The sequence below is a fragment of the Novosphingobium sp. EMRT-2 genome (assembly GCF_005145025.1).
GTDB lineage: Bacteria > Pseudomonadota > Alphaproteobacteria > Sphingomonadales > Sphingomonadaceae > Novosphingobium.
On sequence record NZ_CP039695.1, the window covers coordinates 3,515,171 to 3,571,634 of the forward strand.

Below are 56,464 nucleotides of genomic sequence, written 5' to 3' on the forward strand. Positions count from 1 at the left end.
TACGCGCCCGACATCAACTTCACGCTGACCAAGGATTTCATGGGAGCCTTGCAGGGATCGTCGGCCACGCAGCCGAGCGGTGCCACGCTGCTGCGCTGGAACGCCTTGCCCGGCGCGACCGGTTATCACGCCTCGATCATCGGGGGGAAGCAGGGCGGGCGTGGCAGCAACCAGCCGGTGGATATCGTGTGGTGGTCGTCCAGCGCGACGCGCGAGTTCGGTGGCGGTCTGGCGGACTGGCTGGCGCCGGCCACCGTCGCGCGGCTGGTCGCCAACCGCACCGTGCTGTCGCCACAGACGACGACCTGCACCGTGCCGGCCGAGGTCAAGCAGGCCGCGCCCGACTATATGTTCGGTTCGATCTACGCTTATGGTCCGGAGGAGGACTTCGCCTATCCGCCGCGTCCCGCCGATCCCAAAATCGCGTGGAAGCCGGAATGGACCGCGCGTATTCGCCACCGTTCGATGACGGGATTCCTTGTCGGCATGGAAGGCCTTGGCGCGGCGAACGGGGCGCAGCCGCAGCGCGAATGCCCAACCAAGCCGAAGAAGCGTGGCCTTGGCGGGCTGGGTGGGCTGATCGGCGGCGCGCTGGGCGCACCCACGGGCGGTCAGGACGGCTGCTGACCGCGGATGCTGGCGATCGTATGGCATAGCAGGACCGGCGCGGCGCAGGCGCTGGCACAGGCCGCCTGCGATGGTGCCGCGCGCGGCGGGCCGGTTCGCATGGTTGCCGCTGTTGATGCCGGGCCGGAATTGCTGCTCAACGCCGACGGCTATCTGTTCTGTTGCCCGGAGAACCTCGGGGCGATGACCGGGGCCATGAAGGAGTTCTTCGATTGCGCCTACTACCCGTTGCTGGGGCGGATCGAGGGGCGGCCATATGCGACGATCATTTCCGCCGGATCGGACGGGGAAGGCGCGCTGAGGCAGATCGACCGGATCGCCACCGGCTGGCGGTTGCGCCGCGTGGCCGATCCTTTCACTGTCCTGCTCGATGCGCAGACGCCGGAATGCATCCAGGCGACGAAGACCGTGCCGCCGGAACACCTCGAAGCGGCCGGGGCGCTGGGAGAAGCGCTGTCGCGGGGGCTGGAGATGGGGATATTCTGAAGGCCGCCCGCCATGCCGGGACGTTGTTCAAGTCGGTCCAAAGTCGGGATGGACCCGCCGTGGTGCGGTGATACCATCGGTTTGGTGCAGGGTGTGCGGGAGAGCAGGCATTGACGGGTGAGCGAACGAAGGGCCAAAGCCGGCTTGCCGCGCTGCTGTTCGACCCGGAAGCACGGCCCGACGCGGGGCAGATCGCGGATCTCTCGGCACTGCACGGGCGTTTTTCCGTTTCCAACTGGTCCGATGAGCATGCCGGCATCGTGGAACTGCTGCACGAGGGGCTGACCTTCGACATGGGGCATTTGTGCCCAGCCCAGGCGCTCCACATTGACGGGTTGGCGCATCGGGTGGAACTGCCGCAAGGCCTTGACGTGGATGCACTGTGCGCCGTCGATCTGCTGCCGGCGCCGCACCTCGCGGGTGCTGGCAGGTTGTTGCCCGTGCTTCGGGTACTGGCGGACCTGCTCATCGATCTGACCGCCCTGCCGGGATTGCGGGCCGTGGCGTGGTGTCCCGCCCGCACGGTCATGTCGCCGGCATGGTTCACCGAGGCTTGTGGCGCGTGGCTTGCGGGTGGACCGTTCCCGGCGCTGGCGTTGACGGCGCTCTTCCGGGGACGGGATGGCGGCATCGCCAGCGAGGGGCTGGCGTTCCTGACAGGGCAGGAGTTCGCGTTGCGTCCGCGACCTGGCGTTTCGCCCGATCAGGATGCGCGCGTGGCGGTGCGGCTTACGGACTGGCTGGTCGCGCACGGGCGCGTGGACGCGCCTTGCGATGCCTTGCTGCCCGGTGGTGGCGCGGTGCGCATCGAGCCTGACGACAACGATACGCTTCTGGTCCGGTGCCGCTGACGCGTCCAGGATTGCCGTTCCGTCTGGTCAACGCACCGGGGCGTCCCGGCTATGCGCCTGGCCTTCAGCGCCATCATCTTCTGCCCCGCCAGTTGCTGGGGCAGCGATCGTTGGAGGGCATGATCCGGTATCTGGGAGCAGACAGGTTGGGCTTTGAGGATTTCCGCCGCAACGGCTTGCTATTGCCTGCGACGGAACGCGCCGCGCGCAGGATTGGCCTTCCGCTCCATCGGGGGCCGCATCGGCGCTATAACGAGGTGGTGGTCGATCGGGCTGGCCAGATCGAGTTGCATTGGCGCAAGGTGCGTGCCCGCAAAGGCGACCGGGCGGATATCGAGGCGCTCATGCGTTTCGACCTGTTGCAGCGCGCATTGCGTCGCCGTCTGCTCGAACCGGCGCGATGGCGCGGGCCACCGCTCAATCGCCGCGATCCCGCGCTGGATTTCAGCCACCTCGACAGGATGGCGGATTTCCTGTGGAGCGGGACCGCTGCGTGAAGGTCACGACAGGAACGGCGCGGTGTTCGCGGCCAGTGCGCCGACCGCGGCCTTGTATTGTTGTTCCAGCCTGGCGACGCGCTCGGCCACGGACTCGATGGCATCGACCGCGCCAATGCCCTGGCCCGAACCCCAGATATCCTTCCATGCCTTGGCGTCCGTGTTCCCACCCGAACCGAAGTTCATCTTCGACGGGTCGCTGACGGGGAGGTTGTCGGGGTCGAGACCGGCGTTCTGGATCGAACTGCGCAGATAGTTGCCGTGCACGCCGGTAAACAGGTTGGAATAGACGATATCGCCGGCTGAACTGTCGACGATGGCCTGCTTGTAGGCATCGATCGCGCGGGCTTCGTGCGTGGCGATCCAGGCCGACCCGATATAGGCGAAGTCGGCACCCAGCGCCTGCGCGGCCAGCACCGAATTGCCGTGGGCAATCGCGCCCGACAGCGCAATCAGGCCATCGAACCAGGAGCGGATTTCGCGCACCAGCGCAAAGGGAGACTGCGCGCCGGCATGTCCGCCAGCGCCGGCCGCCACCGGGATCAGCCCGTCGGCGCCCTTTTCGATCGCCTTGCGCGCGAACATGTCGTTGATGACGTCATGCAGCACTATGCCGCCCCAGCGGTGCGCCGCCTGATAGACGTCCTCGCGCGCGCCGAGCGAGGTGATGAGCATCGGCACCTGCCACTTTTCGCACAGCGCCATGTCTTCATCGAGCCGGTTGTTGGTGCGGTGGACGATCTGGTTGACCGCGAACGGCGCGGCCGGACGATCGGGATGGGCGCGGTTGTGCGCGGCCAGTTCCTCGGTGATCTGGTGCAGCCATTCGTCAAGCTGGCTGATCGGCCGGGCGTTGAGCGAGGGGAAGCTGCCGACGACGCCGGCCTTGCACTGCGCGATGACCAGTTCCGGCCCGGAAATGATGAACAGGGGCGAAGCAATGACAGGCAGGCGCAGGTTCTGGAACAGGGCGGGCAACGGCATGGATCAGCTCTCTCGCAATGCGTTTAATCGATCGATTAAGGTCTGCATATGCAGTCGCGCGCGCCAAGTCAAAGGTTCGCGCGGGTGCGGCGCTCAGCCGGTCGGCAGGACGTCTTCGATCCCGTAAACCCGCGCGGCGGTTTCGGCAAAGAGCGCGCGCTTTTCCGCCGCCGAAGCGCCGGCGGACAGGCGCTTGAACGCGTTCCAGAGGGTCACGTAGTCAGCGCCCCATTTGTCGACCGGGAAGTTGCTTTCGAACATGGCGCGGTGCGGCCCGAACGCATCAATGCAGGTTTCGATATAGGGCCGCCACATCGCCGCGAGCGCGATCGAGGAAAAGCCCTTGGCCGGTCCTTCCTCGGGCATGCCGCAGAAGGCCATGGCAAGGCCGCCGAGCTTGATGGACACGTTGGGGCATTCGGCCAGCGTGCGAATGGCCGAGCGCCAGGCATCGAACCGGTCCGGCAGCTTGCCGCGATAGCTGGCGATGTTCAGCGGCGTGCCGCAGTGATCAAGCACGATGGTGGTATCGGGAAAGGCGCGCGCCAGATCGATCACGTCCTGCAATTGCGGTTCCAGCACCCAGGCATCGAACGTCAGCCCCATCGGGGCGAGGTGGCGGAAACCGGCGCGGAAGGCATCGCTGGCGAGCAGGCCGGGCGGGGCGTGGAACGGCGGCCCGAGTACGTCGGGATCGGCATCCCAGGCGCCCTGGTGGCGGATGCCGCGGAAGCGGCCGTTGCCGGCGGCCTTCAGCGCTTCGAGCACCGGTTGCGCCGCATCGCCCAGCGTCAGGTCGGCGTGGCCGATGATCGCCGCGCAGGCGCGCAGATCGCCGTAGATGCCGCTGGCGCTTTGCGCGGCGACGCCGTTGACGAATTCCACTTCGCCCACCGGACGCATATCGGCGCTGGCCCCCGCGCGATAGAACGCGCCGCATTCCATATAAACGGTGCCGACCACGCGGTGCCCGCTCTGTGCATCGGCGCGCAGATGATCGAACACGTATAGCGGGGAAAGCGCCGCCGCCTGAATGAACGGGTGATGCGGTTCCGGAAAGGCGGCCAGAAGCGGCGACAGATCCCACAGATGATGGTGCGGGTCGATGATCGGAAGATCAGGTTCCAGAATCGCTTCAGGCATGTCGGCTCCCAAATACACGGCCTCTTGCGGGCCTGCACCGAACTATGGAGCAGGCCACACAAGAAGCAAGTGTGAGAGCGGGGAATTTAACCGATCGGTGAAACGCGATCAGCGCGCGGTGTTGGCGGCGCTGAGAATGGCGCGGACGCTGGCGGTGGCCACGTCCTCGTCGATGCCCACACCCCAGATCACGCGCCCGTCGGGCAGCGCGCATTCGACATAGGCCGCTGCGCGCGCATTGGTGCCGCTGCCCATGGCGTGTTCCGAATAATCGCGAATCTCGATGTCCACGCCGAACCCCTCGCGCAGCGTCGCCACGACCGAGGAAATGAGGCCGTTGCCGCGCCCGCTGACGGTCTGGATCTGGCCGTCGATCTCGATCTTGCCGGCGAACACGCGGGTGCCGTCGGGCGCGCGCGATTCCTCGTAGTCGACGAGCTGGAAGTGCTGCGGGGATTCAAGGCGATAGACCTTGCGGAACACGTCCCAGATATCGCCGGCCTGCAGTTCGCGGCCAACCTCGTCCGCCAGTTCCTGCACGTGCCGGCTGAAATGCGCCTGCATCTTCTTGGGCAGCTTGAGGCCCTGGTCCTGTTCCAGCACCCAGGCGAAACCGCCCTTACCGGACTGCGAATTGACGCGGATCACCGCTTCGTAGCTGCGGCCGAGGTCGGCCGGGTCGATCGGCAGGTAAGGCACGGCCCAGAGTTGGTCGTTGCGCGCGTCCTGCGCGGCGAAGCCCTTCTTGATCGCATCCTGGTGCGAACCGGAGAACGCCGTGAACACCAGTTCGCCGCCATAGGGATGGCGCGCCGGCACGGGCAGTTGATTGCAATATTCGACCGTCTGGATCACCTGGTCGATGTCCGAGAAATCCAGTTCCGGATCAACGCCCTGCGTGTACATGTTGAGCGCGACGGTGACGAGGCAGCAGTTGCCGGTGCGCTCACCATTGCCGAACAGGCAACCTTCCACGCGGTCGGCGCCGGCCATCAGGCCCAGTTCCGCCGCCGCGACACCGGTGCCGCGATCGTTGTGGGTGTGCAGCGAGATCACCGCGCATTCGCGATTTGGCAGGTTGCGGCAGAAATATTCGATCTGATCGGCGTAGATGTTCGGCGTCGCGGCTTCCACCGTCGCCGGCAGGTTCAGGATGATCGGCTTTTCGGGCGTCGGCTTCAGCACGTCCATCACCGCTTCGCAGCAGGCGATGCTGAAATCGAGTTCGGCGGTGGAGAAGGTTTCCGGGCTGTATTCGAAATGCCAGTCCGTCTGCGGAAAGCGCGCGGCCTGATCGCGCAGGTTCTTTGCCCCGGCGATGGCGATGTCCTTGATCTGCGCGGGTTCCATGCCGAACACCACGGTGCGCCACAACGGCGATACCGCGTTATAGACATGGACGATGGCCTGCTTGGCCCCGGCGAGGCTTTCGAACGAGGTCTTGATCAGGTCCTCGCGCGATTGGGTCAGCACCTGGACGAACACGTCATCGGGAATGTGGCCGCCGTCGACCAGACCGCGGATGAAATCGTATTCGGTCGCGCCGGCGCTGGGGAAGCCGACTTCGATTTCCTTGAGGCCCACCTTCACCAGCAGATCGAAGAAGCGCTGCTTCTTGTCGGCATCCATCGGATCGATCAGCGACTGGTTGCCATCGCGCATGTCGGTGGAAAGCCAGCGCGGCGCCTTGGTGATGGTGCGGCTGGGCCATTGGCGGTTGGGCAGGTCGATCTGCGGAAATGGACGGTACTTGACCGAAGGGTCTTTCAGCATGGTCATCTCGGGAAAACTCGGAGCTTGCGAGCCGCTGTGGCCCTGTAATGTGACGTGCGGTTTGCTGTCCCCTGGGCGCCGCGCGCGCCGTGGGACCGACGCGTCAGCTCACGCCCAAGGGCGAATAAGTCGAAGGGTAAGATCCAGCCGAGCGATCATGCGCCAAGCCTATGGTCAATTCGCGGGCGCTTGTCCAGAATGAATGCAGCACGAAGGACAGGCGCCGCCCGCGCTTGCGATGGAGAGAGGATACCCGCGCTCATGCAGATCGAACCGTTCACGCTTGCCGTTCCACAGGCGCAGATCGACGACCTTCACCGGCGGATCGACATGACGCGCTGGGCCGAACGGGAGACGGTGGAGGACTGGTCGCAGGGCACGCCGCTGGCGGCGTTGCGCGAACTGGTCCGTTACTGGCGCGAGGAATACGACTGGCGCCGGTGCGAGGCCTGGCTGAACGCGACCGGCCAGTTCACCGCCCGGATTGACGGGCTGCCGATCCATTTCCTCCATGTCCGTTCGCGGCACCAAAACGCCACGCCGCTGGTGCTGACTCACGGCTGGCCGGGGTCGATTCTGGAGTTCCGCAACTGCATCGCGGCGCTGACCGATCCCGAAGCGCACGGCGGCACGGCGGAGGATGCGTTCCATGTCGTCATTCCCGCGCTGCCGGGCTTCGGCTTTTCGGGCAAACCGACGCAGGCCGGCTGGGGCGTCGAAAGGATCGGGCGGGCCTGGGGCGAACTGATGCGCGGGCTGGGCTATGCACGCTGGTTCGCGCAAGGGGGTGACTGGGGATCGGCGGTGACAACCGCGATCGCGCTGCAGAAGGTCGAAGGCTGCGCCGGTATCCATCTCAACATGCCGATCGCGCGACCGCTGCCCGACGATCTTGCTGCGCCTTCCCCCGCCGAAGTCCGCGCGCTGACCGCGCTCCAGCACTATCAGGACTGGGATTCGGGCTATTCCAAGCAGCAGCAGACCCGCCCGCAGACGGTGGGATACGGGCTGGTCGATTCGCCTGTGGGACTGGCCGGCTGGATCTACGAGAAGATGTGGGCGTGGACGGACAACGCTGGCCGGGCCGAAGACGCACTCGATCGCGACGCCATTCTGGACAATATCATGCTGTACTGGCTGCCGGCGGCCGGTGCTTCCTCTGCCCGTCTGTACTGGGAAAGTTTCGGCAGTTTCGCGGCAAAGGACATCGATCTGCCGGTGGCGGTCAGCGCGTTTCCCAAGGAGATATTGCCCACGCCGCGCAAGTGGGCGGAACGGCATTATCGCACGCTCGTCCATTGGGGAGACATGGAGAAGGGCGGCCACTTCGCGGCATGGGAACAACCGGAAGCCTTCGTGCGGGAACTGCGGATCGCGTTCGGCAACATGCGTTGACGGGGAAGGGCCGGAAGGGCGGCGTGATCAGCCGCAGCGCGCGGAAACGACCAGCCCGTTCTCGTTGACCATCACGTTCAGGCGCTCGGGCGCGAAATCCTCCGTGACCACGTTTCCCGGGTGGACCCAGCGGATAACTTCGTGGTTCACGGCCTTGCGCACAGCCATGTGGAGATCGAGCGTTTCGCGCTTGCCGAGAATGTCCTGCACCTTTTCCGCGCCGCAGCTTGCGGCCGGGAGAGGGCCTGCAAGGTCTGCCGTGTCGCTACTCCCGGCGGAAGGCGCATCGTCAAAAGCCCCCACCGCTTCATAGGCCTTCGCGCCGGATTCTTCGGCCTGCTGCGACGGCTTTGTATTGCACCCGGCAAGAGCGCTGCACAGGACCAGCCCGCCCGAAACGGCCAGTGCGCGAACCATGGATAGTTATCCTTCGTGATGTCTCCACAATGGAGATAATCAGACAGAAGTTACCGGTCCATTGCCATTCGTCGAATGGGGCGAGACGTCTGTGGAATAAAAAACGGCGCGAGCATTGCCCGCACCGTTCGGAATCACGCCCAGGCAGGGAGAAATGCCCGGAAGCGCCGAGGCAGGCCGACGGCCACGCCCCGGCGCCTTGCCGTCAGTTCTTGGTCTGGTCGACCAGCTTGTTCGCGCCGATCCAGGGCATCATGGCGCGCAGCTTGGCGCCGGTTTCCTCGATCGGGTGGCGCTTGGCGGCGATGCGCGAAGCCTTCAGTTCGGGCTGCCCGGCGCGGTTGTCGAGCACGAAGTCCTTGACGAAGCGGCCGGACTGGATGTCGGCCAGAACGCGCTTCATTTCCTGCTTCGTTTCATCGGTGATGATGCGCGGCCCGGTCTTGATATCGCCGTATTCGGCGGTGTTCGAGATCGAGTAGCGCATGTTGGCGATGCCGCCTTCGTACATCAGGTCGACGATCAGCTTCAGTTCGTGGAGGCATTCGAAGTAGGCCATTTCCGGCGCGTAGCCAGCTTCCACCAGCGTTTCGAACCCGGCCTGGACCAGCGCGGTGGCGCCGCCGCAAAGCACGGCCTGCTCACCGAACAGGTCGGTTTCGCATTCCTCGCGGAAGTTGGTTTCGATGATGCCCGAACGGCCGCCGCCAACGCCCGAGGCATAGGCGAGGGCGATGTCATGCGCGTTGCCGGTGGTGTCCTGGTGCACGGCGACAAGGCACGGCACGCCGCCGCCCTTGAGGTATTCGCCACGCACGGTGTGACCCGGGCCCTTGGGCGCGATCATGATCACGTCGATGTCGGCGCGCGGTTCGATCAGGCCGAAGTGGATGTTGAGGCCGTGCGCGAAGGCGAGCGCCGCGCCGGGCTTCAGGTTGGCGTGCAGGTCGGCGGCGTAGATGGCGGCCTGGTGTTCGTCCGGCGCCAGGATCATGAGCACGTCGGCCCAGGCGGCGGCATCGGCGTTCGCCAGCACCTTGAAGCCGGCGGCTTCGGCCTTCTTGGCACTGGCCGATCCGGGGCGCAGCGCGATGGCCACTTCCTTCACACCCGAATCGCGCAGGTTCTGCGCGTGGGCGTGGCCCTGGCTGCCATAGCCGAGGATGGCGATCTTCTTGCCCGTGATCAGGTTCAGGTCGGTATCGGCGTCGTAATAAACCTTCATTGTGCTTTCCCTCGTCCAGTTCGCCATGCTGAAGCGGGTTCAGCATCCATCGGGGCCGTTCAGCGCCGCCCTATCGGGAAAAATGGACCCCGAAACAAGCCGGGGTGACGTAGTTCTTCAGAATGTCCGTTGCAGGATCGGTTTGACGTTCAGGCGGCGTTCGCGCCCCGGATCATGCCGACGATGCCGGTGCGGCCGACTTCGACCAGCCCCAGTTCGCGCATCAGGCCGACGAACGTGTTGATCTTGTCCGGCGCGCCGGTCAGTTCGAACACGAAGCTGTGGGTGGTGGTGTCCACCACCTTGGCGCGGAAAACGTCCGCCAGCCGCAGCGCTTCCACGCGCGCGTCGCCGGTGCCGGCGACCTTGATCAGCGCCAGTTCGCGTTCGACGTAAGGCCCCACCTCGGTCAGGTCGGTCACCTTGTGGACCGGGACCAGCCGTTCCAGCTGGGCGTGGATCTGGTCGATGATCTCGGGCGGGCCGTGCGTCACGATGGTGATGCGGCTGACGTCGTGCTCGTCGGTGATGTCCGCCACCGTCAGGCTGTCGATGTTATAGCCGCGTGCGGTGAACAAGCCGGCGATCTTGGCAAGGATGCCGGCTTCGTTGTCGACCATGACGGTCAGGACGTGGCGTTCGGACGCCTGTTCCTTGATCTTCATCACTGTAAGGGTTTCCTCTGGGCGCAATCGTCTGGCCGGTGCCGTCAGACCAGCGCCTTGGCTTCGTCGTCCATCGTGCCGCTCACCGCATCGCCGTAAAGCAGCATCTCGGTATGCGCGGCACCGCTCGGGATCATCGGGAAGCAGTTCGCTTCCTTGGCGACAAGGCAATCGACGATGACCGGGCCGGGATGGTCGATCATCGCCTGGATGCCGGCATCGAGCTGGCTTTCGTCCTCGATGCGGATGCCCTTCCAGCCATAGGCTTCGGCCAGCTTCACGAAATCGGGAAGGCTGTCGGAATACGAGTTGGAATAGCGGCTCTCATAGGTCAGTTCCTGCCACTGGCGGACCATGCCCATCCATTCGTTGTTGAGCACGAAGACCTTGACCGGCAGGCGATATTGCGTGGCGGTGCCCAGTTCCTGGATGTTCATCTGGATCGAAGCATCGCCGGCCACATCGATCACCAGCGCATCGGGGAAGCCCACTTGCGCGCCGATCGCGGCCGGCAGGCCATAGCCCATCGTGCCGAGCCCGCCCGAGGTCAGCCACTTGTTCGGCTTCATGAAGTGGAAGTACTGCGCCGCCCACATCTGGTGCTGGCCGACTTCGGTGGCGATGATCGGATCGCGATCGCGGGTCAGCGCATAGAGGCGCTCGATCGCGAACTGCGGCATGATATCCTTGCTGCGCTTCGGATAGGACAGGCTCTTGCGCGCGCGCCAGCCGTCGATGCGGGCGTACCATTCCTGAAGGTCCGCCTTCTGGTGGCCGCCAGCCTTCCAGGCCTCGATCAGCTGTGCCAGCACCTTGCCGCAATCGCCGATGACCGGCAGGTCCACGCGCACCGTCTTGTTGATGGAGGCGCGGTCGATGTCGATGTGGATCTTCTTGCTGTTGGGCGCGAAGGCATCGAGGCGGCCGGTGACACGATCATCGAAGCGCGCGCCGACCGCGACGATCAGGTCGGCCCGGTTCATGGCGAGATTGGCTTCGTAAGTCCCGTGCATGCCCAGCATGCCCAGCCACGCGGGATGATCGGCCGGGAACGCGCCCAGGCCCATCAGCGTGGAAGTGACGGGCGCGCCGGTCAGCGCCTGAAGCTCGCGCAGCAGGCGCGTGGCTTCGGGGCCGGAATTGATCACGCCGCCGCCGGTGTAGAAGATCGGGGCTTCCGCCGCCGCGATCATGGCGATGGCATCGGCGATGTCCTGCCGGTTGCCTTCGACCTGCGGGGCATAGCGGTTGCGCTGTTGCGGCGCGACCTCGGTCCACGCGGCCGAAGCGACCTGGACATCCTTGGGAATGTCGATCACGACCGGGCCGGGGCGGCCCTCGGTGGCGATGCGGAACGCCTCGTCGATCGTCGCGGCGAGCTGCGAGGGGTCCTTCACCAGATAGTTGTGCTTGGTGCAGTGCCGGGTGATGCCGATGGTGTCGGCTTCCTGGAACGCGTCCGAACCGATCAGCGCGGTGGCGACCTGGCCGGTGATGACGACCAGCGGAATCGAATCCATGAAGGCGTCGGCGATGCCGGTGACCGCGTTGGTGGCACCGGGGCCGGACGTCACCAGCACCACGCCGGGCTTGCCGGTGGCGCGGGCATAGCCTTCGGCCGCATGGGCGGCGCCGGCTTCGTGCCGGACGAGGATGTGGCGGATGCGTTCATCGCCGAACAGCGCGTCATAGATCGGAAGCACTGCCCCGCCAGGATAGCCGAACACGAATTCGACGCCCTTGGCGACCAGGCTTTCAACCAGGATTTCCGCGCCGCTGCGCTCGGTTTTCACGGTACTTCGTCCCTTGCTTGGCGATCCGGTTTTCCGCTTCGCCTGTCTTGCAACTCTGCGAACATTCCAACGTATCGTTTTCCATCCCCAAAAGAGGATGGCACTTGCTCCGGCCGGGGCCGGAAATACACTGTCGGCCGAAAAATTATGGCCCGACGCAGAGCTGGCTGCGCCGGGCCGTCTCTCCCTTCCGGGCACCCGACACAAGTCGGGCAGTTGACGGCCTGCTACTTGATATAAAATGCCATGTCAAGCAGCTATGTTTGAAATAATCCTGCTATATCCTCCGTGTCAAGGTAATTTTCGTTCGCAAGGCGCGGCCAGTCCGGCGGATTTTGGTGTCTTAGCCAGGTGAACTGCCGTTTGACGTAGTTTCGCGTGGCCTGTTGCCCTGTCGCGATAGCCGACTCGGCATCGCATTCGCCGCGCACAAACGTGGCGATCTCCGGCACGCCGATGGCGCGCATCACGGGCAGAGCGGGGTCCAGCCCGCGCGCGAGCAGCGTCCGCACTTCGTCGATCGCGCCGCCCTCCCACATCCGGCGGAAGCGCACGTCGCAGCGATCATACAGCCACTGCCGGTCGGGCAGCAGGATCGCGGGGGCAAGGGTAACCGTGCCACCGATGCCGCCGCTGCGCTCGGCCTGCCATGCGGCCAGCGGGCGGCCGGTCGAGCGCACCACTTCCAGCGCGCGGGCGACCCGCGTGGTATCCGCCGGGGCCAGCCGGGCCGCGCGTTCCGGGTCTTCGGCGCGCAGGGCTTCCCACGCCTGAGCGACCGGCATCGCGCGCACCGCCGCGCGTATTTCCGGATCGATCGATGGCACGGGCGCGATGCCGTCGAGCAGGGTGCGGATGTAAAGCCCGGTTCCGCCGACGAGGATAGGAAGCGCGTCCTCGGCATGCGCCCGCACGATTTCCGCCCGCGCGGCCTCGGCCCAATCGGCGGCCGAGCAGGCCACCGCACCATCCCATGCGCCGAACAGCCGGTGGGGGATGCCCTGCATCTCCTGCTCGGTCGGCCGCGCGCTCAGCACGGCCAGATCGGCATAGACCTGCGCGCTGTCGGCATTGATGACCACGGCCTTGCGTCCCTGCGCGCGTTCGTGCAGCGCCAGCTTTATCGCCAGATCGCTCTTGCCGCTGGCCGTCGGCCCTGCAATGAGCGCCAGCCGTGGCTTGGCCGGCGAGCGTTCGTCAGAGACCAAGCCGGTATCGACGAAGGAAAGGGAATTATCGGTGCTCATCGCCCGCCTGATAGCAGAGCCTGAGACGCTTGGTGACAATCTTGCGCGCGCGATGGAAGCGATCGAGGAGCGGGGCTGGGAAGTGGCCGGAGCGGGCATGCTCGAAGGGTGCGAGGACGTTCTCGAACTCGAAGTGCTGGAAGGCGATCCGGCCGAAGTCCGCCGCATTCTTGACGCGCATTTCCCGGACAGCGACCTGCTGCTGTCGCTCCACCCGATCGCGGCGCCGCGCCTGTTCGTGTCGGACATGGATTCGACCATGATTCAGGCCGAATGCATCGACGAACTGGCCGATTTCGCGGGGATCAAGGACCAGATCGCGGCGATCACCGAGCGCGCGATGCAGGGCGAACTGGATTTCGAGGCCGCCTTGCGCGAGCGGGTGGGCCTGCTGCGTGACCTGCCCGAAGCCGCGATCCACCAGTGCCTTGCCGAACGGATCAGCCCGATGCCGGGCGCGCGGACGCTGGTGTCCACGCTCAAGGCGCGCGGGTGTCACACCGTGCTGGTAACGGGCGGCTTCCACAGCTTCGCCGATCCCGTGGCCGAACAACTGGGGTTCGAGCGCGTCGTGGCCAACCGGCTGGAAATCCGCGATGGCGCGCTGACCGGCGGGCTTGTCGGCGGGATTACCGACAGCGGCGTGAAGAAGGCCGTGCTGCTGGAGGAAACCGCGCGGCTGGGCGAGGGGGCGACCAGCCTCGCGACCGGCGATGGCGCCAACGACATCCCGATGATCGAGGCGGCACACTGGGGCCTTGCCTATCGCGCCAAGCCCAAGGCGCGCGCGGCGGCCGACGGCTGGATCGACCGGGGCGATTTGACCGCGATCCTGCTGCTGTTCGGCATTCCGCGCGAGGAATGGGTCAACGACTGACGGCGGCAGAGCTCACGGAGGCGGAGCGGCGGGTCTTGATCCGCGCCGCAATGCGCAAGCCCAGCGCGGCGATGGCGATGCCGCCGCCGATCAGCCCGATCATCCGCGTTTCCGGCCGGGCGATGCGCCCGACGTAGGAAAAGGCGAAGATGAACCACAACCAGTGGATGCCGAACGTGTGCAGCCGCTTCCACCACCTGCCCAGCCGGCGCATCGCGGCGTCGGTGGAGGTCAGCGCCATGGCGATGAGGAGCACGTAGGCCAGACCTCCGCCCAGCAGGGTCGGCAAGGGCCGTTGCGTGCCCGACAGGCGCAGGAACGTGATCAGCGCCGCCAGGTGGATCATGTGGCAGGCGGCAAAGCCAAGGCCCCAGAAACGCCGTTCGCGCAGCAGCGCCCGCGTTTGCGGGCCGGGCCACAGCCGTGCCAGCGAGGATGCGCTGTAGGTCAGGATCAGCAGCGGAAAGCCGGCGCGTGCGGTCCAGCGCGCCGCAAGCTGCCAGCCTTCCGTGGTGGAGCGCCCGGCCAGCAGGCCCGCCGCGAGCGCCACGAGCCCCAGCGATATGCCAAGCAGCACCTGCCAGCGTTGCTTCATCGATCCCTCCCGGTATTTTGTCGGAATTTAGGTAGTCGATTTGAAACCTATTTGCCATAGCGAGGCAAGATTGCTAAATGACAGTGGTGTAAGTAACTCGCAGGTGCATGAATGGCTACGCTCGCTACCGCCTCGATGACCGATACCGCGACGCGCGGGACCAACGATCTTCCGTTCATGCTGCCCGGCCGCCCGAAAATGCGATACGATTTCGCGAAGGCGTGGCGTCATTTCCGGGAACTGGTGAAGGACAAGGAGAACACCGCCGAAGTGTTCCCCATCTTCGAGGCGCTGCCGTGGCGCGGGGTCTACGATGCCGCGCGCGCGTTCCTGTCGACGGAGCGCGGTCAGCGTATCCGGGCGAGCGAGCCGTCGCTGGTGACGATTCTCGACGATCATGAAGCGCTGCGCAGGCTGCCGGCGGGGTCTGTCGGGCAGGTCTATTGCGACTTCATGGAGCGCGAGGGGCTGTCGGCGCAGGGGCTGGTCGACGAACTCGAAAAGTACCGCCCGGCCAATTCGCGGTTCGACGATCAGGTCGATTGGTACATGCGCCGCCTGCGCGATACGCATGACTTGATGCACGTGCTGTCGGGCTATGGGCGCGATGCGCTGGGCGAACAGTGCGTGCTCGCGTTCACCTATGGTCAGCAGCCGGCGCTGGCGCACCTGTTCCTCGGTTATGCGGGAGCCATGGAGATTTCGCGGCGCGGGCGGGTCAAGGTGCCTATCTTCCGCGCGGTGCGCGAAGGGCACAAGATGGGCAAGGCGTGTTCACGGCTGGCCGAAATGCCGATCCGCGATGTCCTGGCGATGCCGCTGGACGAAGCGCGCCGGATGCTCGGCATTCGCGCGGCGCGCTACTATCCCGAAGCGCATGCCAAGTGGCGCGCGGCCGGAATCGACCCCTACGATCTGCTGGCGGCGGCCCAGCAGGCGGCCTGATCGCGGTCCAGCCCCAGAACATGTTCCAGGAAGCAAGCCTTGTGGAACGTGATCCCGTAGCCGCCATGCTGGCGCGCGCCTTTGCGGTCGATCCGGCGATGTCGTTCATCTTTCCCGACGCCGCCGTGCGTGCGCGCCGGATGCCGCGCCTGTTCCGGCTGCTCTATGCCAGCGACGCGCGGGCGGGGGCGGTCTTCGCGTACGAGGGTTGCCGCGCGGCGACGCTTTGGCGCGCGCCCGGCCGAACTAAAGTGCCGCTGATGGAAACGGTTGCGGGCGCGCCCGCCTTCCTGGCCGCGCTTGGCCCCGCGGTGACGCGCGCGATCCGGGTGTCGCACGCGATCGAAAGCCACATGCCGCGCGGACGGTTCTGGTACCTGCACATCGCCGGTTGCGATCCGGCGGCGCAGGGCAAGGGGCTGGGCGGCGGCGCGATCCGCGCGGGTCTCGATCGCTTTGGACGGACGGAGGATTGCTATCTCGAAACCGCCACCGAAGGAAACATCGGCATCTACAACAGGCTTGGTTTCGAGGTCATCGACACGTGGACGGTGTCGGGCGGAGGGCCGCGATTCTGGTCGATGCTGCGGCCGGCGGGTTGATTGCCCCAAACCGGCCGCGCTCGCAATCCGTCAGGGTCAGGCTTCCATCCAGTCGTGGAAAAACGCCTCGTTGGTGGCTTTCAGCGCTTTCACTTCCACGCCCGCGACCGTGCTACCATCGACCGTGCCGATGCGAACCGCCCCTTCCAGCATGACGCCGGGCCGCGCCGTCACGATGTAGCGCCCCTGGTCCTCGCCGAACGCCGATGCGGCGGTAAGCGGGATGTCGAGCGTGCAGCCAAGGCCGCTGCCCATGGCCATTTCCGCCAGAGCGACAAGCAGGCCGCCATCGCTCACGTCGTGCACCGCCGTCACGCGCCCGTCGCTGATCCATTCGCGCACGAGTTCGCCATGGGCGCGCTCGTCGGCCAGATCGACCGGCGGCGGCGCGCCTTCCTCGCGCCCGTGGATCTCGCGCAGCCACAGCGATTGGCCCAGGTGCGTGCCTTCGCCGCCGACCAGCCAGATGCCGTCGCCGTGTGCCTTGAAACGGACGGTGACCATCTTTTCATGGTCCAGCATCAGGCCGACGCCGCCGATCGCGGGGGTGGGCAGAATGGCCGAACCGCCGCCCGTGGCCTTGGATTCGTTGTAGAGCGAGACATTGCCGCTCACGATCGGATAATCGAGCGCGCGGCAGGCATCGCCCATGCCTTCGAGGCAGCCGACGATCTGGCCCATGATTTCCGGACGCTGCGGGTTGGCGAAGTTGAGGCAGTTGGTGATGGCGAGCGGCGTGGCGCCGACCGCGCAGATGTTGCGGAAGGTCTCCGCCACCGCCTGCTTGCCGCCTTCGTAAGGGTCGGCGAAGCAATAGCGCGGGGTGCAGTCGGTGCTGATCGCCAGCGCCTTTTCGGTGCCGTGGACCCGCACCACGGCCGCATCGCCGCCCGACTTCTGCAAGGTGTCCGCGCCCACCTGGCTGTCGTACTGTTCCCAGATCCACTTGCGCGAGGCAAGGTCGGCGCAGCCGATGAGCGTGAGCAGATCGGCGCCGATGTCCGCGCTTTCGGGCACGTTCGCCAATGGCGCCGGCTTGGGCGTGGGCACGTGCGGGCGGTCATAGAGCGGGGCTTCGTCGGCCAGCGGGGCGAGCGGAATGTCGCAAACCACTTCGCCATCGAATTCCAGCACCATGTGCCCGGTATCGGTCACTTCGCCGATCACCGCGAAATCGAGTTCCCACTTGCGGAAGATCGCCTCCGCCATCGGCTCCTTGCCGGGCTGCAGCACCATGAGCATGCGCTCCTGGCTTTCCGAAAGCATCATCTCGTAGGGCGTCATCGCCTCTTCGCGGCAGGGCACCTTGTTCATGTCGAGCCGGATGCCCGCGCCGCCCTTGGAGGCCATTTCGACCGACGAGGAGGTGAGGCCGGCCGCGCCCATGTCCTGAATCGCGACGATAGCGTCGGTCGCCATCAGTTCGAGGCAGGCCTCGATCAGCAGCTTTTCGGTGAAGGGATCGCCCACCTGCACGGTCGGGCGCTTTTCTTCCGACTTCTCGTCGAAATCGGCCGAGGCCATGGTCGCGCCGTGGATGCCGTCGCGGCCGGTCTTCGAGCCGACATAGACGATCGGATTGCCGATGCCGGTGGCGGCGGAATAGAAAATCCGGTCGGTATCGGCCACGCCCACGGTCATCGCATTGACCAGGATGTTGCCGTCATAGGCCTTGTGGAAATTGGTCTCGCCGCCCACCGTCGGCACGCCCACGCAGTTGCCATAGCCGCCGATGCCCGCGACGACGCCCTGCACCAGATGCTTCATCTTCGGGTGATCGGGGCGGCCGAAGCGCAGCGCGTTCATGTTGGCGATGGGCCGCGCGCCCATAGTGAACACATCGCGCAGGATGCCACCGACGCCGGTCGCCGCGCCCTGGTAGGGTTCGATGTAGCTCGGATGGTTGTGGCTCTCCATTTTGAAGATGGCGGCCTGTCCGTCGCCGATGTCGATCACGCCGGCGTTCTCGCCCGGGCCGCAGATGACCCACGGCGCTTCGGTCGGCAGCTTCTTCAGATGAATGCGGCTCGACTTGTAGGAGCAGTGCTCGGACCACATTACCGAGAAGATGCCAAGTTCCACGAGGTTCGGCTCGCGGCCGAGCGCCTTCAGGACGCGCTCGTATTCATCCTCGGACAACCCGTGCGCGGCGACGACATCGGGCGTGATCTGCGGTGCGGTGGTTTCGGCCATGCGCGGCCCTTAGCGGCGTGCGGCGAGTCTCGCTAGCCCCGCCGTGGCGGTTGCCGTGTGGCGGAAACATTTGCCTTGATGGGCAAGGTCCGTTCCGAGCTTGACCCGTGCCGTTCCCGCCGCCAAAGCTGGAGAGGATGACTACTAATCCCGATATCGCGTCGCTGAGTTTCGAGGAGGCGCTGAAGGCGCTGGAAGAGGTTGTGCGCCGGCTTGAAAGCGGCGAAGCGCCGCTCGACGAATCGATGGACCTTTATGAACGTGGCGAGAAGCTGCGCGCGCATTGCCAGGCTCGGCTCGATGCGGCGCAGGCGCGGATCGAGGCGATCGTGACCGATCGCGATGGTCGCCCCACCGGCACCCGCCCATTTGACGAGGCCACATCGGCATGACGACCACTTCCGACCAAGATGCCATCGAGCAGGACACCGCCGAGGCAAACGGCACGATGGCGGTGCTCAAGCCCGCGCTGGCCCAGATCGCCGAGGATATCGATGCAAGCTTCGATGCCCTGCTGGCCGTGGCCGGCGATCCGCGCGATCGCTTGATCGAGGCCATGCGCTATGCCGCGATCGGCGGTGGCAAGCGGCTGCGGCCGCTGCTGCTGACCGCCACCGCGGGCATGTTCGGCGTCGATCGCGCCAGCGCGGTGCGCGCCGGGACCGCGCTGGAGGCGGTCCACGTCTATTCGCTGATCCATGATGATCTGCCGTGCATGGACAACGACGCGACCCGCCACGGCAAGCCCACGGTGCATATCGCCTTTGACGAGGCGACAGCCGTGCTTGCTGGCGATGGACTGCATGTCTTCGCGTTCGAAGTGCTCTCCGATCCCGCGATGAGCGGCGATCCGTTCGTGCGGATCGAACTGGTGCGCACGCTGGCCATGGCGAGCGGGGCGAACGGCATGGCCGGTGGCCAGATGATGGACATCGCCGCCGAAACCGCCAGCTTCGACCTACCCACGGTGACCCGTCTCCAGCAGTTGAAGACGGGCGCGCTTCTCGCGGCCGGTGTCGAGATGGGGGCCATTCTCGGGCGTGTTCCGCCGGAAGGACGCACGCATTTGCGCGGCTATGCCCGCGATATCGGCCTTGCCTTCCAGATCGCGGACGACCTGCTCGATACCGAGGGCGATGAAGCGGTGGCCGGCAAGGCGCTGCGCAAGGATGCGGAACGCGGCAAGGAAACCTTCGTCTCGCTGCTGGGCGTGGAGCGCGCGCGCGAACAGGCGAAAATGCTGGTCGAACAAGCCGTGCAGCACCTTGCGTCTTACGGGCCGGAGGCGGATGTGCTTCGTGCCGTGGCGCGCTTCATCGTCGAAAGGGATCACTAAATGGGGGAGAGGATCGGGGTGTACCCCGGCACGTTCGATCCGATCACGCTGGGGCATCTCGACATCATCCGTCGCGGTGCGAAGCTGGTCGATCGGCTGATTATCGGCGTGACCACCAATCCGTCGAAGAACCCCATGTTCACGCCGGACGAACGCATCGCCATGGTCGAGCGCGAAATGGCGACGCAGGGGATCGAGAACGTCTCGGTCGTGGGCTTCAACGCGCTGCTGATGAAATTCGCCGAACGGCAGGGCGCCACGGTGATCGTGCGCGGCCTGCGCGCGGTGGCGGACTTCGAATACGAATACCAGATGGCCGGCATGAACCAGCAGCTCAACGACCAGATCGAGACGATCTTCCTGATGGCGGACGTGAGCCTCCAGCCGATCGCGTCGAAGCTGGTGAAGGAAATCGCCATGTTCGGCGGCGACATTTCCGATTTCGTGACGCCGGACGTGAGGGACGATGTCGTCGCCCGGATCGAAAAGACCGGCCGGCTCGGCGACTACTGATCGGCTCACACTGATGGCTGGGGCTGTGCGGAACTGCAATTCGTTCATTGCAGTGACAGCGCGCCCGGCCTATCGGCCACGGATGCGGTTTCCGGCCCGCACCTATTTCCGCCCGGATGAACGCTGAAGGTGGTCTTGCAGATGGTTTCGCGCTTCCTTGCCTCGATCGCGCTTGGCGCCGTGGTTATCGCCACCCCCGCCATGGCCAAGAAGAAGCAACTGTCGGTGAAGCCGGACACGCCGCCGATGCAGTATGCGGTCGATACCTCGCTGAACGACGATCCCGAGAACATCCTCCTGCTGGACCTCTCGAACGGTGGGCGCGTGGCGATCCGGCTGATGCCGCAATGGGCGCCCCATCACGTCGAGCGGATCAAGGAACTGGCGCGACAGGGCTTCTACAACGGGGTCATCTTCCACCGCGTGATCGATGGTTTCATGGCCCAGACCGGTGACCCGACGGGCACGGGGCAGGGCGGTTCCAAGCTGCCGGACCTCAAGGCCGAGTTCAACGATGCGCCGCATCTGCGCGGCACCGTATCGATGGCCCGCACCAACGAGCCGAACTCGGCCAACAGCCAGTTCTTCATCGTGTTCTATCCGCGTTTCGCCCTCGATCACAAATACACCAACTTCGGTCGGGTGATCTCCGGCATGGAATATGTCGACACGATCCAGCGTGGCGAACCGCCGTCGAATCCGACCAAGGTCGTCCAGGCCTCAATCGCGGCCGACAACAAGGCCCGGCCGGCCGTTGCCGCGCCCGTTGCCGCGCCGGCGATCACGGCCGACATGCTGAGCCACTCGCAGTCCAACTGATCCGCTGCCCCGGGCGATGCGCGTCGATCTCTTCGATTTCGAGCTGCCGCCCGAACGGATAGCGCTGCGCCCCGCGCGCCCACGCGATGCGGCGCGGATGCTGCTGGCGAAGGGTGACGGCACGCTCGCCGATCATGTCGTGCGCGATCTGCCATCGCTGCTGCGGGCGGGCGACGTGCTGGTGTTCAACGATACGCGTGTGATCCCCGCCCAACTCGAAGGCCGGCGCGGCGAAGCGAAGATCGGGGCGACGCTGCACAAGCGGATCGACCTGCGCCGCTGGCAGGCTTTTGTCCGCAATGCCAAGCGTCTGCGCGAAGGGGACGTCGTCGATTTCGGCGCCGATGTGTCCGGCACGGCCGAACAGCGCCATGATGACGGCAGCTGGACCCTGTTATTCCCTGGAGACGAGCCGGTGGAGGTGCTGCTGGAGCGCGCTGGCCGAATGCCGCTGCCGCCCTATATCGCGGGCAAGCGGCCCACCGACGAGGAAGACCGGCGCGATTACCAGACGATGTTCGCCGCGCGCGATGGCGCGGTCGCCGCGCCTACGGCGGCGCTGCATTTCACCGACGGGCTCATGGCCGCGCTGGCGGCGGCGGGCATCGCGCACGAGACGCTGACGCTCCATGTCGGCGCGGGCACCTTCCTGCCGGTCAAGGCGGAGGACACCGCCGATCACCGGATGCACGCCGAATGGGGGCGGATCGAGGCGGACACCGCCGATCGCCTGAACCGCGCACGCGCCGCCGGCGGCCGGGTGATCGCGGTGGGCACGACCAGCCTGCGCCTGCTGGAAAGCGCGGCGGGCGAGGACAACGTGATCCGCCCGTTCGCGGGCGATACCTCGATCTTCATCACCCCCGGTTACCGCTTCCGCGCGATCGACGGCCTGATGACCAACTTCCACCTGCCGCGCTCCACGCTGTTCATGCTGGTCAGTGCGCTGATGGGGTTGGAGACGATGCAAGCGGCCTATGCCCATGCCATCGCCAACGCATACCGGTTCTACAGCTACGGCGATTCCAGTCTGCTGCTGCCGGAGGGGTGAGGGGGCCGCGCATCGTCGTGGGCCGTTTTCGTCATCCTTGCCGCAAAAGTGCAGAATGCTTCGGTGACGGCATCGGGGTTATCGATCCAGGGGAAATGCCCTGCCGACGGGATCGAGGCGTGGCTGACGTTGGCGCCGCGATAACTCGGGGAATCCCAGCCACCTTGCCAGACGATCCGGTCTTCCGCACCCGCGAGTACCAGCACGGGCAGCGTCCGGGGCCACCATGCTGCGCGATAGGTATGATCGAAGTGAGCGTCGGACCACTCAACCGCGGCGCTGTTGTATGGCATGCGGGAAAGCAATTCTTGTCCGGCGGGAATGGCAGACGGGGTGAAATTCCATGGAGCGGATGCGACCGCGATGGCGGCGATGTTCTCGTCGCAGCGATCAGCCTCGTAAACGGCGGTTGCTGCCTCCACCGCGGGCAGGGGGTTCCGCTGCGTCATCCCGACGAACCTTGCGTGCCATGCCGCGTCCGGTGCGCTGTCGAGCAGCACCAGACCGCATATGTGCTGTTCAAGCTGCGGCGTGGCGAGGAGATACATGCCGCCGGTGGAATGCCCCGCGAAGACAACGTTCGGCAATGCCATCGCCGCTTCGACCAGGACCTGCGGCCATACCGAATAGGGATCGGCCGGAGCGCCCGGAGGTTTCCGGTTGGAGCCATCGCCGGGCAGGTCCACCAGCCATACGGCACCCGGCAGGTCGAGCGCCGACGCCAGTTCCTCGAGACTTTCCGAACCTATTCCGGGGCCACCGGGCAGAAACAGCCAGTTGAGGAGGCCTGTCTGCCTGCCTCGGCAGCGTAGCCTTACGCCGGACGCGGTAAACAGCGTTGTGGTCATATCGGCTCCTGCCAGCTCCGCCCGGGCGGGCTGAAGCGGCCGTAGCAACTCTTCTCGCCGATGGAAGGGCGGCCTTGGCCGCGATCGTCGCCTCACGCGCGTTTTCTGCAACTGACCGACTTCACATTGCATCTCGTCAGCCGGCCCGACTCGTTGTAATTCGTTTACAAACGAACTAATTGGCGAGGGCGAGATTTCCCATGAACCAGCGACGCATCCTGACCGGCTCCCTGCTGCCCTTTGCCCGCAATTGGCGGAGAGCGGTGGACTATGCGTTGCGCCCGTTCGGCCTGTCCGAATCCCTGGGGGCGCCGCTGATCTACCTGGGGCGCTCGGGCGGCGGGCTGAGTCAGAACGAGCTGGCCGAGCGCAGCGGGATCGGCGGGCCGGCGCTTGTGCGCGTGGTCGACCGGCTGGTGGCGATGAACCTCATCACGCGCCACATCGACGAGGAGGACAAGCGCCTGCGCCGGCTGCACCTCACCGCCAAGGGCGAGGCGCTGGTCTTCCAGCTCGAGGAGGCGCTTGACCGGCTGCGCGACGTGATCATGGCCGACGTGACGGACGAGGACGTGACGGTGTTCCTGTCGGTAGTCGACAAGGTTGGTGCCGCGCTCGACCGGCTCGATCTGGCCAGCGCCTTCCTGTCAAACGATGAGGGAGCTGGCGCTTGAACGCGCATGCCTCTCGCATGGTTTTCTCGCTCAACAGCTTCGCGGCGGCGGTGCTGGCGTTGTTCATCGCGCTGGGGCTGGGGCTGGTGAACCCCTACTGGGCGGCGATGACGGTCTATATCGTCAGCCAGCCACAGGCTGGATCGGTCCGTTCCAAGGCGCTCTATCGCGTGATCGGGACGGTGGTGGGCGCGGCCGTTGCGGTCGGCGCGGTGCCGCTGCTGGTGGACGCGCCGGAACTGCTCAGCCTGGCGCTGGCAGCGTGGGTCGGCCTGTGCCTGGCCATCTCGCTGCTCGACCGCACGCCCCGCGCCTATGTGTTCATGCTGAGCGGCTATACCGCCGCGCTGATCGGTTTCCCTTCGGTCAGCGCGCCAGGCACGGTGTTCACCACCGCCGTGGCCCGCGTCGAGGAGATCTGCCTTGGCATCGCCTGCGCCACGCTGATCCACAGCGTGGTCTTGCCGCGCGGCATCGCCGGCACGCTCGAGGCGCGGATCGACGGGTTCCTGCACGATGCGCAGGCCTGGGTGCTGGATGCGCTGGCCGGCGTTCACGATCCGCACAACCGCGATGTTCACAAACTGGCCGGCGACATCACCGAATTGCACATCCTGGCGACGCATCTGCCGTTCGATACCTCGCACTACCACGATCGCAGCCGCGAGGTGGGCAAGCTGGCGGAGCGCATGGCGATGCTGCTGCCGCTGGCGCAATCGGTGGGCGATCGGCTCGACGCGCTGCGGCAGGCGGGGGATACGCTATCGCCCGCCAGCCACCGGCTTATTGCCGATGTCCGGGCATGGGTGGTCGCGGCGGACACCGCCTCGCTCGATCTCGCTGCAGCGCTGTCCCGGCGCGCGCGCGGGCTGGAGCCGGTGCTGGGTGAAACGCCGTCCGACGGCGAATTGCTGCGCGCCAGTTTTCACGCGCGGCTCGCGGAAATGATCGAGGCCTGGCGCGATTGTGCGGTGCTGGCGCGGCATTTGCGCGATGGCGGAACGGTGCCGGCGCCCTTGCGCGCGATGCTCGCCAATGAGCGCGCGCGCCGGCTGCACCGCGATTATGGCATGGCGGCGTGGTCCGGCCTCACCGCGAGTTTGGCGATCCTGCTGCTCTGCGGGTTCTGGATCGCGACAAGCTGGCCCGATGGCGGCACGGCCGTAATGATGGCCTCGATCTTCGCAAGCTTCTTTGCCGGGATGGATGATCCCTCGCGCGAGATCAACAAGGTGGCGATCTGGTGGAGCTATGCCACCGTCGTCACCGGCATCTACCTGTTCGGCATCGTGCCGCAGGTTCACGATTTCTCCACGCTGATGCTCGTGCTGGCGCCCACGTTCCTGGTCATCGGCTATTTTATGGCCATTCCCCGATGGACCATGCGGATGGTGCCGCTGGCGATGGGGATCAACGGCACGCTGGGCATTCAGGAGGGCTTTTCCCCCAGCTTCGCCGGCTTCATGAACAGTTCGCTCGCTTCGATCGCGGGCGTGCTGACGGCGTCGCTGGTGACGCGGCTGGTGCGATCGGTGGGGGCGGATTTCTCGGCGCGGCGGATCGTTCGTTTGGCCGAACGCGATCTTGCCAGCCAGACGCGCACCGAACCGCCGCTGGCGGTGCCGGCCTGGACCGGGTTGATGGTGGACCGTGTGGGCCTGCTGGGCGCGCGCGTGGCGGTGCGGGGCGATCAGGACGATCTGGTGGCGCAGACGCTGCGGACGATGCGTGTCGGTCTCAACCTGTTGACGCTGCGCCGCGTGGGGCCGCCGCGCGCCGATGCGCCGGCCGTGGGGCGCTTGCTCGATGCGCTCCGCCGCTACTGGCGCGGCCGCGGCGAGGGCGATCTGCACGCCCGGATTGCCGAGGCTATCCGCGAAGTGGCCGCCACGCCACCCACGCCTGCCCGGCGCGAGGCGCTGCTGGCGCTAACCGGGCTGGACCGCACGCTTGTTCCCGCAGACGTCAGGACCGAAGCCGCATGACGCCCGAACTGCATCTCTACGGCGTGTTCTTCCCGCACCTGTTCGCGACGGCGGCGGTGGCGCTGGTGCCGTTCCTGCTCATCCAGATCGCGATGCGGCGTTGGCGACTCTACCGCTTCGTCTGGCACCGTTCGCTGTTCGAGATCGCGCTGTTCGTGGCGCTGACCGGCGCCGTCTCCAGTCTTCCGCTAACCTTCATTCACTGAAACTCCTTCCCCATCAGGCGAACCCGAAATGTCTCCCCGATCCCTTGCTCCTGCCTCGTTCCGGTCGATCCTGATCGGCATCCTGCGCGTTGCCATCACGCTGGCGGTGGTCGCTCTGGCGTTCGTGGCGGGACGGGCGATGTGGCAGCGCTACGAGGTCGATCCCTGGACGCGCGACGGCCGCGTGCGCGCCGATGTGGTCAAGGTCTCGTCCGACGTGCCGGGGCTGGTCACACGCGTGCTCGTCCGGGAGAACGACCGGGTGACGAAGGGGCAGGTGCTGTTCGAGGTGGACACGCCCCGCTACCGGCTGGCGCTGGCCCAGGCGCAGGCCGCCGTGGCAAGCGCGCAGGCGACTGCCGCCGACGCGCATTCCCAGTTGCGCCGCGCACGGATGCTGGGCGATCTCGTCTCCGCGGAGGAGCGCGAGGCGCTGGAAGCCAAGGCGGAGACAGCGAGCGCCAGCCTTGAGGCGGCGCGGGTCGCGGTCAACGTGGCGCGCCTCAACCTGGAGCGCACGCTCGTCCGTGCGACGGTGAACGGTTACGTCGCCAACCTGCTGCTCAAGCCAGGCGACTATCTGGCAGCCGGCGCGCAGGGGCTGGCCGTGGTCGATGCCGATACGATGTGGATCGACGGCTATTTCGAGGAAACCAAGCTGCCGCGCATCCACGTCGGCGATCGCGCAAGGGTGTTGCTGATGGGCGAAACCAGCCCGATCGAAGGGCGGGTGGAAAGCATCGCGCCGGGTATCGACGATCGCGAGCGGACCAATGCCAGCAACCAGCTGGCCAGCGTGAATCCCACGTTCAACTGGGTGCGGCTGGCGCAGCGCGTGCCGGTGCGGATCGCGCTGGTCAGGGTGCCGCAGGATATCCGCCTGATCGCCGGCAGGACCGCGACGGTCGACGTGATCGATGGCGCCGGGCGCACGGTCCATGCGGGAGACCGTTCGTGAACAGGATCGGTCGCCTGACTCGCCTGGCGGTGCTGCTCGCGCCCACCCTGGTGCTGTCCGCCTGTGTGCATGTGCCGATGGAGCGCGACCGGACCCAAACCGCGCTTTCCGAAGCGCCAGCCGCCAATGCGCCATTCGTGAGCATGGACAAGGGGCCGTTCCGGGATGATCCTGTGCCGGGCCGCTGGTGGAAGCTCTATGACGATTCTCAACTGGACGGGCTGATCGAGGAAGCGTTCAAGGCGAACACCGATTTGCGCGTGGCGGCGGCGAACATCGACCGTGCCAGTGCCATGATCCGGCAGGCCCATGCACAGGGCACGGTTCTGGCGAACCTCAACGCCGGGGCGACGGTCAACCGCGATCCGGTCGCCTTCGAAAGTTTTCAGGGCTATCCGCTGGTGAGCGGCGGGGCATCGCTCACGTATGATTTCGATGTCGGCGGGCGCATCCGCAGCCTGACGGCAGCGGCCGGGCATGACCGCGATGCGGCGCAGGCCGCCTACGACCTGACGCGCGTCAACGTCGCCGCGGGCGTGGCCGGGGCCTATGCCGATGCCTGTGCTGCGGGAATGCTGCGCGCGCGGGCGCAGCACAGCCTTGGCCTGTTGCGGCGCAACCTGGACTTCACCAACCGGCTGATCGCGGCCGGACGCGGAACGCCGCTCGATCGCGACAACGCCGAAGTGCTGGTGGTGCAGCTGGAGGCGCAGATGCCGGGATTCGATACCGCGCAGGAAAACGCGCTGTTCCGGCTGGCGACGCTGCTGGGGCGGCCGCCGGCCGAATTCCCCAAGGAGGTCCAGACCTGTGTGCAGCCGCCGCGCGTGACCAGCGTGCTGCCGGTGGGCGATGGCGCGGCCCTGCTGCGGCGCCGGCCCGATGTGCGCGCGGCGGAGCGCACGGTCGCGGGTTCGCTCGACCGGATCGGCGTGGCGCGATCGGAGCTCTATCCCACCGTGCGCTTCGGCGCTTCCGTGGAGGACGTCAGCCCGTTCAAGTTTCCAGGAACACCACGCGGCTTCTCGTTCGGCCTGGGGCCGCTGCTGTCGTGGACGTTTCCCAACCGCAAGATTGCCCATGCGGAAATCGCGGCGGCCGAAGCCGAACGGGATGCGGCGCTGGCGCGCTTCGATGGCGTGATGCTGGGTGCGCTGCGCGAGACGGAAAGCGCGCTGACGACCTATGCCCACGAACTCCAGCGCAACGCCTCGTTGCGCGAGGCGCGCGACAAGGCGGCGGCGGCGCTGGCCAAGGTCCAGCGGATGCGTGCCGCCGGGCGCGAGAACGCGCTGACCGGGCTGGACGCCGCGCGCACGCTTTCGGCGGCGGAAATGACGCTGGCGACATCGGACGCCGCGCTCGCCAGCGATCAGGTGGCGGTGTTCCTCGCGCTGGGCGGCGGCTGGCAGGCCGACGGAGCCTGATCAGGCGTGCGTGATCGCGTGGAGGTGTTTCCGCACGCGGTCCGGATCGGCGATGCGCGCCAATGCGCTGGCCGGCGCACCAAGGCCGCGCAGGCCGAGCGCCAGCATGTCGGCAACGAAGCCGGCCGCCTGATCGACCGAAGGCTGTTGCAGCACGCTGCTGGCCATGACCGTCTGGCAGCAGCCGAGCCAGTAGAGCACGCCGGCGCGGCCGCCTTCGGGGGACACCAGCCCGGCCACCCGCGCCGCGCGCATGTCTTCCAGCAGGCCCCGGTTGAGCGGGTGATCCTCGGCGATGGTGCCGGAGGAGGACCGGGTCAGCACGGCCGCGCGCTTGGGCTGGGCCAGGGCGAAGGCGGCGGCGGCGATCATGCCTCCGGCCAGCCGTTCCAGCGGATCGGCGGTGTCGCGATTGGTGCGCCCCACCAGGGCTTCCACATCGACGCGGATCGCGCGCGAGATCGCTCCGGCGAAATCGTGCTTGTCCTCGAAATGGTTGAAGAACGATCCCTTGGCGACGCCGGCTGCGGCGACCACTTCGTCGATGGCGATCGCGTCCACCGGGCGTTCGGCCAGCAGTTCCAGCCCGGCGGCGAGCAGGGCGGCGCGGGTGCGCGCGGCGCGGGGGGAAAGCGTGGGTTCGGTCATGGTGAGGTTCATAAGCACTCTTGACCGTTTGGTCATCTATGATATTTGACTAAAAAGTCAAGTTTGAGTCGCGGCACCGAGACCGCAGCCGAACAGAGGATGTCGGGAGACGATGGCGATGAGCATCATCCGCATCGAGGATATTGCCCATGTGCGCTTTGCCGCGCCCGATCTGGGAGCGATGCGTGCCTTTCTGGAGGATTTCGGGCTGACCTGCTTCGAGCAGGACGGCCGGCTCTACGCCCGGGGCGGGGATGGTCGGCCGTTCCTCCATGTGACCGAACCGGGCGACCCGGGCTTTCGCGGCGTGGGCTTCCGGGCGGAGCGGATCGAGGATCTGGAAGCGCTGGCGCGTGCCGAAGGCGTGGCGGTAGAACCGCTCGACGAACCCGGCGGCGGCTCGGTGGTCCGCCTGCGCGATCCCGATGGTTTCATGGTGGAAGTTGTGGCGGGCCAGTCGAAGAAATCGGAAAGCCCCGCCATGGCCGATCCCGTGCGTAACACCGCCAGCGCAAAGCCGCGCTTCCGCCAACTCGTGCGGCTTGAAGGCGGGCCGGCGCACGTCCGGCGCATCGGCCATTGCGTGCTCAACGTCTCCGATTTCCGCACCTCGGAGGCTTGGTACAAGCAGCGCTTCGGCTTCCTGACCTCGGACGAGGTGGAAGCCGCGCCGAACCTGCCGCTGGGCGCGTTCATGCGCTGCGATCGGGGTGACAAGCCGGCCGATCACCACACGCTGTTCCTGGCGCAACTGCCACAGAAGCTGGGCTTCCTGCACGCCGCGTTCGAGGTTTCCAACTTCGACGACCTGATGCTGGGGCATCAGCACCTGAAGGCGCGCAAGCGCACGGCGGCATGGGGCGTGGGCCGGCATATCATGGGCAGCCAGATCTTCGACTACTGGAAAGACCCCTGGGGCCACGAACTAGAACACTGGACCGATGGCGACTTGCTGACGGCGGCCGATCCGCCGCAAAAGATGCCGGTCGCGAGCCTGCTGGCGGTGCAATGGGGCAGCCCGCATCCGATGCTGGCGGGGCGGATGGCCCCGAAGCCCGGAGTCCTCGCCTTCGCCATGGCCCTGCAATTGCGCATCCGGCGGCTGTTCCGCCGCAACCCGAAAGGACAAGCCGCATGAAACTTGCCAGCTATCACGCCGCCGATGGCGCGGTCCGCACCGCGATCGTGGTGGGCGACACGCTGATCGATACCGGCATCGAAGGATCGATGATCGATCTGATCGCGAACTGGGATGCGGTGAAGGATGGGCTGGCCGCGAAGGCCGCGGCGGGCGGTGGCGTCCCGCTGGCTTCGGTGAGGCTGGCGTCGCCCGTGCAGCGGCCGGGCAAGATATTCGCGATCGGTCTCAACTATGCCGATCACATCGCGGAATCGAACATGGGCACGCCCGAACGGCAGGTATGGTTCACCAAGGCGCAGACGTCCGTGAACGGGCCGTTCGATCCCATCCTGATCGCGAAGGGCACGGTCACCAACGATTACGAGGTCGAACTGGTCGCAGTGATCGGCAAGCGCGGCAAGCATATCCCGGCGGACAAGGCGGCGGAGCATGTGTTCGGCTATTGCGTGGGCAACGACGTGACCGAGCGCATGTGGCAGCATGCCGGCCCGCAATGGTCGCTGGGCAAGAGCTTCGACACGCACGCGCCGATGGGGCCGTGGCTGACCACTGCCGATGACGTGGCCGATCCGCACGCGCTGGGCATCCGCTGCTTCGTCAATGGCGAGAAGCGGCAGGATTCGAACACCCGAAATCTGGTGTTCAACCTGTGGCAGCAGATCGAGCATCTTTCGCAGGCGATGACGCTGGAGCCGGGCGACGTGATCTTCACCGGCACGCCCGGCGGCGTGGGCGCGGCAATGGACCCGCGCCAGTTCCTGAAGCCCGGCGACGTGGTGCGGTGCGAGATCGATGGCCTTGGCGCGATCGAGGGCACGATGGCGGCGGAGGGCTGAGCCGATGGCCGCCGCCGCTATCCAAGAATGCGACGTTCTCATCGCCGGCGGCGGCCCGACCGGCGTGACGCTGGCCCTGCTTCTGGCAAGGCAGGGCGTTTCGGTGATCGTGGCGGAGAAGGAAGCGGAGATATACCCGTTGCCGCGCGCCGCGCATCTCGATCACGAGATCATCCGCGTGTTTCAGGAAGTGGGCGCGGCCGAGGCCATCGTCCGGTCGAGCCGGCAATCGAGCCGCTATGACTTCCTCAACGGCACTGGCGAAATCCTGCTGCGGTTCACCGGATCAGACCGCATCGGTCCGGGCGGCTGGCCGGCCGCGAACATGATCCACCAGCCGTCGGTGGAGCGGGTATTGCGCGACCGGCTGGCGGACTACCCCGCCGCCCGGCTGGAAGCGCGCTGGGAGGTGTTATCGTTTGCGGAAGACGCCGGCGGCGTGACCGCCCGCGTCGCCACGCCTGCTGGCGAGCAGGTAGTGCGCGCGCGCTACCTCGTGGGCGCGGACGGCGCGCGCAGCCCGATGCGCAAGGCGGCGGAAATCGGCTTCGAGGACCTGGGTTTCGAGGAGCCCTGGCTGGTGGTCGATACGATCGTGCAGGACTTTTCGCGCCTGCCGGCGGTGAATCTCCAGATCTGCGATCCCGAGCGCCCGACCACCTGCGTCCTGATGGGCGAGGGGCGGCACCGCTGGGAGTTCATGATAAAGCCGGGCGAAACGGCGGAGGAGATCAGCGCGGACGCCACCATCGAGCGGCTGATGGCGCCGTGGAAGGTCGATGGCGCGGTCACGCTGGAGCGCAAGGCGGTCTATACCTTCCGCGCCCGCATTGCGGAACAGTGGCGCAAGGGGCGCCTGCTGCTGGCGGGCGACGCCGCGCACCAGACGCCACCGTTCGCGGGGCAGGGGTTGTGTTCGGGTATTCGCGATGCGGCGAACCTCGCGTGGAAACTCGCCGCGATCCTGCGCGAGGGTGCGCCGGACAGCCTGCTCGACAGTTACCAGCCCGAGCGCGAGCCGAACCTGCGGGCGACCATCGGCATGGCGATCATGATGGGGCGCACGGTCTGCATCACCGATCCGGCAGCCGCGGCCGAGCGCGACCGGCAGATGCTGGCGGCCCGCGCGGCTGGACAGTCGCCCGATGAAACGCCCGCCTATCCGCCTCTCGATACCGGGGTGATCCTTGCCGGGACGGCGGGGGCGGGCAGCTATTTTCCCCAGGCGATCGCCGATGGCGCGCGGCTTGACGATGCGCTGGGCACCGGTGCTTGGCTGCTGATGCGTGCTGAGGCTGGGGAAGCGGGCGGCATCCGTTCGGCGGGACTGGATGATCCTGCGCTCGCCCCGTTCCGGCAAGCGCTGGAAACATGGCTGGATGCCCATGACGCGCCGGCCGTGCTGGTGCGCCCGGATCGCTACGTGTTCGGCACCGGCGATGCCGCCGTGCTGGCGCAAGCGTGGCGGAACGCGGTTTTCGCCAGGGGATAGGCCGACGCGCAAAAAAGGAGGCGGATGGCTCGCACATTTCGCTTAATCGGCAGCGCCGGCCGACGTAGTGTCGGGCGCATGACCGCGCTATCCAACCGCTCGCTTGTCGCTATTGATCGCGACAACCTGATCCACCCCGTCGTGTCGTTTCGCGGCCATGAAAAGCACGGGCCGCGCATTCTGGAATCCGGGCAGGGCATGTGGCTGACCGATATCGACGGCCGCCGCATGATCGATGCGTTCGCCGGGCTGTGGTGCGTCAACGTCGGCTACGGGCAGGAAAGCATCGTCGCGGCCGCGACCGAACAGCTCCGCAAGCTGCCCTACGCCACGGGCTTCTTCCACTATGGCTGCGAACCGGCGATCCGGCTGGCCGGCGAACTCTGCGCGCTGGCGCCGGAAGGGCTGGACCACGTCTTTTTCACGCTGGGCGGTTCGGATGCGGTCGACAGCGCCATCCGCTATATCGTGCATTACTGGAACGCGGTGGGGCAGCCGCAGAAGAAGCACTTCATTGCGCAGGTGAACGGCTACCACGGGTCTAGCAGCCTGGGGTCTGGGCTGACCGCGCTGCCGCACTTCCACCGCAATTTCGATCTGCCGCGCCCGTGGCAGCATCATATCGCTTCGCCGTTTCCCTATCGCCATCCCGAAGGCCACGATTCCGCCGCGCTGATCGCCGCCAGCGTCGGCGCGCTGGAGGCCAAGGTCGCGGAACTGGGCGCGGAGAATGTCGCGGCGTTCTTCTGCGAACCGATCCAGGGATCGGGCGGGGTGATTGTGCCGCCGCCGGGCTGGCTCAAGGCGATGCGCGAGGCTTGCACGCGGCTGGGCATCCTGATGGTGGTGGACGAGGTGATTACGGGCTTCGGCCGCACCGGGCCGATGTTCGCGAGCCTTGCGGAAGGTGTCTCGCCCGATCTGATGACCATGGCGAAGGGGCTGACCTCCGGCTACGTGCCGATGGGCGGGGTTATGATGGCCGACCATGTCTATCAGGGGATCGCCGATGGGGCGGCCGAAGCCCTGCCGATCGGCCATGGCTATACCTATTCGGGTCATCCGGTCAGCGCGGCGGTGGCGCTGGAATGCCTGCGTCTCTATCAGGAGGGCGGGCTGCTGGCGAACGGGGTGGACGTGGGCGGCACGCTTGCCGCGCATTTCGAACGGCTGAAGGATCACCCGCTGGTGGGCGATGTGCGTTCGCGCGGGATGCTTGGCGCGATTGAACTGGTTTCGGACAAGCAGGCGCGCACCAACTTCGCGCCGGAGCTCGATGTCGCCGGCCGGCTGGCGCAACTGACGTGGGACAACGGCGTGATCGTCCGCTGTTTCGCCAACGGCGCGATCGGCTTCGCGCCGGCGCTGTGCTGTTCGCACGACGAAATGGACGAGATTTTCGCGCGGATCGACCGCACGCTGGACCAGTTGCTCGCGATGCCGGATATTCGCGCGGCGATGCGTTAGGCGCTCGGTTCTAGGCGGCGGCCCTGGCGCGCGTATCGCCGCGAAACGAGGCGGCCGTGGCAATGCCCAGCACCACGAGGCTGCTGACCAGTTCGATGCGCGCGCTGGAACTGAAGGCCATCGCGCCCAGCACCGCGAGGATGGCCCCGGCCGTGGCGTAGCTGAGATAAGGATGCAGCCACATGCGAATGGGTGGTGCCGTGCCGTCCTGTTGGTTGCGGTTGCGCAGCCGCACCTGCGCGAAGCAGACGAACAGGTAGATGAACAGCATCAGCGCGCCCGACGCGTTGACGAGGAAGCTGAACACCAGTTCCGGCGAAAGCACCGAGGCGGCGAGCGCGAGATAAGCGAACAGGCTGGCGAAAATGGTCGAGCGCGCCGGCACCGAGCGCCGGTTGAGCGCGACGAGCGCGCGGGGCGCATCGCCCTTTTCCGACAGCACGAACAGCACGCGCGAGGTGACGTAAAGCCCCGAATTGAGGCACGAGAGCACCGCCACCAGCACGAGCAGGTTCATCATGTCGCCCGCGTGCGGGATGTGCATGTAATCGAGCGCGGCGGCGAAGGGAGACTTGCCCGCCTTGATCGAGGTCCACGGCACGACCGAGACGATCAGGCCGATCGAGAGCAGGTAGAACAGCAGGATGCGCATCGCCACGCTGCCGGTGATGCGGGCGATGGTCTTGGCGGGTTCCTGCGATTCCGCCGCCGCCACGGTCGCGATCTCCGCGCCGCACAGCGCGAAGATCACGCTGGTCACGCCCGCGATCACCGCGCCCCACCCGTTCGGCGCGAAACCGCCGTGCGCCACGAGGTTGGCAAAGGTCGGCCCCGTGGGCGAGGTGATGCCGCTGGCCCACAGCCCCGCGATCAGGATGAACGCGATGATCGCGCCGACCTTGGTCAGCGACAGCCAGAACTCGAACTCGCCATAGGATAGCGCCGACATCAGGTTCACCGCGGTCAGGCCGGCGAGAAGGAACACGCCGATCGTCCAGACCGGCAGGTCTATCCAGCCGTGCAGGATGACTGCCCCCGCGATCGCCTCGATCGCGACCACCACGACCCAGAAGTACCAGTAGAGCCATCCGCAGACGAAGCCGGCGCGATGGCCCAGGCCGATGCGCACCAGTTCGGTGAACGATCCCGCGCCGGGATGCTGGCTGGCCATCTCGCTCAACATGCGCATGACCATCAGGATCACCAGCCCGGCAATGCCGTAGCTGACGATCACCGCCGGCCCCACGCGCGCGATGGAGGTGCTGCTGCCCACGAACAGGCCCGCCCCGATGATGCCGCCAATGGCGATCATCGAAACGTGGCGGGACTTCAGGGCTGTGCTCAGGTTACGCGGGGGTTCGGCGGACACGCGGTCTCCGGAAATGTCAGGGCGGTGGATGCGCCGGTCAGCGCTGGAATACGAGCTTGCCGCCCAGGAACGTCATGTCAACCTGCCCCGCCAGGATTGTTTCCGGGCTGGCTGTCAGCGGATCGAACGGCAGCACGATCATGTCGGCCAGCTTGCCCGGCTCGATCGTGCCCTTGGTCTTTTCCTCCCACGAAAGATAGGCGCCGTTCGCGGTGTACATGCGGATCGCGTCTTCGCGCGGGATCGCTTCTTCCGCGCCGTGAACCTGTCCGCTCGGTCCCTTGCGGGTGATCGCCGCGTAGAGGCCCACGAACGGGTTGACCGGAAGGTTGTCGCTGCCGAACGCCATGAACAGGCCGAACTTCTTGACCGGCGTGGTTAGCGGGTTGTTGTGCGCCAGCCGCCAGTCGTCGAGCACCTGCATGTAGCGGTCCTCCAGATTGTAGAGGAAGTTCGGCTGCTGCGCGATCATGATGCTGTCGCGCTTCATCGTGGCCATCGTCTCGTCGGGCGGCATGATCGTGAAGTGATCGGTGAACCAGCGGCGGTCGGCCATCGGGTGCGCGGGATCGGGAATGGCGTTCAGCGCCTTGTCATAGGCTTGGATGGTCTGGACGATCGCGGCATCGCCGATGCAGTGCAGGCCCATCTGCCAGCCGAGCCGGGCCGAGGTATCCACCATTTCCTGCAACTCGGCATCGGTAAAGCGGCCCTTGCCGCGAAATCCGGGCTGGCCCTTGTAGTCGGCCAGGAGCCAGGCGGTTGGGCCGGTGAAGCCGCCGTCCACCGCGCTCTCCCCGATCGCGCCAAGCCGGACATGCTCGTCGCCGTAACCGGTATGATAGGGGAAAGCCTTGAGCCGTTCGGCGCCGGGGTAGCTGATGTACATCGTGATGCGCGGCAGCTGGTCGCCCATTTCGGCATAGATTTCGCGCGCGCGGCGGAACGTCATGTTCGCGCCGGCCCACGAGGCGCCCGGATCGGAGCCGGCCGCGCCGCCCTTGCCGACGGGTTCGTCGTCGATCGTGCCGCTGGCGTCATGAAAGCTGGTGATGCCGAGCGAGAGGATGTTCTTGAGCCAGCCGATATAGGCCGGGCGCATCGATTCCCAGCTGGGCGTGGGGATGAATGCGCTGACCAGATCGAAGCGTTCACGGATGATCCCGTTGGGTTCGCCGGCCGCGTCGTGCTCGATCAGACCGCTCTTGGGATCGGGCGTGGCGCGATCGATGCCGGCGATCTTGAGTGCGGCGGAATTGCTGACCGCCGAATGCGCGCCGGCGCGCACCAGCATCACCGGGTTGTTCGGCGTGGCCGCATCAAGGTCCGCGCGCGTCAGGTTGCGCTTTTCGGCAAGGTTCGATTCCTGCCAGCCATAGCCGGTGATCCATTGGCCGGGGCCGAGTTGCGCCGCCTTCTTGCGCAGCATGTCCTGCACTTCGGCCACGCTGTGCGCGCTCTGGACGGCAATGTCGTTCGGCGCCATCGGCTTGGGGTGCAGGTGCGTGTCGGTGAAGCCGGGCATCAGCGTGCGACCGGCCAGGTCGATCGTGCGATCGGCCGTGTAGCGATCCGCCAGTTCCTCGCCCCCCACGGCGACGATGCGGCCATCGCGGACGGCCACCGCCGAGCGGACGGAAAACGAAGGGTCGACCGTGAGCACGTGGCCGTGGCGGAGGAGGAGATCGACTTTCTCCTTTGCCAGGGCCGGCGCAGCCCATGCCGCGGTGATCGCCAAAGCCGTGCCGAGCAGTCGGATCCGCCGCCCCGTTGTATTGGTCATTTCCCCTTACCCCCGCTTACGCCAAAAACTGAACATCTGTCCGGAATGCTAACAGCATCCGCGCGGCGTTCAATCGGCCCCGCCCACCTTTGTTTGCGGCGCCGCATTCCCGTTTGCCCGCGAACGAATGGTTGCCAATAGAAGCAGGCGTTGCCATAGGCGCCGGCCGCTTCCCGACCCCGTTGCAAAGGAATCCTCCATGGCCACTGGCACGCCCACCGCGCGCGCTGTCGGCATCGACTTCGGCACCACGAATTCGGTCATCGCCACGACGGCCGGCGCTGGGGAGGCGGGGCTCGTCCGCTTCGACGCGCCCGACGGGACCAGCGCGGTTTTCCGTTCGGCCCTGTGCTTCTGGGAAGATAGCGCCATGCGCGGCGGGCTGGCGCACGAGGCCGGGCCGTGGGCCATCGCCGAATTTCTCGACATGCCCGATGGCAGCCGCTTCATCCAGTCGTTCAAGTCCGTTGCCGCCAACGCCCTGTTCGAACACGCCACGATCTTCGAAAAGCGCCTGCGGTTCGAGGATCTCGGCAAGGTGTTCCTGGAACACCTGCGCGCCCGTTCCGCCGGCGCGCTGCGCGATCTGCCGGAACGGATCATCGTCGGCCGCCCGGTGCGCTATGTCGGGGCACGACCCGATCCCGCGCTGGCGCGCGCTCGGTACGACGCGATGTTCGCGCTGCTGGGGCGCGAGGTACACTACGTGTACGAGCCGATGGGCGCCGCCTTCAGCTTTGCCGCGCGTCTCACCCAACCCGCGACGCTGCTCGTGGCGGACTTCGGCGGCGGCACCAGCGACTTTTCCATCGTGCGGGTGGAAGCGCCGGGCGCGGCGCAGCGGTGCGTGCCGCTGGGATCGGCCGGTATCGGCATCGCCGGGGACCGGTTCGACTACCGCATCATGGACCATCTGGTGCTGCCGATGCTGGGCAAGGGCGGCACCTATCGCTCGTTCGACAAGGTGCTGGAAATCCCGGCCGGGCACTTCACCGATTTCGGCGACTGGTCGCGCTTGGCGCTGATGCGCAACCGGCGGACGCTGGAGGAACTGGAGCGCCTGCGCCGCGCTGCCAGCGATCCGCAGGCGATCGGGCGGATGATCGCGGTGGTGGAAAACGAGCTGGGCTATCCGTTGTACGATGCGGTCGGCCGGCTCAAGCGCGCACTGTCGAGCGAGGAGCGGGCGACCTTCCGGTTCGACAGCCCGGCCCTGAAAGTGCAGGCCGACGTTAGCCGCGCGGATTTCGAGCAATGGATCGCGCCCGATCTGGCCCGGATCGGCGAAACGGTGGATGCGGCCCTCGCCAGCGCCGGGCTGGCGCCGCAGGATATCGACCATGTGTTTCTCACCGGCGGCTCCTCGCTGATTCCCGCCGTGCGCCGCCTGTTCACCGAGCGGTTCGAAGCGGGTCGCATCGATAGCGGCGAGGAGCTGACCTCGATCGCGCACGGGCTTGCGCTGATCGGGCAGGAGCCCGATCTGTCGATCTGGACGGTTAAGGAAGAGGAACCGGCATGAGCGTGGCCTTTCGCAGGGAGAGCGATGACGAGCATCTCGAACCGACGTTCGAGCTTCCGATCCCGCCCGGTCCCAACCTCGTCACCGCACGCGGTCTGGCGCTGATCGCCGGCAAGGTGGCCGAACTGGAGGCGGCGCTGTTGCCGCTGACGGACGAGGCGGAGGTGAAGAAGGTGCGCCGTGAATTGCGCTACTGGAGCACGCGCCAGGCGACCGCGCAACTGGCGCCAAAGCCCGGCGGCGAGACGGTGGAGTTCGGTTGCGCCGTGACTTTCGCGCTGCGGGGCAAGGCGAAGACGATCACCATCGTCGGCGATGACGAGGCCGACCCGGCGGCGAACCTGATCTCGTTTTCCGCGCCGCTCAGCCGCGCGATGATGGGCGCGGAGGAGGGCGATTTCGTGGATTTCGCCGGGGAGGCCGATGCGATCGAGATTCAGGAAATCCGCGTCCCGGCTGCTTGATTTCCTGCGGGAAGGCAATCGCGGGCGTCATTTTGCGCTTGGCTAACCGCGCCGCATGGCCCACGCGTCCGCAGCCGTTCCCGATCGCCGAGAGTTTCCCGTGCTGCAAAGTCTGTTCGCGTGTCTGCCGATCCTGGGACTGGTCGCTCTCGGCTTCGGTTTCGGGAAAGTGGCGCGTCCGGGCGTCGAGGGCCTTTCCGCGATCAACACGGCGGTCATGTACCTGTTTTTTCCCGCGCTGCTGTTCAAGGTGGGGGCCGATACGGATTGGCGCGCGGTGTTCGAACCGGGCTTCCTGCTGGCCTTCGGGGGCGCGGCAATGCTGGCCTTCGCCCTGTCGCTGATGGTGCTGCGGCGCCTGTCCCCGCACGACCGGTCGGGCGCGATCGTCGGGGCGTTGAGCGCGTCCTATGCCAACACCGCGTTTCTCGGCCTGCCGCTGGCCGGGGCCTTGCTGGGGCAGATCGGAATTTCCGCCGCGATGCTGGCCAGCATGATACTTCTGCTGACCGTGGTGGCGGCCGCGCTGGTGCTACTGCCATCGCAGGACGGCAGGGCTGGGCTTTCGACCAAGCTGGCGGGCGTGACGTTCCGCAATCCGCTGGTCGTCGCGGCGGTGTTGGGGATCGGCTGGTCCCTGCTGCGCCTGCCGATGCCGGAGCCCTTGCACGATATGCTGTCGCTGCTGGGCGGCGCAGCGACGCCCTGCGCGCTGATCTCGGTCGGTGCGGCGATGGCGGGCGCGCGGATCGCGGGATCGCTGGCGGTCTGGATGGTGGTGTCCGGCAAAATGGTGCTGCAACCGGCGCTGGCCGCGCTGGCGGCGCACCTTTGCGGATTGCCGCCGGTCTGGACCAGCGCCGCGGTGCTGCTCTCCGCCCTGCCGACAGGCGCGGTGCCCACGCTGCTGGCGCGGTCCTATGGCGTGGACCCGATGGGACCGGCGCAGGCGTCGGCGATCACCACGCTGCTCTCGGTGGTGGCGACACCGGTCGTGTTCGCGCTGTTCCCGCCGGGGTGAGCCGCGCTCAGCCGAGCAGGGCGGCGAGATCGATGTCGGCCAGCGTCGCGAACTGGATGTCAGCCCGCGGCAGGGGTGTTTCCCCGATGCCGACCGCGCGGAAACCGGCCGCCCGGATCGCCTCGATCCCGGCCGGGGCATCCTCGAAGCCGATCATCGCTTGCGGCGGCAAGCCGAACGCGCGGGCGCAGGCCAGGAACAGGTCCGGCGCCGGCTTGGGCAGGTGATTGGCGGGATCGGCGATGAATTCGAACGCATCGGCCACGCCAAGCCGTTCCAGCAGGGCGGGGGCGTTGCGGCTGGCGGAAGCAAGGCCGATGCGCAATCCGCGCGTGGCCGCTTCATCGAGCAGCGCGGCCGCGCCGGGCAACAGGGCGTCCGCCGTCAGCGTGGAGATCGCATCCACGTAGAAGCCGTTCTTGCGCGCGGCCAGGCGCGCTATCTCGTCGTCCGGCAAATCGCGCTGCCCCAGCTTCAGGATGTGCCGCAGCGAATTGATCCGGTCGACGCCCTTCAGCGCTTCGTTGTCCTCGGCGGTGAACGGGATGCCGAGTTCGTCCGCCAGCCGCTTCCAGGCCGCGAAGTGCAGCGTCGCGCTGTCCGCGATCACGCCGTCGAGGTCGAAGGCGAGGCCCTTGATTGCCCTCATGCCGGCAGGTCCAGCGTGACCGGCGTGGCGCCCACGGTCACGGTCTCGCCCCAATGGGTCAGGTCCAGCGGCTCGCCGTCGACCGTATAGGTTGCCTTTCCGTTCGCAACCTTGAGCGCGACCGCCCGACCGCGGAACTGCACGCCGAGTTCGTAATCGCCGGCAACGGGGTGCGCGCGGGGGGAAAACGCAAGCGAACCGTCGAGCGTGGAAAGCCCCGCGAAGCCGAACGCCAGCGCATTCCAGCCGCCGCCAAGCGCCGCCATATGCAGGCCATGCCCTGTATTGGCGTGGAGGTTGAGCAGGTCGGTCAGCACCGTGTCGGTCCAGTAGCGGGCGGCGCGATCGGTTTCGCCGGCCAGCGCGGCCGCCGTCGCGAAGCTGCTGGCGGAAAGCGTGGAATCGTGGACGGTGAGCGCTTCGTACACATCCAGCATGCGCTTGCGCATGTCCGGGGTGAAGCGGTGGGGCAGGGTGGCGACCGCCAGCACCGCGTCCGCCTGCTTGCACACGCAATGGCGGTAGATGTGCAGCGGATGGTAATGCAGCAGCAGCGGGAACTTGCCCGGCGGGGTGCTGTCGATCGGCCAAGGCTGCTTGCCGAAGAAGGCATCGTCCTGCGCGAAGACCTGCCGGGCTTCGTCGAAGGGCAGAAAGATCGTGTCGGCGGCGCGCAGCATGGCCTGCCGCTCCGCCGGGGAAAGCCCCGGATCGATGCCGTGGCGCTGTTCGAGCGAGGCGGCATAGCGCATGTGCTCGGCCGCCATCAGGTTGGTGTAGAGATTGTTGTCGACCAGCGCGGTGTATTCGTCCGGACCGGTCACGCGGTTGATGACGAAGGCATCACCGCGCGCGGGATCGTGCCACCCCATCGACAGCCAGATGCGCGCGGTTTCGGCCAGCAGCTCCGCCCCGCCTTCGAGCAGGATCGAGAGGTCGGCCGTCGTCTCCACATAGAGCCGCAGCGCGTGTGCGACATCGGCGTTGATATGGTACTGCGCCGATCCCGCGAGGAAATAGGACGAACATTCGCGCCCGCCGATGGTGCGCCAGGGCAGCACCGCACCCGCTTCATGCCCCAGATCGCGCGCGTTCTGGCGCGCGGCGTCCAGCCCCGCCACGCGCCAGGCCAGCGCCGCGCGCGCCATGGCGGGCTGGGTATGGATCAGGAAGGGCAGGGCATAGGTTTCCGCGTCCCAGAAGATGTGCCCTTCATAGCCTTCGCCGGTCTGGCCTTTGGCGGCGATGGAGCCGCGCCCGTCGCGCCGGACCGCCTGGGCGATCTGGAAAAGCCCATGCCGCAGCGCGCCTTCGGCCACCGGATCGGCCAGGGCAAAGCGGGTTCCTGCCCAGATCGCACTCCAGGCCTGCGCCTGTTCCGCCAGCAGCGCGTCGGCACCGGCGGCCGTGGCCGTGCCGACCAGCGCGCGCGCGCGCGCCGCCAATCCGTCGGGGGGGGTATCGCGTTCGGCGACATAGGCGGTCAGCACCGGGATGCGCCGTGTCTCCCCCGCCGGGATGCGGACCTGCAGCGGCGCGCTGCGGGCCACGACCACGGTGAAGCCGCTCCGTTCGAGCCGGTCGGCGCGGCAGGGGATGGTATCGGCGGAGACGGCCATTTCGCGCCAGGGGTTGGCCATCGCCTGCGTGATGCGCGGATCGTCGATATCCGCCGGCGGCGTGGCCAGCCGGGGGGCATCGATTCCGCCAGCGATCGTCAGCTCGATGGGGCTCGCGCCCGCGATTACGTCCACCACGCATCCCGCCAGCGTCTGCTCTGCCATGCTGGCGAAGCGGGTGAGCGTGATCGTCGCATCGCCGTGCTGCACCACCTGGCGCAGCACGCCCCGCTTCATGTCGAGTTCGAGCGGCGCGTCGATTGCGATGGGCGTGCCGTCGATGCCGATCGCTATCTTCGTTCCGTCGGCAACGGAAAGGCGCACGTCGCCACCGCGCGGCAATCCGTGGGCGCCTTCGTGGTAATCGATCGGCACCCGATCATAGACGCCGTTGAGATAGACGCGCGGCAGATCGTCCATGCCGGTTTCGGCGCGGATGCCGATGAAGCCGTTGCCGATCGCGAAGATCGCCGGAACCTGCGGCCCCAGATCAAGCGGAGCCGCCACGGTCCAGCCATCGCGAATCATCCGGGCCTGCGAAAAGTCTGCGCGAGCCCCGTCGGCAGGGTGCATTCCATCTCTCCCATGGGTGCCTGAGGCGCCTAAGAAAGCGCCGGAACACGGTCCGAAACACATTAATGATATGCATTTCATTACCGAAATGCTAGCTTCCGTTCAAGCCGCATGACGGCATGATGCGCAATAAGGGAGAGGCAAGCGTGGCATTTGCGGGAATCAGTGCGCGGAGACCGGAAGAAAACGCGGGGAGTGACGGCGGTGTCGTCTCTCCCCGGGCCGGCTGGTTCGTTACGTTCGCGCTGTGCCTGGGCTACGCCACTTTCGCGATTCTGCTCAACAGCGTGGGGACCGCGATTCTCCAGTCGACCGGCTACTTCCATGTCGACAACCGCGCCGCCAGCACGCTCGAAGCGTTCAAGGACATCACCATCGCCGTGGCCTCGTTCACGCTGGCCTCGCACTTGCCGCGCTTCGGCATCCGGCGTTCGATGGTCGCCGCGCTGCTGATCGCCGGGCTGGGTTGCATTGCCGTGCCGCTGGGCGATTCCTTCTGGGCGATGCGGCTGATGTTCTTCGCCACCGGCCTTGGCTTCGCGCTGATGAAAGTGGCGGTCTATTCGTCGGTCGGCCTGCTGACCGGATCCGCTTCCGGCCATGCGCGCTTGCTGGGGATCATCGAATCCGGCTTCATGGCCGCGGTCGTCTCCAGCTCCTGGATTTTCGCGGCTTTCATCGATCCCACGGATCCGTCGTCGCCTTCGTGGCTGAATACCTACTGGCTTCTTGCCGGCCTGTGCCTGGTCGCGGCCCTGGCTGCGGCATTCGTGCGCATCGATGAGCGGGGGCTGGTGGCGAAGCCGGAAAGCGATGCCGCCGCGCCGCGCGCGTTTCCGGCCATGCTCGCCCTGTTGCGGCTGCGGCTGACGCAGGTCTTTATTGCCGCGATATTTCTCTATGTGCTCATCGAGCAGGGCGTGGGGACGTGGCTGCCCACGATCAACCACCGCGTGCTGGGGCTCGACGGCCAGATCGCGGTGCAGGCGGCGTCGGCTTTCGCCATGTCGATCGCGCTGGGGCGGCTCGTTGCGAGCCTGCTGGTGACGCGAATAGGATGGTTTCCGCTCATGCTCGGTTGCTTGGCGGGCATGGCGGCGATCCTGCTGGCGGTGCCAGGCATGGTGGGGACGGATGCCCGTGCGCTGGTCACGTCATGGCGCGATATCCCGCTTCCGGCGCTATTATTGCCCGCGATCGGGTTCTTCATGGCGCCGATCTATCCCACGCTCAACTCGGTGATCCTGAGCAGCGTGCCCAAGGCGCGGCAGCCGGGATTGATCGGCCTGATCGTGGTGTTCTCTGCGCTAGGCGGTACCACCGGATCGCGGATTGTCGCCGAGTTGTTCTCCGCTATTCCGGACGCGCGCGTTCTGTACAGCCTGCTGGTGCCGATCGCGCTGCTCGCAGCCGGCGTGATCGTGCTGAAGAGGCTGGCCGAGGAAGGGGTGTCTGTCGACTGATCTAGGTCTCGCGCGCGATCAGGCGCGTGGGCAGCACGGTGGACGCGGCGCGGCCGCCTTCGATCTTCTGCATCAGCTTTTCGACCAGAATCGCGCCGGCGATGTGGGTTTCCTGTTCCACCGTGGTGATCGCCGGGGTGAAGGCTGCCGCCGGCGGGATGTTGTTGTACCCGACCAGCGCGAAATCCTCCGGCGCGCGCAATCCCCGTTCCTTGAACGCGGCGATTACCGCCATGGCTGCCGTGTCGGAAAAGGCGAAGACGGCATCGGGGGCGGGATTCGCGCCGAGGTAGGCGGCGGTATCGTTGAGCGTGGAGGTATACGACATGTCGCCCGTGCGCAGCATCCGGATGGACGCGGATTTGCCGTGCGCCGCCTCGCTCAGCCCATCGTGGCGCATCGCGATTTCGGCATGGTTGGTATCGCCGATAAACAGCCAGTCCTTGCGCCCCGACCGCAGGAAGTATTCGCCCGCCAGCCGTCCGCCCAGGCGATTGTCGCTGCCCACGGCGCAATAGGGCTCGGTCGGATCGACCGCGCCCCACACCACGAACGGCACGCCCAGCTTGGCCAGATCGCGCAGCATCGGATCGCGTTCGCCCTGGCCCAGGAAAATGAAGCCATCGACCACGCGCGCGTTGACCTGGTCCTGATAGGCGCGTTCGTCCTGCGCCGCGGGCGGGGAAAGCAGGAGATCAAGCTTCCGGACGGCCAGCGCTTCGGCAACGCCGGCCAGCAGTTCGAAGATGAACGGGTCGGCGATTCGGCCGCCCCGGTGCGAGCCGAAGTCGAGCACCACGCTGATCGTATCGGTGCGGGTCTGCCGCAGTTTCTGCGCGTTGCGGTTCACCGCATAGCCGTGCGCGCGGGCCACCTCGAGCACGTGATCACGCGTGGCCTGGGTCACCAGCGGACTGCCGCTAAGCACGCGCGAGACGGTGGGCTTCGATACGTTCGCGATGCGGGCGATGTCGGCCATGCTGACCCCCATCGATCGTGACCGATTTTTCCGGATACCCGCTTCGTCCGCCACCCGTTGCTCCCGCCCTTTTGTGTTGCGCGCGCGTTATTGCAGGGTTCCGGTTAAAAATGAACAGCTGCAACTTGCCCTTGAAATGCATTTCATGACTCGTTAAAGGACTGTCATGCACTCGCCGCAAAGGCGATGATCAAGGGAGAGAGGTGCATGAGACTTTCCATGAATGGCATGGTGCGTTCCGGTGTGGCGGCAGGCGCGATCGCGCTGGCGCTCGCGGCGAATGCCGTGCAGGCCCAGGACGCCGCAGCCCCGCAGGAAGCGGCCGCTTCCGAAACCGTTGACGATGCCAACGCCATCGTCGTGATCGGTACCCCCGGCGGCGCGGGCGTGCGCAAGCAGGATGCTTCCTACGCCATTACCACCATCAACGAAGCCGCGCTCGAACGCATTTCGCCCAAGAGCACGGCCGAAGTCTTCACGCTCGTTCCTGGCGTCTGGGCCGAAAGCTCCAGCGGCGTGGCCGGTGCGAACATCGACGTGCGCGGTCTGCCGGGCGGCAGCGATGCGCCGTGGGTGACGATGTCGCTCAATGGCGCGCCGATCTATGGCACGGAATCGCTGTCGTTCATGGACAACAGCTCGATCTTCCGCACCGACGAGACGATCGCCTCCACCGAAGCCGCGCACGGCGGCCCGAACGCGGTGTTCTCCAACGGCGAAGTCGGCGTCACGCTCAACTTCAACCTGAAGAAGGGTGGCGAAACGACCGAGGGCCGGGTCAAGCTTTCGGCGACGGATTACGGCATGGCACGCGCCGACGCGGTCATTTCCGGTCCGCTGGGCCACGATCTCTATTACATGATCGGCGGCTATGTGCAGCAATCGCCGGGCATCCGCGATGCGCAGTTCAAGTCGGAGAAGGGGCGCCAGATCAGTGCGCAACTGACCAAGAAGTTCGACAACGGCGAAATCAGCATCTGGACCCGCGTCACCGACGATCACGGCCAGTGGTATCTGCCGATGGCCCTCAACACCGGCAACGATCTGGGCACGTTCTCGCAGCTTGGCAACGCTACGCGCTATGCCACGTTGCAGGTGGGGCCGAACGAGACGAAGACCTATGACTTCGCCCGTGGTCGCGGCTGGAAGGGCAGCCTTTCGGGCCTGAACCTGAAGTTCGATCTGGGCGGCGGCTGGTCGGTGCGCGACAACCTGTCCTACACCAACGGCAATGCCGATACGCTGGGCTTCGTGCCGGACGGTTCGCCGATCCGCGTCAGCGCTCTGCAGGCCGCCAATCCGGCTCTGGGAACGATCAAGACGGCCGGTGGCGTGACGCTGAACGCCAACGACTGGATCCAGAACTACGGCCACTGGGTGGTCGAGAAGAAGATCGAATCCTTCACCAACGATCTGAGCGTCAATTTCCATTCCGGCATCAACAACTTCACCGCGGGTTACTACCGCGCGGACTGGTCGGCCGACGATTTCTGGACGCTGGGCAACGCCGTGCCGGTGCAGAACGTGCAGAACGGCGATCTGCTGCAAAGCGGCATCACCTGCGGGATGCTGGCCAGCGCCGGATCGGGATCGAGCTGCTTCCATTATGGCATCCGCTCATCGGGCGATGCGCAGGTCAACGCCATCTACCTGGCCGACAGCGTGCAGGTGACGGACAAGCTGCGTATCGATCTGGGTGTGCGCCATCAGTGGCTGGCGCTCGATTACGTGATCGATTCCAACGATTCCGGCACGTATGGCTATCCGGACGGCACGGTGAACCAGCGCAACCACGTCACGGCGAAGAAGTTCGCCTATTCGGCGGCGGCGAACTATGCGTTCGATCCGCACCTTGGCGTGTTCCTGCGCTACTCGAAGGGCTATCGCTACCCGAACTTCGACGATCTGCGCAGCGGCAACCAGAACGTGTTCGGCGTCAGCCAGCTCGAAGGCGGGGTGAAGTATTCCAGCCAGCTCCTGTCGCTCTACGCTACCGCGTTCTATAACAAGAACAATAATTTCGACTCCACCGTCGGTTCGGTGGTGGCGAATTCGCAGTTCAAGACGCGGGCCTATGGCCTCGAACTGGACGGCAACCTGCGCCTCGGCGCCTTCGGGTTCGCAACCCTCGCGACCTTGCAGAACGCCAAGGTCACCGCTTCGTCGACCCCCGCACAGGTGGGCAACGAGGTGCTCCGTCAGCCGAAGTACCAGATCCGCCTTTCGCCGAGCTATGACGTGACCGTCGGCACGGTAAAGGTCAGCCTGTTCGGCGCGGCGTCGTTCATCGGGGCGCGCTGGAGCGATCTGGCCAACACCTCGCGTCTGCCGGCGTACACCAAGCTGGACCTCGGGGCGCAGGCCAAGCTCGATTCCGGCCTGTTCTTCTCGGTGCGGGCGGATAACCTCAACAACAGCCACGGCCTGACCGAAGGCGATCCGCGCAATCCGGCGACGCCGAACGGCCGTCCGATCCTGGGGCGTTCGGTGCTGTTCAGCCTGGGTTACGACTTCTGACGTAAACTCCAGCCTTCAATTCCCTCCTCTCTCGGGGCTGGAACCTCCCTCGGTTCCGGCCCCGTTTCTTTTGCGGCGTGTTTTTGACGGAGATGCGGATAGCCAGCCTTGCGCGGCGCGGTTATGCAATGCTCCCGGGGGCGCATTCGGGATGTAAGGACAAGTCGATGAAGCAGATTGCGATGGGTTTTATCCTGGCGCTGGTGGCGCCGGTTGCGGCGCAGGCCGCTGACACGGGCGCGGTTGCCACGACGACCGTAGCGAAGTTCTCGATCGATACCCCAATCCAGGACATCGTTGCCAACGAACAGGGCAAGGCCGTGATCGAACGGAATTTCCCCGGCCTGATCGCGCGGCCCGAATATGAAATGTTCAAGGCGATCAGCCTCAAGGCGCTGCAGCCCTATTCCAGTGGCAAGATCACCGACGAGATGCTGGCCAAGACGCAGAGCGAACTCGCCGCGATCCAGTAAGAAGGCGCGACCACCCGTCGGGGGCGGTTACCGATGGGGTGCGAAACAATTGGCGCTTTCATTGCCATAATCTGTGCTCTAGGCTCTCGGGGGCGATAACAAAACGCGGGTGGAGAGTATGGGGCGCAGGATGCTGACAGGGCTGGCCGCGGTGCTGGCGGCCGGGTGCTGTTCGGGTGGATCGGGGGCATTCGCCCAGACGGCCGCTGCCCAGGCCGCCGATCCTCCCAGCGCGACGACAAGGGCGGTCAACGAGGCCGCGCGCGCCGCCGCGCCGTTTCAGGACCGGCGCGATTATGACTTCGCCGCGCGCGGTTTCGTGGCGACCCGCAAGGACCCGCTGATCCGCGCCGCCGACGGGCGCGTGGTGTGGGATCTCAATACCTTCAGCTTCGTCGAAGCCCCGGCGCCCGATACGGTCAACCCCAGCCTGTGGCGCCATGCGCAGGTGCTTTCGCGCGCTGGGTTGTTCAAGGTTTCCGACCGCATCTGGCAGGTGCGCGGGTTCGATATCGCCAACGTGACCTTCGTGAAGGGCGACAAGGGCTGGATCGTGATCGATCCGCTGACGGCGGACGAGACGGCCCGCGCGGCCTATGACCTCGTGACCGAGCAGCTCGGCAAGCGGCCAGTCAGCGCGATCATCTATACCCATTCGCATATCGACCACTTCGGCGGCGCGAGTGGCATTCTGCCTTTCGCGGTGCCAGACGTGCCGATCCTGGCGCCGCAAGGCTTCACCGAGGCGGCGGTGGGTGAAAACGTGATCGCCGGCCCGGCCATGGCGCGCCGCGCGATCTATCAGTTCGGGCTGACGCTGCCCAAGGGACCCACCGGCAGCATGGGCTCGGGGATCGGCATGGCCGTGGCGCCCGGTACGCAGGGGCTTGTTCCGCCCAATCGCGAGATCGCGAAGACCGGCACGGAGATCGTGCTCGACGGGGTGAAGCTGCGCTTCCAGGTCACGCCGGGCACGGAAGCCCCGGCCGAAATGAACATCGGTTTCCCCGACTGGAAAGTGGCCGATCTCGCCGAAAACGCCAATGTCACGCAGCACAACATCCTGACCCCGCGCGGCGCGGTGGTGCGCAACGCCAAGGCCTGGGCGCAGGGATTGACCGAGGCGATCGATTTCTTCGCCGGCGCCGACGTCATGATTACCAGCCACGGCTGGCCGCGCTTCGGCGCCGCCGAAATCACGGACTTTCTCGGCAAGCACCGCGATGCCTATGCGTATCTGCACGATCAGACCGTGCGGCTGATGAACCAGGGGCTGACCGGCGACGAAATCGCCGTGAAGCTGACGCTGCCGAAGGCGTTGCAGCAGGAATGGTATGACCGGCCGTATTACGGCTCGCTCAGCTTCAACGCGCGAGCGGTCTATCAATTCTACATGGGCTGGTACGATGGCAACCCGGTGCATCTCGCTCCGTTGCCGCCCGAGGAAGGCGGCCGCCGCTATGTCGAGGCGCTGGGCGGCGCGGCGCGGGTGCGGCAGCTGGCGCAGGCGGCCTATGACAAGGGCGACTATGCCTGGGCGGCGGAACTGCTCAACCGCGCGGTCTTCGCCGACGCCGGTGACACCGCCGCGCGCGATTTGCTGGCGCGCTGCTATCAGCAACTTGCCTGGCAGAGCGAGAACTCGTTGTGGCGCAACATGTATCTGACCGGCGCGAGCGAATTGCGTGGCGCGCAGCCGCCGACCGCATCCGCCATCTCGCCGGGAATTGCCGGCTCGCTGACGCCCGAACAGTTGTTCGATGTGCTCTCGGTCCGCTTTGCGGCCGAGAAGGCCGGCGATGCCAAGCTGCGGCTGGCGTTCGTGTTCCCTGACCGGAACGCGCAAGTGACGGTCACGGTCGCCAACGGCGTGCTGGTCCACCGGCCGGGCGTGGTCGGCACGCCCGATGCCACGCTGACGATCAAGTATGCCGATCTTGTCGCGGCGCTGCTGCGTGGTCAGCCGCTCGCGCCCAAGATCGCGTCGGGCGAGGCGAAGATCGAAGGGCAACCGGTCGCGTTCGCGCAATTGGTGAACTGGATAGATAAGCCGACGCCGCCATTCGCGATCGTCACGCCATGACCGCACCGGAAGGAGAAGGATGATGACTGCTCGCAGGAAGATTGCCGTTGGAGCATGTGCCGCCGCGCTGGCCTTCGCGCTTCCCTCCGCCGCTGTGCTTGCACAGGCCGCGCCGGCCGCTATCGCTGCGCCCACGCGCGAGGCTGAGATCGCCCGGGAAGCCTACAGCTACCTTTACCCGCTGGTGGTGATGGACGTGACGCGGCGGCAGGCGACGCAGAAGGGCGCGACCGGCATGGGCGCGCCGGTCAATACTTTCCATCATAACCAGGCGTTCCCGCCGGGCGATTTTCGCGCGGTGGTGCGGCCCAATTTCGATACGCTCTATTCGAGCGCCTGGCTGGATCTGGCGGATGGCCCGGTCCTGCTGACGATCGGAAACACGCAGGGCCGGTATTACATGCTGCCGCTTTACGATATGTGGACCGATACCTTCGCGGTGCCGGGCAGCGAGACGCTGGCCCCCGAAGGCGGCCGGTTCGCAGTGGTGCCGCCCGGCTGGAAGGGCACGCTGCCCAAGGGGGTGGAGCGGATCGATTCCCCCACGCGCTATGTCTGGATCATCGGACGCGTGCAGACGAATGGCCCCGCCGACTATCCCTTCGTGCACACGATTCAGCAGGCGTTTGCGCTGGTCCCGCCTATCCCCGGCGCGAAGGCGCCGCCACGCGCGGCCGACGTGCCCGTTCCGGCGGACAAGTCGCCCGTGGCCATCGTCAACGCGATGAGCGCGGCGGAATTCTATGAAACGGCGATGCGGTTGATGGTGGACAATCCGCCGCACTTCAACGACCAGCCGCAGCTTGCGCGGCTGGGCATGGTGGGGCTGCGCGCCGGGCAGGGGTTCCGTTTTGCGGGTCTTGCTCCGTCGGTCCAGCAGGCACTGACCCAGGCCAAGACGCAAGGCCCGGCGAACCTGCTTCGCTATGCGTGGCAGGCGGGGCAGCAGCGCGGCGGCTGGCGCACGATGACGACCTCGATCGGCTCGTACGGCGTCGATTACGACCAGCGCGCGGCGGTTGCGCTGATCGGGCTGGGCGCGAACCATCCGGTCGACGCCATCTACCCGCGCGCGGCCGCGGACAAGGATGGCAAGCCGCTGGACGGGACCAACCGCTATGTCGTGCATTTCAAGGCGGGCCAGTTGCCGCCCGTGCGCGCGTTCTGGTCGCTGACGGCTTACAACAAGGAAAGCTATACCGACCCCAACGCGATCGACCGCTATGCCATCGGGGACCGCGACAAGCTGACGTTCAACACCGACGGTTCGCTCGACCTCTATCTCCAGGCGGACGATCCGGGGGCGGACAAGCGTTCCAACTGGCTGCCGGTGCCGCGCGGGCCGTTCGACATGAACCTGCGGCTGTACAGCCCGAAGCCCGAGGCGCTGTCCGGCGATTGGCCGATGCCGGTGGTGGAACGGTTGCCCTAAGGAACTCCGCTCCCGATCGCACCGGCGTTTGCCGCCACTGTAGGCGACGAACGCCGGCGCTGATCGATCGGATTACTTCACTAGGTGCGCGCTCTGGATGGTCAGCGCGAACAGCGCGGTCAGCGCGTCGGAGATGCTCTGGTCGGTCGATACGGTATAGACCAGTGGCGTGCCGTCGCGCGCTGCGGAAGCGCACTTCTGAAGCGCCGGCAGAACGTTGCCCAAATAGGGGGCAACATTGGATTGCGACCAGGAATCCCCTGTCAGCGCATCCGGCAGGTATTCGGTGTAGAGGATCGCGATCTTGATACCGCGGTTCTTGATGGTGGTGCAGTTGTTCAGGTGCGCGGTCGTCAACTCGCGGTTCCAGCGGCTCGATCCGATCTGCTCGTCGGTCACGCCGTCGGTGATGATGAACAGCACTTCCTGCGGTTTGGCAGTCGTGGTGCCGTCGCCGGGATTGGGCATCGTCGAGTTCATCGCGGTGAGCATGTTGTTGAACTCGGTCGCCTTGTCGTTGATGTTGGTCGACGATGTCGGCTTGCCGTTGGCGTACCAGAAGTCGGTCGTGCTATCGAGATCGGGGATGTTGGACGTCGTCATGTTCTGGACGTCCGTCATCGAGGTGTGGGTGGTGACCGGTGTCGAATAGCCCGGATGCGTCCAGTCGAAGCTGAACACCTGCATCTTGTAGGTAACGTTGTTCTTCGTCGCCATGTTCTGGGCGAAGGGAATGAGGTCCTGGGCCGCCAGCGTCTCGGCGCCGATGCGCAGCGGGATGGGCGATGCGGTGGGATAGAGCGTGGTATAGTTGTGCGTCAGCCAGTACCCGTCGGCATAGAAGCCGGTGATGGACTGCGACTTGTTGCTCATATCCTTGTAGGTGAACGAGAACCTGTTGCTGTTTACCGAAACGGACGTTCCGATCTTGGTGCCGTTTTGATCGTACAGGTTCTTGGAACCGTCGATCTGATACCAGGTCTTGTACCCTGTGTTGCCGGAATTGTAGTAGTTTCCGTTCAGGAATACGTCGCGGTTGTTGGATGTCTTGATATTGATGCCGTCGGCACGCGGGTCTTGGGCGTGACAGGCGAAGGCACAGCCGGTGGCGTTGCGGATGGAAGTAAGGCCGCTCGAGGTCGAGGGCAGCAGCATCGATGGCGATTTGTCCATCGTCAGGAAGAAGTTGATGTGCGGGGCCTGCGCCGCGTTGGCGGTCGACGATCCGGCGATGGGCAGCGTGGCATAGCCCAGGATGCCGCCGAACAGGTTCACCGATTTCGCGGTGTAGCTCACCACGATCGTCCGGCCGCTGTTGAGCGCGCCGGTATCGACCAGGCTGACGTTGAGATCGGTGGAGGCGTTGAACTGGATGTCCTGCAGCCCGCTGACCTGCGAGATGAAGATCTGGCGAGCGGCCGCCAGCGCGGTGTCGGTCGATTGCTGCATCAGCGTGGCATTGGTGCCGGCCAGCGCCGCCGCGTCCGCTGCGGCGTTCATGCGCGTCTGCTGCGTTTGCGCGCGGCCATAATCGATGCCCATGCCCACGGCGAACAGCATGGGGATCAGCAGCGCGGCCATCATGATGAGCACGTTGCCCTGGCTGTCGTCGCGCAGCCGGCGCGCGGTTTCGCGCAGCGTGTGGAACAGTCGCATGGGGGGCAGCCTCATCACTGGAGGGGAATCTGATCGGACAGGCGGGGAAGCATGAAGATCCGATCGTTCATGGTGATCTTGGAGATGAACCCCAGGCCGAATTGCGGCGTATAGGGGTACGAAACCTCGCCCATCAGGAAGTAGGCGCCGGGCTTGTTCGGCGTCACCGTCTTGTCGGGCAGCATGGCCTGGGGCACGAGGTTGGTGGTCAGCGTAACCGAATTGCCTACCGTTAGCGGCGTCCAGTTGGCGGTCGATTTGCTCCACACGACCTTGGCGGTGCTGGCGTCGACGACTTGCACCTCGCTCACGCGGATCTGGGCGACGCTGTTGTCGTAGGGGCTGAGCACCATCGCGCTCGACCCCATGATCGTCTGCAGGTCGGACGAGGACACCGCGGCATAGCGCGAGACGAGGTCGGTCACCGCGCGGGCGGACCGCGTGACCTTGCGGTTGCAGGTGATCGCGTCGCTGATCACGTAGGCCCCCAGATACAGCAGGATCAGCACCGGCAGGCTGATGGCGAATTCCACCAGCGCCACGCCGCGCGCATCGCGGGCGAGGCGGCGTGCCGGAGCGCACAGACGGCGCAGGAACGGAATCGGACGCATCAATAACCCTCCGTCTTCATGACCGAGGTTGCCAGCAGCATGCGCTGCGAGCCGGGGCGGTTGGACAGGTCGAAGCCCAGCGGGCCGGCCAGCGTGGGCCAGTTGTAGATCAGCCGCACCACCACCACCGCGCCCTGCGTGCCAGGGGAATAGGCGAAGGAATTGGTGATGTTGCCGTTGGAGTCATACGTGAAGGTCGGCAGCGTTGGGTTGGCCGAGGAAAAGTTGCTGACGTTGGTTACGTCCACATAGAGCCGGCTGCACTGCAGGAACGTCGGCAGCGAGGCGCAGGCGGCCTCCTTGAACTGCTGCTGCGGCGTTTTGGTGACGTTGCCTTGCGCGTCCTTGACCCCGGTGAAGTTCTGCTGCGCCTGGCCGGTGAGGATCAGGCGGGCAGCTGTTTCGGTGGCGGTTTCCAGGCCCTGCTGCGCAAAATACATCACCGCGATTTCGAAAATGGCGACGATCATCGCGATCAGGACGGGCGCCACCAGCGCGAACTCCAGCGCGGTTGCCCCGCGCACGTCGCGCAGAAGCGCCGCGCGAAACGCGCCACCCCACCGCCTGCTTGTCCAACCGCGGACCATTCCCCATTCTCCAAGCCCAGTAATGCAGGCTCAGATTAGAGCGTCAGCCTTAAGGCGTGGTAAACTTGGCGGACGGCGGAAAGGGCCGCTTTGGTTGGGCGGCGCGCCGGATGACGAGCTGGGGGTATTCGTGCCGCCGAAGCCGTCGGTATTGCAGCGAGCGCTGAGACCCGGTCATGACCTCATTTTTCAATGCGCCGCGGGACGGAAAAGGGCATTTGGCGCTTCGGCATCGACACGATGGGCAGGCTGCCAAGCCCAACGGCCGAGCTCGTCTCCCACGTGTCGAAGGTCGTCGGGACCATGATTGCCGTCGACATCAGCGATAGGATGACAGACAGTCAGCCCGAAGCGGCTGAGCGACTCGTATCGTTTTGAAGCTACAGCAGGCTCTCGAGCCGTTGATTGCGGACGAATGGATTCATCCAGATTTCAATAATACATGAGCGGAAAACTTTGGCGCCAATCGTCAAAAACAAAGACAGGGAACACCAAAAAACTCCCGCTCGGTCAGCCAACCATCATTTTGGACGACTAGTGATCTATAGGCTTCCAAATATTGACGATGATGGGACTTTGTCGTGAACACTACCTTGTTCGCGCCAGCTAGGACCGGCGCGATGTTAACGACGGGCGAAAGGATCATGAACCTCGCAACGCCTTCGGCGACCATCGGATAGCCACCATTAAAATAGTCGTCGACAACAATGATGCCGCCCTGCTGCAACATGTCGTGCGCCACGGCGAGATCATTCGCCGTGTTTTGCGTGGTGTGAGAACCATCAACACTGATGAGACGAAGACCTTTTCCATCATTCAGCGTGACAATCTGTCTCGGATCGAGCTTCATCGAATCCGCTTTGACTATTTCAAGGCGATCACGTGAGCCAACATGTGTATCGATATTCTCCAAAAATTTATTCAGATCTCCGAGGCCCGAGAAATCAGTATTAAATTCTTGAAGGTCAAAGACATCCATCGCGATGCCTTTTTCGTTTTCTCGCCTAAGTAGCATTAATAAAATGAAAAGCCGCCCATGATGGACGCCAATTTCGCCTACCCCGCCATGAATTCCAAGTTCTTTCTGCAGTTTATCTGCGATCAAAAACATGTCCAACTGATTGCCAGCAAACCAGCCAATTACGTCATGATGGCCTTGCTTGATATAGTCGTTCAATCGTTCGCGTTCCAATTGCACCAAGAGACCTCACCGTAATAAAACGAATCGTGACATCTTGACTTGGCGGTCAGGACCGATTCATGGGAAAACGATAAACGCCATCCCCCAGATGTGGCAAGGAGATTCAATGACCGATTAGGCCTTGTTTGATCTCTCAAACTATTTCGCTTGGCGCAAAAACGGTTGTTGATGAGAGCTTTCCAAGCTCTGCGAACCCGACCTTCGCCTGGACGCTATGGAGCAACTCAGATTCCGGTCATTTGCGAAACCTTGCTCAAAATTTTCGATTTTTGGGAGAATTTGGTGGACGCACTAGGGCTCGAACCTAGGACCCGCTGATTAAGAGTCAGCTGCTCTACCAACTGAGCTATGCGTCCATTCCCGTGTGGGAAGCGCTCCCATAGCGATTTCTGCCGCGCTGCCAAGCCCTGAAATGGTGCTTCTTCAGGCGAACCCGCTTCCGCCCCGGCGGCTCCAGCGGTCCACTGCCATGATCGTGCCGATGCAGATCATGTTGGTCATCATCGATGATCCGCCGTGGCTCATGAAGGGCAGGGGGATGCCCACCACGGGTGCGAGGCCCATCACCATCATCAGGTTGATGCAGGCATAGAAGAAGATCGTGGTGGTCATTCCCGCCGCCAGCAGGCGCGAGAAGCGGTCGGGTGCGTTCATCGCCACTTTCAGGCCCCAGCGCAGCACCACGGCGAAGATCGCCAGCACGAACAGGCCGCCCATCATGCCCCATTCCTCGGCCATGGTCGCGA

52 protein-coding genes and 1 tRNA gene (2 of these 53 cut by a window edge) are annotated in these 56,464 nt (G+C 65.8%); 30 read left to right on the forward strand and 23 right to left on the reverse strand.

The window, feature by feature from the left end:
* From FA702_RS17055 to FA702_RS17070, 4 genes are all read left to right on the forward strand, one after another.
* Positions 1–627: the 3' end of a hypothetical protein gene (locus tag FA702_RS17055; protein ID WP_255504633.1), read on the forward strand. The gene continues 633 nt to the left of window position 1, outside the view; only the last 627 of its 1,260 coding nucleotides appear in the window; its start codon lies beyond the left edge, outside the window; the stop codon is at positions 625–627.
* Between the two features lie 6 nt (positions 628–633).
* Positions 634–1,113: a flavodoxin family protein gene (locus tag FA702_RS17060; protein ID WP_136957068.1), complete on the forward strand. Its 480-nt coding sequence runs from the start codon at positions 634–636 to the stop codon at positions 1,111–1,113.
* A 110-nt stretch (positions 1,114–1,223) separates the two neighbouring features.
* Positions 1,224–1,964 (forward strand): hypothetical protein, encoded by a 741-nt coding sequence (locus tag FA702_RS17065; RefSeq protein WP_136957069.1) that lies wholly within the window; start codon positions 1,224–1,226, stop codon positions 1,962–1,964.
* Between the two features lie 80 nt (positions 1,965–2,044).
* Positions 2,045–2,461 (forward strand): AHH domain-containing protein, encoded by a 417-nt coding sequence (locus tag FA702_RS17070; protein ID WP_255504827.1) that lies wholly within the window; start codon positions 2,045–2,047, stop codon positions 2,459–2,461.
* 3 nt (positions 2,462–2,464) lie between these two features.
* Here the strand turns inward: FA702_RS17070 and FA702_RS17075 are convergent, their stop codons facing one another.
* The 3 genes from FA702_RS17075 to leuA all read right to left on the reverse strand — a co-directional run bounded on the left by FA702_RS17075 (position 2,465) and on the right by leuA (position 6,367).
* Entirely contained in the window at positions 2,465–3,445 is a 981-nt protein-coding gene (locus FA702_RS17075) for a nitronate monooxygenase family protein (protein ID WP_136957070.1), read from the reverse strand.
* 93 nt (positions 3,446–3,538) lie between these two features.
* A complete protein-coding gene (locus tag FA702_RS17080; protein WP_136957071.1) occupies positions 3,539–4,588 on the reverse strand; it encodes an amidohydrolase in 1,050 nt (349 codons plus the stop codon).
* Between the two features lie 108 nt (positions 4,589–4,696).
* Positions 4,697–6,367, reverse strand: a complete 1,671-nt coding sequence (leuA, locus tag FA702_RS17085) for a 2-isopropylmalate synthase (RefSeq protein WP_136957072.1) — start codon at positions 6,365–6,367, stop codon at positions 4,697–4,699.
* 255 nt (positions 6,368–6,622) lie between these two features.
* Between leuA and FA702_RS17090 the strand changes: the two genes are divergently transcribed.
* The gene (locus tag FA702_RS17090) at positions 6,623–7,756 is read left to right on the forward strand and encodes an epoxide hydrolase family protein (protein ID WP_136957073.1); all 1,134 of its coding nucleotides are present in this window, start codon (positions 6,623–6,625) and stop codon (positions 7,754–7,756) included.
* Between the two features lie 27 nt (positions 7,757–7,783).
* Here the strand turns inward: FA702_RS17090 and FA702_RS17095 are convergent, their stop codons facing one another.
* The 5 genes from FA702_RS17095 to miaA form a co-directional block, all read right to left on the reverse strand.
* Positions 7,784–8,173, reverse strand: a complete 390-nt coding sequence (locus tag FA702_RS17095; protein WP_136957074.1) for an I78 family peptidase inhibitor — start codon at positions 8,171–8,173, stop codon at positions 7,784–7,786.
* A 205-nt stretch (positions 8,174–8,378) separates the two neighbouring features.
* Positions 8,379–9,398: a ketol-acid reductoisomerase gene (gene ilvC, locus FA702_RS17100; RefSeq protein ID WP_136957075.1), complete on the reverse strand. Its 1,020-nt coding sequence runs from the start codon at positions 9,396–9,398 to the stop codon at positions 8,379–8,381.
* 149 nt (positions 9,399–9,547) lie between these two features.
* A complete protein-coding gene (ilvN, locus tag FA702_RS17105; protein WP_136957494.1) occupies positions 9,548–10,063 on the reverse strand; it encodes an acetolactate synthase small subunit in 516 nt (171 codons plus the stop codon).
* Between the two features lie 44 nt (positions 10,064–10,107).
* The gene (locus FA702_RS17110; protein ID WP_136957076.1) at positions 10,108–11,856 is read right to left on the reverse strand and encodes an acetolactate synthase 3 large subunit; all 1,749 of its coding nucleotides are present in this window, start codon (positions 11,854–11,856) and stop codon (positions 10,108–10,110) included.
* A gap of 257 nt (positions 11,857–12,113) precedes the next feature.
* Positions 12,114–13,103 (reverse strand): tRNA (adenosine(37)-N6)-dimethylallyltransferase MiaA, encoded by a 990-nt coding sequence (gene miaA / locus FA702_RS17115; RefSeq protein WP_136957077.1) that lies wholly within the window; start codon positions 13,101–13,103, stop codon positions 12,114–12,116.
* On the opposite strand from miaA, the gene serB reads away from it, so the two are divergent.
* Positions 13,096–13,980 (forward strand): phosphoserine phosphatase SerB, encoded by an 885-nt coding sequence (gene serB / locus FA702_RS17120; RefSeq protein ID WP_136957078.1) that lies wholly within the window; start codon positions 13,096–13,098, stop codon positions 13,978–13,980. The genes miaA and serB overlap by 8 nt on opposite strands.
* On the opposite strand, the gene FA702_RS17125 is transcribed toward serB, so the two are convergent.
* Positions 13,970–14,575 carry a hypothetical protein gene (locus FA702_RS17125; RefSeq protein WP_136957079.1) on the reverse strand — a complete coding sequence of 202 codons (606 nt, stop codon included), beginning with the start codon at positions 14,573–14,575 and terminating at the stop codon, positions 13,970–13,972. The genes serB and FA702_RS17125 overlap by 11 nt on opposite strands.
* 111 nt (positions 14,576–14,686) lie before the next feature.
* Between FA702_RS17125 and FA702_RS17130 the strand changes: the two genes are divergently transcribed.
* Both FA702_RS17130 and FA702_RS17135 read left to right on the forward strand, forming a co-directional pair.
* Complete coding sequence (locus FA702_RS17130; protein ID WP_255504634.1) at positions 14,687–15,520, forward strand: ubiquinone biosynthesis protein COQ4; 834 nt, start codon at positions 14,687–14,689, stop codon at positions 15,518–15,520.
* Between the two features lie 41 nt (positions 15,521–15,561).
* Complete coding sequence (locus FA702_RS17135; RefSeq protein WP_255504635.1) at positions 15,562–16,122, forward strand: GNAT family N-acetyltransferase; 561 nt, start codon at positions 15,562–15,564, stop codon at positions 16,120–16,122.
* Between the two features lie 36 nt (positions 16,123–16,158).
* On the opposite strand, the gene purL is transcribed toward FA702_RS17135, so the two are convergent.
* A complete protein-coding gene (purL, locus tag FA702_RS17140) occupies positions 16,159–18,315 on the reverse strand; it encodes a phosphoribosylformylglycinamidine synthase subunit PurL (RefSeq protein WP_136957080.1) in 2,157 nt (718 codons plus the stop codon).
* Positions 18,316–18,452: 137 nt separating this feature from the next.
* On the opposite strand from purL, the gene FA702_RS17145 reads away from it, so the two are divergent.
* The 5 genes from FA702_RS17145 (at position 18,453) to queA (ending at position 22,034) form a co-directional block, all read left to right on the forward strand.
* The gene (locus tag FA702_RS17145; protein WP_136957081.1) at positions 18,453–18,707 is read left to right on the forward strand and encodes an exodeoxyribonuclease VII small subunit; all 255 of its coding nucleotides are present in this window, start codon (positions 18,453–18,455) and stop codon (positions 18,705–18,707) included.
* Between the two features lie 56 nt (positions 18,708–18,763).
* Entirely contained in the window at positions 18,764–19,651 is an 888-nt protein-coding gene (locus tag FA702_RS17150; RefSeq protein ID WP_136957497.1) for a polyprenyl synthetase family protein, read from the forward strand.
* On the forward strand, positions 19,652–20,164 hold the full coding sequence (coaD, locus tag FA702_RS17155; RefSeq protein WP_136957082.1) for a pantetheine-phosphate adenylyltransferase: 513 nt from the start codon (positions 19,652–19,654) through the stop codon (positions 20,162–20,164). It abuts the gene before it with no gap.
* A 141-nt stretch (positions 20,165–20,305) separates the two neighbouring features.
* Entirely contained in the window at positions 20,306–20,983 is a 678-nt protein-coding gene (locus FA702_RS17160; protein WP_136957083.1) for a peptidylprolyl isomerase, read from the forward strand.
* Positions 20,984–20,999: 16 nt separating this feature from the next.
* A complete protein-coding gene (gene queA / locus FA702_RS17165; protein ID WP_136957084.1) occupies positions 21,000–22,034 on the forward strand; it encodes a tRNA preQ1(34) S-adenosylmethionine ribosyltransferase-isomerase QueA in 1,035 nt (344 codons plus the stop codon).
* Here queA and FA702_RS17170 read toward each other — a convergent pair.
* On the reverse strand, positions 21,998–22,993 hold the full coding sequence (locus FA702_RS17170; protein ID WP_210417563.1) for an alpha/beta fold hydrolase: 996 nt from the start codon (positions 22,991–22,993) through the stop codon (positions 21,998–22,000). The genes queA and FA702_RS17170 overlap by 37 nt on opposite strands.
* Positions 22,994–23,082: 89 nt before the next feature.
* Here FA702_RS17170 and FA702_RS17175 point away from each other — a divergent pair, with 89 nt between their 5' ends.
* Genes FA702_RS17175 through FA702_RS17195 form a run of 5 tightly spaced genes read left to right on the forward strand, consistent with a single transcriptional unit; the run spans position 23,083 to position 28,132 of the window.
* Positions 23,083–23,556 carry a MarR family winged helix-turn-helix transcriptional regulator gene (locus tag FA702_RS17175; protein WP_136957085.1) on the forward strand — a complete coding sequence of 158 codons (474 nt, stop codon included), beginning with the start codon at positions 23,083–23,085 and terminating at the stop codon, positions 23,554–23,556.
* A gap of 17 nt (positions 23,557–23,573) precedes the next feature.
* Positions 23,574–25,541, forward strand: a complete 1,968-nt coding sequence (locus FA702_RS17180) for an FUSC family protein (protein WP_136957086.1) — start codon at positions 23,574–23,576, stop codon at positions 25,539–25,541.
* Positions 25,538–25,747 carry a DUF1656 domain-containing protein gene (locus FA702_RS17185; protein ID WP_136957087.1) on the forward strand — a complete coding sequence of 70 codons (210 nt, stop codon included), beginning with the start codon at positions 25,538–25,540 and terminating at the stop codon, positions 25,745–25,747. The genes FA702_RS17180 and FA702_RS17185 overlap by 4 nt, the downstream gene beginning before the upstream one ends.
* 28 nt (positions 25,748–25,775) lie before the next feature.
* Positions 25,776–26,705: an HlyD family secretion protein gene (locus tag FA702_RS17190; RefSeq protein WP_136957088.1), complete on the forward strand. Its 930-nt coding sequence runs from the start codon at positions 25,776–25,778 to the stop codon at positions 26,703–26,705.
* Complete coding sequence (locus tag FA702_RS17195) at positions 26,702–28,132, forward strand: efflux transporter outer membrane subunit (RefSeq protein WP_136957089.1); 1,431 nt, start codon at positions 26,702–26,704, stop codon at positions 28,130–28,132. Before FA702_RS17190 ends, FA702_RS17195 begins: the two co-directional genes overlap by 4 nt.
* Here FA702_RS17195 and FA702_RS17200 read toward each other — a convergent pair whose 3' ends face one another.
* Positions 28,133–28,780 carry a TetR/AcrR family transcriptional regulator gene (locus FA702_RS17200; RefSeq protein WP_168196100.1) on the reverse strand — a complete coding sequence of 216 codons (648 nt, stop codon included), beginning with the start codon at positions 28,778–28,780 and terminating at the stop codon, positions 28,133–28,135.
* Positions 28,781–28,898: 118 nt separating this feature from the next.
* Here FA702_RS17200 and FA702_RS17205 point away from each other — a divergent pair, with 118 nt between their 5' ends.
* The 4 genes from FA702_RS17205 to FA702_RS17220 all read left to right on the forward strand — a co-directional run bounded on the left by FA702_RS17205 (position 28,899) and on the right by FA702_RS17220 (position 33,716).
* Complete coding sequence (locus tag FA702_RS17205) at positions 28,899–29,918, forward strand: VOC family protein (protein WP_136957091.1); 1,020 nt, start codon at positions 28,899–28,901, stop codon at positions 29,916–29,918.
* Entirely contained in the window at positions 29,915–30,757 is an 843-nt protein-coding gene (locus tag FA702_RS17210) for a fumarylacetoacetate hydrolase family protein (RefSeq protein WP_136957092.1), read from the forward strand. The genes FA702_RS17205 and FA702_RS17210 overlap by 4 nt, the downstream gene beginning before the upstream one ends.
* Before the next feature lie 4 nt (positions 30,758–30,761).
* Positions 30,762–32,249 (forward strand): bifunctional 3-(3-hydroxy-phenyl)propionate/3-hydroxycinnamic acid hydroxylase, encoded by a 1,488-nt coding sequence (locus tag FA702_RS17215; protein WP_168196101.1) that lies wholly within the window; start codon positions 30,762–30,764, stop codon positions 32,247–32,249.
* Between the two features lie 78 nt (positions 32,250–32,327).
* On the forward strand, positions 32,328–33,716 hold the full coding sequence (locus FA702_RS17220; protein WP_136957094.1) for an aspartate aminotransferase family protein: 1,389 nt from the start codon (positions 32,328–32,330) through the stop codon (positions 33,714–33,716).
* A 10-nt stretch (positions 33,717–33,726) separates the two neighbouring features.
* On the opposite strand, the gene FA702_RS17225 is transcribed toward FA702_RS17220, so the two are convergent.
* Together FA702_RS17225 and FA702_RS17230 are read right to left on the reverse strand one after the other, a co-directional pair.
* Positions 33,727–35,085: an amino acid permease gene (locus tag FA702_RS17225; protein WP_255504636.1), complete on the reverse strand. Its 1,359-nt coding sequence runs from the start codon at positions 35,083–35,085 to the stop codon at positions 33,727–33,729.
* Positions 35,086–35,122: 37 nt separating this feature from the next.
* On the reverse strand, positions 35,123–36,868 hold the full coding sequence (locus FA702_RS17230) for an amidohydrolase (RefSeq protein ID WP_136957095.1): 1,746 nt from the start codon (positions 36,866–36,868) through the stop codon (positions 35,123–35,125).
* A gap of 199 nt (positions 36,869–37,067) precedes the next feature.
* Here FA702_RS17230 and FA702_RS17235 point away from each other — a divergent pair, with 199 nt between their 5' ends.
* The 3 genes from FA702_RS17235 to FA702_RS17245 all read left to right on the forward strand — a co-directional run bounded on the left by FA702_RS17235 (position 37,068) and on the right by FA702_RS17245 (position 39,875).
* Positions 37,068–38,390 (forward strand): Hsp70 family protein, encoded by a 1,323-nt coding sequence (locus tag FA702_RS17235; RefSeq protein ID WP_136957096.1) that lies wholly within the window; start codon positions 37,068–37,070, stop codon positions 38,388–38,390.
* On the forward strand, positions 38,387–38,854 hold the full coding sequence (locus FA702_RS17240) for a GreA/GreB family elongation factor (RefSeq protein ID WP_136957097.1): 468 nt from the start codon (positions 38,387–38,389) through the stop codon (positions 38,852–38,854). The genes FA702_RS17235 and FA702_RS17240 overlap by 4 nt, the downstream gene beginning before the upstream one ends.
* A 100-nt stretch (positions 38,855–38,954) precedes the next feature.
* On the forward strand, positions 38,955–39,875 hold the full coding sequence (locus tag FA702_RS17245; protein WP_168196102.1) for an AEC family transporter: 921 nt from the start codon (positions 38,955–38,957) through the stop codon (positions 39,873–39,875).
* A gap of 7 nt (positions 39,876–39,882) precedes the next feature.
* Here FA702_RS17245 and pgmB read toward each other — a convergent pair whose 3' ends face one another.
* Both pgmB and FA702_RS17255 read right to left on the reverse strand, forming a co-directional pair.
* Positions 39,883–40,524, reverse strand: coding sequence for a beta-phosphoglucomutase (gene pgmB / locus FA702_RS17250; RefSeq protein WP_136957099.1), 642 nt, complete (start codon positions 40,522–40,524; stop codon positions 39,883–39,885).
* On the reverse strand, positions 40,521–42,716 hold the full coding sequence (locus FA702_RS17255; protein ID WP_168196103.1) for a glycoside hydrolase family 65 protein: 2,196 nt from the start codon (positions 42,714–42,716) through the stop codon (positions 40,521–40,523). The genes pgmB and FA702_RS17255 overlap by 4 nt, the downstream gene beginning before the upstream one ends.
* Before the next feature lie 146 nt (positions 42,717–42,862).
* Here FA702_RS17255 and FA702_RS17260 point away from each other — a divergent pair, with 146 nt between their 5' ends.
* Entirely contained in the window at positions 42,863–44,179 is a 1,317-nt protein-coding gene (locus tag FA702_RS17260; RefSeq protein WP_255504637.1) for a sugar MFS transporter, read from the forward strand.
* 1 nt (position 44,180) lies between these two features.
* Here FA702_RS17260 and FA702_RS17265 read toward each other — a convergent pair whose 3' ends face one another.
* Positions 44,181–45,158 (reverse strand): LacI family DNA-binding transcriptional regulator, encoded by a 978-nt coding sequence (locus FA702_RS17265; protein ID WP_255504638.1) that lies wholly within the window; start codon positions 45,156–45,158, stop codon positions 44,181–44,183.
* A gap of 207 nt (positions 45,159–45,365) precedes the next feature.
* Between FA702_RS17265 and FA702_RS17270 the strand changes: the two genes are divergently transcribed.
* The 4 genes from FA702_RS17270 (at position 45,366) to FA702_RS17285 (ending at position 51,663) form a co-directional block, all read left to right on the forward strand.
* The gene (locus tag FA702_RS17270) at positions 45,366–47,675 is read left to right on the forward strand and encodes a TonB-dependent receptor (RefSeq protein ID WP_136957102.1); all 2,310 of its coding nucleotides are present in this window, start codon (positions 45,366–45,368) and stop codon (positions 47,673–47,675) included.
* 167 nt (positions 47,676–47,842) lie between these two features.
* Positions 47,843–48,148 (forward strand): hypothetical protein, encoded by a 306-nt coding sequence (locus FA702_RS17275; protein ID WP_136957103.1) that lies wholly within the window; start codon positions 47,843–47,845, stop codon positions 48,146–48,148.
* Positions 48,149–48,278: 130 nt separating this feature from the next.
* Positions 48,279–50,231 carry an alkyl/aryl-sulfatase gene (locus FA702_RS17280; protein WP_210417564.1) on the forward strand — a complete coding sequence of 651 codons (1,953 nt, stop codon included), beginning with the start codon at positions 48,279–48,281 and terminating at the stop codon, positions 50,229–50,231.
* 22 nt (positions 50,232–50,253) lie between these two features.
* Positions 50,254–51,663 (forward strand): DUF1254 domain-containing protein, encoded by a 1,410-nt coding sequence (locus FA702_RS17285; protein WP_136957105.1) that lies wholly within the window; start codon positions 50,254–50,256, stop codon positions 51,661–51,663.
* Positions 51,664–51,735: 72 nt separating this feature from the next.
* Here the strand turns inward: FA702_RS17285 and FA702_RS17290 are convergent, their stop codons facing one another.
* The 6 genes from FA702_RS17290 to rodA form a co-directional block, all read right to left on the reverse strand.
* Entirely contained in the window at positions 51,736–53,319 is a 1,584-nt protein-coding gene (locus FA702_RS17290) for a TadE/TadG family type IV pilus assembly protein (protein ID WP_168196104.1), read from the reverse strand.
* A 14-nt stretch (positions 53,320–53,333) separates the two neighbouring features.
* Positions 53,334–53,930 carry a TadE/TadG family type IV pilus assembly protein gene (locus FA702_RS17295; RefSeq protein ID WP_136957107.1) on the reverse strand — a complete coding sequence of 199 codons (597 nt, stop codon included), beginning with the start codon at positions 53,928–53,930 and terminating at the stop codon, positions 53,334–53,336.
* On the reverse strand, positions 53,930–54,517 hold the full coding sequence (locus tag FA702_RS17300) for a TadE/TadG family type IV pilus assembly protein (protein ID WP_136957108.1): 588 nt from the start codon (positions 54,515–54,517) through the stop codon (positions 53,930–53,932). Before FA702_RS17300 ends, FA702_RS17295 begins: the two co-directional genes overlap by 1 nt.
* A gap of 469 nt (positions 54,518–54,986) precedes the next feature.
* Complete coding sequence (locus FA702_RS17305) at positions 54,987–55,694, reverse strand: class I SAM-dependent methyltransferase (protein ID WP_136957109.1); 708 nt, start codon at positions 55,692–55,694, stop codon at positions 54,987–54,989.
* Between the two features lie 304 nt (positions 55,695–55,998).
* Positions 55,999–56,074 (reverse strand) — tRNA-Lys (locus FA702_RS17310).
* Positions 56,075–56,141: 67 nt separating this feature from the next.
* Positions 56,142–56,464 carry the 3' portion of a rod shape-determining protein RodA gene (gene rodA, locus FA702_RS17315; protein WP_136957110.1) on the reverse strand. It continues 793 nt past the right edge of the window, so the window shows 323 of its 1,116 coding nt (coding positions 794–1,116); its start codon lies beyond the right edge, outside the window; it ends in the stop codon at positions 56,142–56,144.

What these genes read in the sequence shown, in the direction of transcription:
- FA702_RS17300 (WP_136957108.1), bottom strand. Translation starts at nt 54,517, where the DNA reads ATGGTCCGCGGTTGGACAAGCAGGCGGTGGGGTGGCGCGTTTCGCGCG.
- FA702_RS17215 (WP_168196101.1), top strand. Translation starts at nt 30,762, where the DNA reads ATGGCCGCCGCCGCTATCCAAGAATGCGACGTTCTCATCGCCGGCGGC.
- FA702_RS17255 (WP_168196103.1), bottom strand. Translation starts at nt 42,716, where the DNA reads ATGCACCCTGCCGACGGGGCTCGCGCAGACTTTTCGCAGGCCCGGATG.
- FA702_RS17295 (WP_136957107.1), bottom strand. Translation starts at nt 53,930, where the DNA reads ATGCGTCCGATTCCGTTCCTGCGCCGTCTGTGCGCTCCGGCACGCCGC.
- FA702_RS17160 (WP_136957083.1), top strand. Translation starts at nt 20,306, where the DNA reads ATGGTTTCGCGCTTCCTTGCCTCGATCGCGCTTGGCGCCGTGGTTATC.
- FA702_RS17285 (WP_136957105.1), top strand. Translation starts at nt 50,254, where the DNA reads ATGACTGCTCGCAGGAAGATTGCCGTTGGAGCATGTGCCGCCGCGCTG.
- FA702_RS17060 (WP_136957068.1), top strand. Translation starts at nt 634, where the DNA reads ATGCTGGCGATCGTATGGCATAGCAGGACCGGCGCGGCGCAGGCGCTG.
- FA702_RS17235 (WP_136957096.1), top strand. Translation starts at nt 37,068, where the DNA reads ATGGCCACTGGCACGCCCACCGCGCGCGCTGTCGGCATCGACTTCGGC.
- FA702_RS17095 (WP_136957074.1), bottom strand. Translation starts at nt 8,173, where the DNA reads ATGGTTCGCGCACTGGCCGTTTCGGGCGGGCTGGTCCTGTGCAGCGCT.
- FA702_RS17200 (WP_168196100.1), bottom strand. Translation starts at nt 28,780, where the DNA reads ATGACCGAACCCACGCTTTCCCCCCGCGCCGCGCGCACCCGCGCCGCC.
- miaA (WP_136957077.1), bottom strand. Translation starts at nt 13,103, where the DNA reads ATGAGCACCGATAATTCCCTTTCCTTCGTCGATACCGGCTTGGTCTCT.
- coaD (WP_136957082.1), top strand. Translation starts at nt 19,652, where the DNA reads ATGGGGGAGAGGATCGGGGTGTACCCCGGCACGTTCGATCCGATCACG.
- FA702_RS17275 (WP_136957103.1), top strand. Translation starts at nt 47,843, where the DNA reads ATGAAGCAGATTGCGATGGGTTTTATCCTGGCGCTGGTGGCGCCGGTT.
- ilvN (WP_136957494.1), bottom strand. Translation starts at nt 10,063, where the DNA reads ATGAAGATCAAGGAACAGGCGTCCGAACGCCACGTCCTGACCGTCATG.
- pgmB (WP_136957099.1), bottom strand. Translation starts at nt 40,524, where the DNA reads ATGAGGGCAATCAAGGGCCTCGCCTTCGACCTCGACGGCGTGATCGCG.
- FA702_RS17265 (WP_255504638.1), bottom strand. Translation starts at nt 45,158, where the DNA reads ATGGCCGACATCGCCCGCATCGCGAACGTATCGAAGCCCACCGTCTCG.
- FA702_RS17125 (WP_136957079.1), bottom strand. Translation starts at nt 14,575, where the DNA reads ATGAAGCAACGCTGGCAGGTGCTGCTTGGCATATCGCTGGGGCTCGTG.
- FA702_RS17130 (WP_255504634.1), top strand. Translation starts at nt 14,687, where the DNA reads ATGGCTACGCTCGCTACCGCCTCGATGACCGATACCGCGACGCGCGGG.
- leuA (WP_136957072.1), bottom strand. Translation starts at nt 6,367, where the DNA reads ATGACCATGCTGAAAGACCCTTCGGTCAAGTACCGTCCATTTCCGCAG.
- FA702_RS17145 (WP_136957081.1), top strand. Translation starts at nt 18,453, where the DNA reads ATGACTACTAATCCCGATATCGCGTCGCTGAGTTTCGAGGAGGCGCTG.
- FA702_RS17080 (WP_136957071.1), bottom strand. Translation starts at nt 4,588, where the DNA reads ATGCCTGAAGCGATTCTGGAACCTGATCTTCCGATCATCGACCCGCAC.
- FA702_RS17230 (WP_136957095.1), bottom strand. Translation starts at nt 36,868, where the DNA reads ATGACCAATACAACGGGGCGGCGGATCCGACTGCTCGGCACGGCTTTG.
- FA702_RS17075 (WP_136957070.1), bottom strand. Translation starts at nt 3,445, where the DNA reads ATGCCGTTGCCCGCCCTGTTCCAGAACCTGCGCCTGCCTGTCATTGCT.
- FA702_RS17270 (WP_136957102.1), top strand. Translation starts at nt 45,366, where the DNA reads ATGAGACTTTCCATGAATGGCATGGTGCGTTCCGGTGTGGCGGCAGGC.
- FA702_RS17210 (WP_136957092.1), top strand. Translation starts at nt 29,915, where the DNA reads ATGAAACTTGCCAGCTATCACGCCGCCGATGGCGCGGTCCGCACCGCG.
- FA702_RS17175 (WP_136957085.1), top strand. Translation starts at nt 23,083, where the DNA reads ATGAACCAGCGACGCATCCTGACCGGCTCCCTGCTGCCCTTTGCCCGC.
- FA702_RS17220 (WP_136957094.1), top strand. Translation starts at nt 32,328, where the DNA reads ATGACCGCGCTATCCAACCGCTCGCTTGTCGCTATTGATCGCGACAAC.
- FA702_RS17280 (WP_210417564.1), top strand. Translation starts at nt 48,279, where the DNA reads ATGCTGACAGGGCTGGCCGCGGTGCTGGCGGCCGGGTGCTGTTCGGGT.
- FA702_RS17290 (WP_168196104.1), bottom strand. Translation starts at nt 53,319, where the DNA reads ATGCGACTGTTCCACACGCTGCGCGAAACCGCGCGCCGGCTGCGCGAC.
- FA702_RS17180 (WP_136957086.1), top strand. Translation starts at nt 23,574, where the DNA reads ATGGTTTTCTCGCTCAACAGCTTCGCGGCGGCGGTGCTGGCGTTGTTC.
- FA702_RS17240 (WP_136957097.1), top strand. Translation starts at nt 38,387, where the DNA reads ATGAGCGTGGCCTTTCGCAGGGAGAGCGATGACGAGCATCTCGAACCG.
- purL (WP_136957080.1), bottom strand. Translation starts at nt 18,315, where the DNA reads ATGGCCGAAACCACCGCACCGCAGATCACGCCCGATGTCGTCGCCGCG.
- queA (WP_136957084.1), top strand. Translation starts at nt 21,000, where the DNA reads ATGCGCGTCGATCTCTTCGATTTCGAGCTGCCGCCCGAACGGATAGCG.
- FA702_RS17190 (WP_136957088.1), top strand. Translation starts at nt 25,776, where the DNA reads ATGTCTCCCCGATCCCTTGCTCCTGCCTCGTTCCGGTCGATCCTGATC.
- FA702_RS17185 (WP_136957087.1), top strand. Translation starts at nt 25,538, where the DNA reads ATGACGCCCGAACTGCATCTCTACGGCGTGTTCTTCCCGCACCTGTTC.
- ilvC (WP_136957075.1), bottom strand. Translation starts at nt 9,398, where the DNA reads ATGAAGGTTTATTACGACGCCGATACCGACCTGAACCTGATCACGGGC.
- FA702_RS17150 (WP_136957497.1), top strand. Translation starts at nt 18,764, where the DNA reads ATGGCGGTGCTCAAGCCCGCGCTGGCCCAGATCGCCGAGGATATCGAT.
- FA702_RS17205 (WP_136957091.1), top strand. Translation starts at nt 28,899, where the DNA reads ATGAGCATCATCCGCATCGAGGATATTGCCCATGTGCGCTTTGCCGCG.
- FA702_RS17090 (WP_136957073.1), top strand. Translation starts at nt 6,623, where the DNA reads ATGCAGATCGAACCGTTCACGCTTGCCGTTCCACAGGCGCAGATCGAC.